General features: G+C 71.2%; 63 protein-coding genes and 1 pseudogene (1 of these 64 only partly in view). 58 read left to right on the top strand and 6 right to left on the bottom strand.

Going from position 1 to position 55,082, the window contains the following annotated elements; all coding sequences use genetic code 11:
• Window positions 1-134: 134 nt before the first annotated feature.
• Complete coding sequence (locus tag JEQ17_RS49540) at window positions 135-1,730, bottom strand: ADP-ribosylglycohydrolase family protein (RefSeq protein ID WP_234048906.1); 1,596 nt, start codon at window positions 1,728-1,730, stop codon at window positions 135-137.
• Window positions 1,731-2,036: 306 nt separating this feature from the next.
• On the opposite strand from JEQ17_RS49540, the pseudogene JEQ17_RS49535 reads away from it, so the two are divergent.
• From JEQ17_RS49535 to JEQ17_RS49360, 36 genes and pseudogenes are all read left to right on the top strand, one after another.
• Window positions 2,037-2,495: pseudogene (locus tag JEQ17_RS49535) on the top strand (HU family DNA-binding protein); the annotation flags it as partial.
• Window positions 2,496-2,582: 87 nt separating this feature from the next.
• Window positions 2,583-3,404 (top strand): hypothetical protein, encoded by an 822-nt coding sequence (locus JEQ17_RS49530; protein ID WP_200402292.1) that lies wholly within the window; start codon window positions 2,583-2,585, stop codon window positions 3,402-3,404.
• Between the two features lie 14 nt (window positions 3,405-3,418).
• Window positions 3,419-4,189 carry a hypothetical protein gene (locus JEQ17_RS49525; protein WP_200402291.1) on the top strand — a complete coding sequence of 257 codons (771 nt, stop codon included), beginning with the start codon at window positions 3,419-3,421 and terminating at the stop codon, window positions 4,187-4,189.
• Between the two features lie 188 nt (window positions 4,190-4,377).
• The gene (locus JEQ17_RS49520) at window positions 4,378-4,728 is read left to right on the top strand and encodes a hypothetical protein (protein ID WP_200402290.1); all 351 of its coding nucleotides are present in this window, start codon (window positions 4,378-4,380) and stop codon (window positions 4,726-4,728) included.
• A complete protein-coding gene (locus JEQ17_RS49515; RefSeq protein ID WP_200402289.1) occupies window positions 4,725-5,330 on the top strand; it encodes a hypothetical protein in 606 nt (201 codons plus the stop codon). The genes JEQ17_RS49520 and JEQ17_RS49515 overlap by 4 nt, the downstream gene beginning before the upstream one ends.
• A 62-nt stretch (window positions 5,331-5,392) precedes the next feature.
• Window positions 5,393-6,379 (top strand): hypothetical protein, encoded by a 987-nt coding sequence (locus tag JEQ17_RS49510; protein ID WP_200402288.1) that lies wholly within the window; start codon window positions 5,393-5,395, stop codon window positions 6,377-6,379.
• Window positions 6,376-6,834 (top strand): hypothetical protein, encoded by a 459-nt coding sequence (locus JEQ17_RS49505; protein ID WP_166630424.1) that lies wholly within the window; start codon window positions 6,376-6,378, stop codon window positions 6,832-6,834. The genes JEQ17_RS49510 and JEQ17_RS49505 overlap by 4 nt, the downstream gene beginning before the upstream one ends.
• 66 nt (window positions 6,835-6,900) lie before the next feature.
• On the top strand, window positions 6,901-8,262 hold the full coding sequence (locus JEQ17_RS49500; protein WP_234048905.1) for a hypothetical protein: 1,362 nt from the start codon (window positions 6,901-6,903) through the stop codon (window positions 8,260-8,262).
• 23 nt (window positions 8,263-8,285) lie between these two features.
• The gene (locus JEQ17_RS49495) at window positions 8,286-9,596 is read left to right on the top strand and encodes an Eco57I restriction-modification methylase domain-containing protein (protein ID WP_200402287.1); all 1,311 of its coding nucleotides are present in this window, start codon (window positions 8,286-8,288) and stop codon (window positions 9,594-9,596) included.
• 132 nt (window positions 9,597-9,728) lie between these two features.
• The gene (locus JEQ17_RS49490) at window positions 9,729-10,286 is read left to right on the top strand and encodes a hypothetical protein (protein ID WP_166630422.1); all 558 of its coding nucleotides are present in this window, start codon (window positions 9,729-9,731) and stop codon (window positions 10,284-10,286) included.
• A gap of 156 nt (window positions 10,287-10,442) precedes the next feature.
• Window positions 10,443-11,117 carry a GNAT family N-acetyltransferase gene (locus tag JEQ17_RS49485; RefSeq protein ID WP_200402286.1) on the top strand — a complete coding sequence of 225 codons (675 nt, stop codon included), beginning with the start codon at window positions 10,443-10,445 and terminating at the stop codon, window positions 11,115-11,117.
• Window positions 11,118-11,209: 92 nt separating this feature from the next.
• Complete coding sequence (locus JEQ17_RS49480; protein ID WP_030578726.1) at window positions 11,210-11,443, top strand: hypothetical protein; 234 nt, start codon at window positions 11,210-11,212, stop codon at window positions 11,441-11,443.
• A gap of 217 nt (window positions 11,444-11,660) precedes the next feature.
• The gene (locus JEQ17_RS49475) at window positions 11,661-12,128 is read left to right on the top strand and encodes a hypothetical protein (RefSeq protein WP_200402285.1); all 468 of its coding nucleotides are present in this window, start codon (window positions 11,661-11,663) and stop codon (window positions 12,126-12,128) included.
• 60 nt (window positions 12,129-12,188) lie between these two features.
• On the top strand, window positions 12,189-12,491 hold the full coding sequence (locus JEQ17_RS49470; protein WP_200402284.1) for a hypothetical protein: 303 nt from the start codon (window positions 12,189-12,191) through the stop codon (window positions 12,489-12,491).
• A gap of 134 nt (window positions 12,492-12,625) precedes the next feature.
• Window positions 12,626-12,991, top strand: coding sequence for a hypothetical protein (locus tag JEQ17_RS49465; protein WP_166630434.1), 366 nt, complete (start codon window positions 12,626-12,628; stop codon window positions 12,989-12,991).
• A 144-nt stretch (window positions 12,992-13,135) separates the two neighbouring features.
• A complete protein-coding gene (locus JEQ17_RS50415; protein WP_234048904.1) occupies window positions 13,136-14,155 on the top strand; it encodes an N-6 DNA methylase in 1,020 nt (339 codons plus the stop codon).
• Between the two features lie 49 nt (window positions 14,156-14,204).
• Window positions 14,205-14,558: a hypothetical protein gene (locus tag JEQ17_RS49455; protein WP_200402283.1), complete on the top strand. Its 354-nt coding sequence runs from the start codon at window positions 14,205-14,207 to the stop codon at window positions 14,556-14,558.
• 13 nt (window positions 14,559-14,571) lie between these two features.
• Window positions 14,572-15,567, top strand: coding sequence for a DUF4007 family protein (locus tag JEQ17_RS49450; protein WP_234048903.1), 996 nt, complete (start codon window positions 14,572-14,574; stop codon window positions 15,565-15,567).
• 161 nt (window positions 15,568-15,728) lie between these two features.
• A complete protein-coding gene (locus JEQ17_RS49445) occupies window positions 15,729-16,337 on the top strand; it encodes a hypothetical protein (protein WP_200402282.1) in 609 nt (202 codons plus the stop codon).
• Window positions 16,338-16,465: 128 nt separating this feature from the next.
• Window positions 16,466-17,152 carry a hypothetical protein gene (locus JEQ17_RS49440; RefSeq protein WP_200402281.1) on the top strand — a complete coding sequence of 229 codons (687 nt, stop codon included), beginning with the start codon at window positions 16,466-16,468 and terminating at the stop codon, window positions 17,150-17,152.
• A gap of 317 nt (window positions 17,153-17,469) precedes the next feature.
• Window positions 17,470-17,919, top strand: a complete 450-nt coding sequence (locus JEQ17_RS49435; protein WP_024126675.1) for a hypothetical protein — start codon at window positions 17,470-17,472, stop codon at window positions 17,917-17,919.
• Window positions 17,916-18,278 carry a hypothetical protein gene (locus tag JEQ17_RS49430; RefSeq protein ID WP_024126676.1) on the top strand — a complete coding sequence of 121 codons (363 nt, stop codon included), beginning with the start codon at window positions 17,916-17,918 and terminating at the stop codon, window positions 18,276-18,278. The genes JEQ17_RS49435 and JEQ17_RS49430 overlap by 4 nt, the downstream gene beginning before the upstream one ends.
• A complete protein-coding gene (locus JEQ17_RS49425; protein ID WP_024126677.1) occupies window positions 18,275-19,033 on the top strand; it encodes a DUF6884 domain-containing protein in 759 nt (252 codons plus the stop codon). Before JEQ17_RS49430 ends, JEQ17_RS49425 begins: the two co-directional genes overlap by 4 nt.
• Before the next feature lie 38 nt (window positions 19,034-19,071).
• Window positions 19,072-19,962, top strand: coding sequence for a Mom family adenine methylcarbamoylation protein (locus tag JEQ17_RS49420; RefSeq protein WP_200402280.1), 891 nt, complete (start codon window positions 19,072-19,074; stop codon window positions 19,960-19,962).
• A 109-nt stretch (window positions 19,963-20,071) separates the two neighbouring features.
• Window positions 20,072-20,644, top strand: a complete 573-nt coding sequence (locus JEQ17_RS49415) for a hypothetical protein (protein ID WP_024126691.1) — start codon at window positions 20,072-20,074, stop codon at window positions 20,642-20,644.
• Between the two features lie 75 nt (window positions 20,645-20,719).
• Window positions 20,720-21,082, top strand: a complete 363-nt coding sequence (locus JEQ17_RS49410; RefSeq protein WP_200402279.1) for a DUF7715 family protein — start codon at window positions 20,720-20,722, stop codon at window positions 21,080-21,082.
• Between the two features lie 51 nt (window positions 21,083-21,133).
• Complete coding sequence (locus tag JEQ17_RS49405; RefSeq protein WP_024126693.1) at window positions 21,134-21,691, top strand: hypothetical protein; 558 nt, start codon at window positions 21,134-21,136, stop codon at window positions 21,689-21,691.
• Window positions 21,688-22,593, top strand: coding sequence for an N-6 DNA methylase (locus JEQ17_RS49400; RefSeq protein WP_024126694.1), 906 nt, complete (start codon window positions 21,688-21,690; stop codon window positions 22,591-22,593). The genes JEQ17_RS49405 and JEQ17_RS49400 overlap by 4 nt, the downstream gene beginning before the upstream one ends.
• Window positions 22,594-22,668: 75 nt before the next feature.
• Complete coding sequence (locus tag JEQ17_RS49395; RefSeq protein ID WP_024126695.1) at window positions 22,669-23,328, top strand: beta/alpha barrel domain-containing protein; 660 nt, start codon at window positions 22,669-22,671, stop codon at window positions 23,326-23,328.
• Window positions 23,329-23,672: 344 nt separating this feature from the next.
• The gene (locus JEQ17_RS49390; protein ID WP_200402278.1) at window positions 23,673-24,626 is read left to right on the top strand and encodes an SAV_2336 N-terminal domain-related protein; all 954 of its coding nucleotides are present in this window, start codon (window positions 23,673-23,675) and stop codon (window positions 24,624-24,626) included.
• 330 nt (window positions 24,627-24,956) lie between these two features.
• Entirely contained in the window at window positions 24,957-26,717 is a 1,761-nt protein-coding gene (locus JEQ17_RS49385; protein WP_024126697.1) for a phospholipase D-like domain-containing protein, read from the top strand.
• A 102-nt stretch (window positions 26,718-26,819) separates the two neighbouring features.
• A complete protein-coding gene (locus JEQ17_RS49380; RefSeq protein WP_200402277.1) occupies window positions 26,820-27,281 on the top strand; it encodes a hypothetical protein in 462 nt (153 codons plus the stop codon).
• A gap of 76 nt (window positions 27,282-27,357) precedes the next feature.
• Window positions 27,358-27,606: a hypothetical protein gene (locus JEQ17_RS49375; protein ID WP_200402276.1), complete on the top strand. Its 249-nt coding sequence runs from the start codon at window positions 27,358-27,360 to the stop codon at window positions 27,604-27,606.
• Window positions 27,607-27,881: 275 nt separating this feature from the next.
• Window positions 27,882-28,508, top strand: coding sequence for a TetR/AcrR family transcriptional regulator (locus JEQ17_RS49370; RefSeq protein ID WP_024126699.1), 627 nt, complete (start codon window positions 27,882-27,884; stop codon window positions 28,506-28,508).
• Window positions 28,509-28,557: 49 nt separating this feature from the next.
• On the top strand, window positions 28,558-28,947 hold the full coding sequence (locus JEQ17_RS49365; protein WP_024126700.1) for a hypothetical protein: 390 nt from the start codon (window positions 28,558-28,560) through the stop codon (window positions 28,945-28,947).
• Window positions 28,948-29,057: 110 nt separating this feature from the next.
• A complete protein-coding gene (locus tag JEQ17_RS49360; protein WP_024126701.1) occupies window positions 29,058-29,507 on the top strand; it encodes a hypothetical protein in 450 nt (149 codons plus the stop codon).
• A gap of 22 nt (window positions 29,508-29,529) precedes the next feature.
• Here the strand turns inward: JEQ17_RS49360 and JEQ17_RS50625 are convergent, their stop codons facing one another.
• Window positions 29,530-29,652: a hypothetical protein gene (locus JEQ17_RS50625; protein ID WP_267924849.1), complete on the bottom strand. Its 123-nt coding sequence runs from the start codon at window positions 29,650-29,652 to the stop codon at window positions 29,530-29,532.
• 24 nt (window positions 29,653-29,676) lie between these two features.
• Here JEQ17_RS50625 and JEQ17_RS49355 point away from each other — a divergent pair, with 24 nt between their 5' ends.
• From JEQ17_RS49355 to JEQ17_RS49340, 5 genes are all read left to right on the top strand, one after another.
• Window positions 29,677-30,033, top strand: a complete 357-nt coding sequence (locus tag JEQ17_RS49355) for a hypothetical protein (RefSeq protein ID WP_024126702.1) — start codon at window positions 29,677-29,679, stop codon at window positions 30,031-30,033.
• Window positions 30,034-30,159: 126 nt separating this feature from the next.
• Window positions 30,160-31,140, top strand: a complete 981-nt coding sequence (locus tag JEQ17_RS49350; RefSeq protein ID WP_024126703.1) for a hypothetical protein — start codon at window positions 30,160-30,162, stop codon at window positions 31,138-31,140.
• Window positions 31,141-31,242: 102 nt separating this feature from the next.
• Complete coding sequence (locus JEQ17_RS50620; protein WP_024126704.1) at window positions 31,243-31,368, top strand: hypothetical protein; 126 nt, start codon at window positions 31,243-31,245, stop codon at window positions 31,366-31,368.
• Window positions 31,369-31,457: 89 nt separating this feature from the next.
• Window positions 31,458-32,363: a hypothetical protein gene (locus tag JEQ17_RS49345; RefSeq protein ID WP_200402275.1), complete on the top strand. Its 906-nt coding sequence runs from the start codon at window positions 31,458-31,460 to the stop codon at window positions 32,361-32,363.
• A complete protein-coding gene (locus JEQ17_RS49340; RefSeq protein ID WP_200402274.1) occupies window positions 32,356-32,730 on the top strand; it encodes a hypothetical protein in 375 nt (124 codons plus the stop codon). The genes JEQ17_RS49345 and JEQ17_RS49340 overlap by 8 nt, the downstream gene beginning before the upstream one ends.
• A gap of 107 nt (window positions 32,731-32,837) precedes the next feature.
• Here JEQ17_RS49340 and JEQ17_RS49335 read toward each other — a convergent pair whose 3' ends face one another.
• The 3 genes from JEQ17_RS49335 to JEQ17_RS49325 form a co-directional block, all read right to left on the bottom strand.
• Window positions 32,838-34,082 (bottom strand): helix-turn-helix domain-containing protein, encoded by a 1,245-nt coding sequence (locus JEQ17_RS49335; protein WP_200402273.1) that lies wholly within the window; start codon window positions 34,080-34,082, stop codon window positions 32,838-32,840.
• A gap of 284 nt (window positions 34,083-34,366) precedes the next feature.
• The gene (gene fabG, locus JEQ17_RS49330) at window positions 34,367-35,071 is read right to left on the bottom strand and encodes a beta-ketoacyl-ACP reductase (RefSeq protein ID WP_024126708.1); all 705 of its coding nucleotides are present in this window, start codon (window positions 35,069-35,071) and stop codon (window positions 34,367-34,369) included.
• A 43-nt stretch (window positions 35,072-35,114) separates the two neighbouring features.
• Entirely contained in the window at window positions 35,115-35,984 is an 870-nt protein-coding gene (locus tag JEQ17_RS49325) for a helix-turn-helix domain-containing protein (protein ID WP_234048902.1), read from the bottom strand.
• A gap of 98 nt (window positions 35,985-36,082) precedes the next feature.
• On the opposite strand from JEQ17_RS49325, the gene JEQ17_RS49320 reads away from it, so the two are divergent.
• The 17 genes from JEQ17_RS49320 to JEQ17_RS49235 all read left to right on the top strand — a co-directional run bounded on the left by JEQ17_RS49320 (window position 36,083) and on the right by JEQ17_RS49235 (window position 54,204).
• Window positions 36,083-36,955 (top strand): helix-turn-helix transcriptional regulator, encoded by an 873-nt coding sequence (locus JEQ17_RS49320; protein ID WP_024126710.1) that lies wholly within the window; start codon window positions 36,083-36,085, stop codon window positions 36,953-36,955.
• Window positions 36,956-37,023: 68 nt separating this feature from the next.
• Window positions 37,024-37,995, top strand: a complete 972-nt coding sequence (locus JEQ17_RS49315; RefSeq protein ID WP_200402272.1) for an MBL fold metallo-hydrolase — start codon at window positions 37,024-37,026, stop codon at window positions 37,993-37,995.
• 314 nt (window positions 37,996-38,309) lie between these two features.
• Window positions 38,310-38,840: a hypothetical protein gene (locus JEQ17_RS49310; RefSeq protein WP_200402271.1), complete on the top strand. Its 531-nt coding sequence runs from the start codon at window positions 38,310-38,312 to the stop codon at window positions 38,838-38,840.
• A gap of 523 nt (window positions 38,841-39,363) precedes the next feature.
• Window positions 39,364-39,942, top strand: a complete 579-nt coding sequence (locus JEQ17_RS49305) for a hypothetical protein (RefSeq protein ID WP_062189820.1) — start codon at window positions 39,364-39,366, stop codon at window positions 39,940-39,942.
• Complete coding sequence (locus tag JEQ17_RS49300; protein ID WP_234048901.1) at window positions 39,897-40,856, top strand: ATP-binding protein; 960 nt, start codon at window positions 39,897-39,899, stop codon at window positions 40,854-40,856. The genes JEQ17_RS49305 and JEQ17_RS49300 overlap by 46 nt, the downstream gene beginning before the upstream one ends.
• Window positions 40,857-40,875: 19 nt before the next feature.
• Complete coding sequence (locus JEQ17_RS49295; protein WP_200402270.1) at window positions 40,876-41,562, top strand: flagella basal body P-ring formation protein FlgA; 687 nt, start codon at window positions 40,876-40,878, stop codon at window positions 41,560-41,562.
• Window positions 41,562-42,383 (top strand): hypothetical protein, encoded by an 822-nt coding sequence (locus tag JEQ17_RS49290; RefSeq protein WP_062189817.1) that lies wholly within the window; start codon window positions 41,562-41,564, stop codon window positions 42,381-42,383. Before JEQ17_RS49295 ends, JEQ17_RS49290 begins: the two co-directional genes overlap by 1 nt.
• A complete protein-coding gene (locus JEQ17_RS49285) occupies window positions 42,380-43,945 on the top strand; it encodes a CpaF family protein (protein WP_024126718.1) in 1,566 nt (521 codons plus the stop codon). The genes JEQ17_RS49290 and JEQ17_RS49285 overlap by 4 nt, the downstream gene beginning before the upstream one ends.
• Window positions 43,942-44,871, top strand: a complete 930-nt coding sequence (locus JEQ17_RS49280; RefSeq protein WP_024126719.1) for a type II secretion system F family protein — start codon at window positions 43,942-43,944, stop codon at window positions 44,869-44,871. The genes JEQ17_RS49285 and JEQ17_RS49280 overlap by 4 nt, the downstream gene beginning before the upstream one ends.
• Window positions 44,868-45,767, top strand: a complete 900-nt coding sequence (locus tag JEQ17_RS49275; RefSeq protein ID WP_024126720.1) for a type II secretion system F family protein — start codon at window positions 44,868-44,870, stop codon at window positions 45,765-45,767. The genes JEQ17_RS49280 and JEQ17_RS49275 overlap by 4 nt, the downstream gene beginning before the upstream one ends.
• A gap of 27 nt (window positions 45,768-45,794) precedes the next feature.
• A complete protein-coding gene (locus tag JEQ17_RS49270; RefSeq protein ID WP_024126721.1) occupies window positions 45,795-45,992 on the top strand; it encodes a hypothetical protein in 198 nt (65 codons plus the stop codon).
• Window positions 45,989-46,411 carry a TadE/TadG family type IV pilus assembly protein gene (locus tag JEQ17_RS49265; protein ID WP_024126722.1) on the top strand — a complete coding sequence of 141 codons (423 nt, stop codon included), beginning with the start codon at window positions 45,989-45,991 and terminating at the stop codon, window positions 46,409-46,411. Before JEQ17_RS49270 ends, JEQ17_RS49265 begins: the two co-directional genes overlap by 4 nt.
• The gene (locus JEQ17_RS49260) at window positions 46,408-46,845 is read left to right on the top strand and encodes a TadE/TadG family type IV pilus assembly protein (protein ID WP_200402269.1); all 438 of its coding nucleotides are present in this window, start codon (window positions 46,408-46,410) and stop codon (window positions 46,843-46,845) included. The genes JEQ17_RS49265 and JEQ17_RS49260 overlap by 4 nt, the downstream gene beginning before the upstream one ends.
• A gap of 12 nt (window positions 46,846-46,857) precedes the next feature.
• Entirely contained in the window at window positions 46,858-47,295 is a 438-nt protein-coding gene (locus JEQ17_RS49255) for a hypothetical protein (protein WP_234048900.1), read from the top strand.
• Between the two features lie 5 nt (window positions 47,296-47,300).
• The gene (locus JEQ17_RS49250; RefSeq protein WP_234048899.1) at window positions 47,301-51,134 is read left to right on the top strand and encodes a LysM peptidoglycan-binding domain-containing protein; all 3,834 of its coding nucleotides are present in this window, start codon (window positions 47,301-47,303) and stop codon (window positions 51,132-51,134) included.
• 196 nt (window positions 51,135-51,330) lie between these two features.
• On the top strand, window positions 51,331-52,797 hold the full coding sequence (locus JEQ17_RS49245; protein ID WP_200402268.1) for a DUF2637 domain-containing protein: 1,467 nt from the start codon (window positions 51,331-51,333) through the stop codon (window positions 52,795-52,797).
• A gap of 117 nt (window positions 52,798-52,914) precedes the next feature.
• The gene (locus JEQ17_RS49235; protein ID WP_234048898.1) at window positions 52,915-54,204 is read left to right on the top strand and encodes a hypothetical protein; all 1,290 of its coding nucleotides are present in this window, start codon (window positions 52,915-52,917) and stop codon (window positions 54,202-54,204) included.
• A gap of 21 nt (window positions 54,205-54,225) precedes the next feature.
• On the opposite strand, the gene JEQ17_RS49230 is transcribed toward JEQ17_RS49235, so the two are convergent.
• Window positions 54,226-55,082, bottom strand: partial view of a DNA polymerase Y family protein gene (locus JEQ17_RS49230; RefSeq protein WP_200402266.1) — the 3' portion only. Its footprint extends 163 nt past the window's final position; 857 of the gene's 1,020 nt are visible here — the last part of the coding sequence; its start codon lies beyond the right edge, outside the window; it ends in the stop codon at window positions 54,226-54,228.

The raw sequence follows: 55,082 nt of genomic DNA, 5'->3' as shown, positions 1-55,082 counted from the left end.
CTGTCGGGTGTTCCCAGGTGCGTTGTCCGCCGTAGCGACGAGGGCGTCAAGTTCTTCATGCTCACGATGACGAAAGCGCGGCCTCCGGATGGAGGCCGCGCTTCTGGCTTCAGCGGTGTGGCGCGTCGCCCGGGTCAGCTGCGCTTGCGGAAGAAGCGGCGGCGAGGGCGGGACTGCGGCCGGTGCGGCTGCTGCCCGGCCAGTTCGTACACGGCGTCATGGAGCTGCGGGTGCGCCAGGAGGGTCCAGTGCTTGCCCAGGGTCACCCAGACCTCCGTCAGGGCGGTGCGGGGGTCCGTTCCCAGGAGCGTGCTGTACGTCGCTGCCACGGCAGGGGTGCGCGAGCGGCCCGCGACGCAGTGGAGGAAGACCCGCTTGCCTTCCTTGCGGAGCCGGAGCACCTGGCGGGCCGCCTGGTCGAGGGCGTAGTGGAGGTTGGAGTTCTCGCCTTCCCTGTCGACCAGCCAGACGCGGACGTGTTCGATGTCGGTCGAGGAGAAGATCGGCCCCTGCCCGACGCGGCACAGGGAGACGACCGCATCGACCGGCGGTGTGCCAGCGAACTCGGTCATGGGGAGGTTGCCGAGCAGGACTCCGGCGTCGGCGGGGTGCTGTGCGACGTAGCCCTTTCCGGCGGAGCCGGGGATCTTGACGCGCGGGGCCGAGGGCCAGCCGTCACCGTCGTCCGTGCCCTTGCGGGCGGTCAGGACGGCCAAGCGGACGAGATCGGGGCCGGACATCGTGGGCCAGCCGTTCACCGCCTGCTGCCAGGCGAGCGGGATGGCGGACACGCCCCAGCGCGCTCCCAGGAGGGTGCCCGCGATAGCGGCCACGGTGTCCGTGTCGTCTCCCGCGCGGACCGCCGCTTCGGTGGCGAGCTGGAAGTGCTGGGCCGGGAACGATCCACGTTCCGGGGCCAGCTCGGGAACGGGCGTGTTGGTGATGGCGGACCACGCGGCCTGGAGGGCCGTGACGACGTACCCATTGCGGGTCCAGTGGTGGGGCGGGTTCGCCTCGGCCTCGTCCAGCCTCGCGTGCCAGATCTCCTGTCGGTCCTCGGGGAGCAGCGCGATGCCATCACGGACTCCGTCGAAGTGGCCTTCCAGCACGGCGGTTCGGATGCCCGCGCACCACAGGATGCACGCTTCGACGCACTCGGGGTCGCTGTGGGTGAGGGAGCTGATCATGGTGGCGGCCTGGACCATTCCGTCAACGTCGTCCAGGTAAGCGAGAGCGACGATGCCGGTCCGCATCAGCGAGCCGTTGCCCGCGCTGAACCGGGTGCGGGCGGTGTAGGCGTCGGCTTCCGCCGTCATGGCCTGGGCGGGCGTGCCCGTCTTGTGGTTCTTCGCGGCGCGGAGCACGCCGCTGGTCTGGTTCCCGATGTCGCTGGCGCCTCCGTCGCGCCATCGGTGGAAGTTGCGGGCGATCTGGTCGAGTGCGGTCGGGCTGGTGAGGTCGGCGCCGGTGGACGCGACGGCGGCGATGCAGACGTGCATCTGGGTGTCGTCGGAGTACTCGCCGGGCTTGTAGGGGCCCAGGCCGCCGCCGATCATGGCGGGCTGCTCGTCGGGCCCCAGTCGGCGGGCGAACTCGTAGGGGACGCCGAGGGCGTCGCCGCAGGCGGCGCCGAGGAGGACGCCGGCTGCGCGGTCGATGGCGTGGGCATTGAGCGGGTGGGCCGCCGGGGTCAGGGTGGGGATCGTGGGGTCAACGAGCTTGGCATTCACGGGTGTTCTCCCGAGGTCATGTGCTGCGTGCGTGGTCTGAGGAGGGCGGGGCGGGGAGCGCGGCGTCAACTCGCCGTGCGCTCAAACCCGCTGTCGCTACGTCAGAGTGACACGACCGAACTACTTTCGTCAACATGACGATTAGCGTTGCGTGTTTCTTTTTCACTGTGTACTTTAGTTGTCGTCGGAGGCGCTCGACCGTCCTGGATGACGCGCCCCGCTTCCCTTCGTCGGCACCGCGCCCCCTGGACATCAGCGGCCGCGCGTCCGGCATCGAAGTGCACGCTCACCTACAGGAGTTCCGCCATGAACAAGGCCCAGCTCGTCGACGCGATCGCGGACAAGATGGGCGGTCGCCAGCAGGCCGCCGACGCTGTCGACCACGTGCTCGACGCCATCGTTCGCGCTGTCGTCGCCGGTGACCGCGTCTCCGTCACCGGATTCGGCTCGTTCGAGAAGGTCGACCGACCGGCCCGCTACGCCCGCAACCCCCAGACCGGCGAGCGGGTGCGGGTCAAGAAGACCTCCACCCCCCGCTTCCGGGCCGGACAGGGCTTCAAGGACCTCGTCAGCGGTGACAAGAAGCTGCCCAAGGGCGGCGAGGTCTCCGTCAGGAAGGCCCCCAAGGGAAGCCTCACCGGCGCCTCCGCCGTGGTGAAGAAGGCGGCGGCCAAGAAGGCCGCCACGAAGAAGTCGGGAGCGGGGGCCAAGAAGACAGGCCCGGCGAAGAAGGCCGTCAAGGCCACCCCCAAGAAGTCGCTCGCCTGATCCGCCGTTGCCGGGCCTCCATCCCGGCGTTCCCAGCTCGACGGCCGGGCGCTGGCGCGCCCGGCCGGACCGGAGAGACTTCTGATGAACTACCTCGTGATCGACGGCACCCGCGTCGTCTCTGCCCATCGGACTCTGGCCTCTGCCCATTCAGCGGAGGCGCAGGGGATCGGGCGCAGCACCGAGCCCGGTCCGCTGCTAGGCGGTGAACCGGCTTGGTGGACACGGCAGAACGGCGGTGTGGCGGAGCTCGGCATCCTTCGGACGGACGCGGCCGAGCTCGGCTTCCGCTTCGAACTGCGCGCCTGCCAGGCGCCAGCCGGCTCCTGCCACCACAGGCCATGCGGCACCTACGCCACGTGGGCGGTGAGCCGCTGGTACGGGCTCCTCAGCGAGCTCGCCGCGTTCGTACCCCTGTCGTGGATCTGGGTCGCCAAGCGCAGCGACGACCCCCGCGGCGACGCCCCGCAGTTCCTCGCCGAGGGGCGGGTCCTCGTCGACCGCCTGACCGCAGAGATGCGGGAACCCCTGCGGGTCTTCGAGCTGCCGCCGGCGGACACGCGAACCCTGGACGAGCGGGCCCAGGCAGCTCACGCCCTTGTCGTGCGGTTCCTGGCAGAACATTTCGGCCCCGCCTCCGAACCGGAGCCCGTCGCGGTCCGTCCGGTCCTCCACGGCCACGAAGTGCATCTGCGGCTGGACCCGTCCGTCCCGGCGAACCTGCCCATCTGCGGCACCGCCTTGCCGGGCCGCGGCACTGACGCTACCGGCGCCGAGCCGGACGTACACGCCTGTGACCAGTGCTTCGGGCGCGCCCCCATCGTCCCGCCGCCGATTCTCACCACCGCCGAGTACGAGGCGTGGACCACATACATCGGCCAGCCCGGCTCGCGACCGGCGAATTGAGGAGGAGTCACCTCGTGTCCCAGGCATCAGCCGTCGTCGCTGCCGGCTCGTCCAAGCAGACGGCGCTTCGCATGCTCCGGCGCAGGTCCTTCAGCGCCGGGTACCTGCCGCAGGTGATCGACCTTGCCGTACGTGAGGTGCTCGCCAACCAGTTCGACGAGCCCGACGAGCGCGAAGCGGCCCTGGTCCATCAGCGGCTGACCCGCTACTCCGCGAACGGGCGGCCCGGCTCCGCCGAGCTCGCCCGCGCCATGCTGGACGTCAAGCACGCCCTGGACTTGGTGCGGAACGGGCACTACCGGGCCTCCGCCGTTCCCGAGAGCGGACTCGACACGGTCGTCTCCGCGGAGCAACTGCTCGAGCTGGTCGCCGAAGTCGGCCGGGATCGTGTGCTCGCGGCGCAGGGGGGAGCCCTTGTCATCCTCGCGGAGGACGAGGGAGCCAGCACCGTCTACCGTCCGGTGTCCGCCTCACAGGCGAAGGCTCTGCGGCAGGCGGCACGCAGCGCGAAGGAGGAGGCGATCCGCCTTCATGAGGGTGCAGTTGAGGTGCTGAGCCCGCACGTGCGCATGGCTGACTGGAGCAAGGACGACGGGTACGGAGTCGCGGTCGACGTGGTGCGCGACGGAGTGTCGGTGCAGTGGTGGCCGGCCGCAGTGCCCGAGTCCCTGGCGCTGTGGGAGCAGGGAGGAATCCGGCACCTCTGTGCGGCGCTGCTGTCGGCCCGGTTCACCGTGGCCGAAGGGGATGAGCGGACACCCCACGCCGTGATGTTGCGTATTTAGATTCCCATGTGTACTGTACTCATGTCTGGTTGATCGGCCGCTCTCTCCTCCCCCACAGCCCCAACGCCGCCCCTCGTCGGCGCCGTGAGGGCGGCCGCCAGGCCACTGCACCGCTGCGTGGCGAACCCCGCAGCCCTCCATCTCACCGCCCCGGGCAGCCGAAGCCCGCCTCGAACTGGGAGACCGTCATGGGCCCGAGCACCCCCCAACCGCGCCGGACACCGCCCCTCGACTCGCTCAGGGAACTGGCTCCCGGCGCCGAGCTCGTCAAGATCCGCGCCAACCCGCGCAACTGGAGCCAGGCCGTGCTCCTCGCCGCGTACACGTGGCCGCAGTACGAGGGCGACCGCCTGGTCCCCCTCGACCACGGCAGCTACCCGGACGACTCGCACAACACCGCTCTGATCGTCGGCGAGTTCCTCAGCCGGTACCGGCAGCTCCCCGTCGTCCGCCAGCTCCAGGCCAGCGACGCCGCCTACACCTTCCTGGTCGAGCTCGCCCGCCCCTCCTGGGAGCTCTCCGGCGGTGATTCCCAGTGAGCGCCCCGGCGATCCCCGCGGCGTGCGCGCACCGTCCCACGCACGGCGGCCTGGTCGTCCCGTACGTCTCGTTCGAGCACAACGGTCTGCCGGTCTTCGGCGGGCTCGACCCGGGCAAACGCACCCGGGCCTTCGAGAACGGCCTGTGCCAGATCTGCGAACGGCCGCTGGAGCGGTGGTTCTACGTGCTGGTCCGCCCCCAGGACGTGGGCATCGGGTATGCGCCGGAACCGGGACTCCACCCGCCCTGCCTGATGTATTCGGAGAAGGCGTGCCCGATGCTCAACGGCACCAGAGCCACCTACCGTTCGGGCGGCGTCATCTCCCGGCATCCGGCGGGCCGTCCGTGCGACGACCCGGCCTGTTCCTGCCCCGCGACGGCACCCACCGCGGAATCCCTGGTGCGCGCCGGGCGCAGGGCCGACGACTGGGACGCCTGGATGCTCTCAGCGGACCAGTACGAGCTGCACCGTGACGGACACGGCGCGGCCGTGGGCATCCGGCTCCCTTCCGACCCGAAGCGCATCCGCCGCGTGCGGGTCTCCCCCGAGCGTAAGCGCGCCCTCGCCCTGGTCGCGGCGCTCCTTGATCTGGGCGCCTAGCCCTTCCCCCCTTCCACGCCTGGCGGGCCACCCGTGCCCGCCACGTTCTGCCACCGATGAGGATGACCGTGCTCGCTGAACGCTTCCGCCCTTCCGACATCGAGAGTCTGGTGCGCATCGCAGGGGCCCTGGCCCCCTCACTGGCCGCCGCCGAACTGCCCCCGCAGTACCGTGAACTCGCCCAGCGCGCTCACGCCGAGATCGTCGCCGAGGCCGCCGGCGGCCGGTCCCCGGCCGTCTCCGCCATCCTGGGGCCTCGCCCGGGCCAGCAGGTCTGGATGCTGCGCATCTGGACCCGCCACGAGGACACCACGGCGCCCTACGCCACGGAAGGCGCTGCCCTCGCGGAGCTCGCCTCGCACGTGCGCGGCAGCTGGGCCAACGTGGGCGGCCAGGGCGACGTGCCCGACGAGCCCCCGGCCGACGACGCCGAAGCGGTCGATCTCTACTACGGTCCCGACGGCGACGCGGTGCCCGATCAGGGCTTCGAGCTGTACTGCGAGGAGATCGGGCGGGCGCAGCGCTCCCGCATTGCTCCCCTGAACTTCGTCTTCCCCGACGCCGTGACGGCCGAGGGCCTCAACCGCGCCGCGGTCTTCTACCCCGCCGATGACCAGGGACCGTCGTGCATCGAGGTGGCCGGCGTGCTCGTCTTCGGCTACCTGGACGCCGAGGACGGCGTCGTGCGGGTCTCGGTCCACCTCGACAGCGCCGATCCCGAGCACGTCGTCCGGCCGGACGGGACCGTGCCGCTGCGCGTCGTCGTCGAGGACACCGTCATCCTCGACGACAGCAACCACTACGCCCCGCATCCCCCCGTACTGGAGCAGCTCCTGGACGCTGCCGACCCGGAGCAGCGGGCCGTGATCTCCTCAGTGGCGGTCTCGGCGGGGCTGATGTGGAGCTGCCCGAGCTGCCAGTGGCACAACCCCCGGGCGACGGAGCAGTGCGAGCGCCCCGGCTGCGGGCGCAAGGTCAAGGCAGCGATCAACCCGCGGGCCGCAGCGCTCGCCCCGGCACCGGTCCTCGCACTGGAGGGCCCGCGATGACCAGCAACGCCTACCCGCCGGCGCCCAAGCATCTCCGCGCCGCGTGCGCACATCCCTCGGGGCACCTCGCATCGCACGGCAGCCGTACGACGCTCCAGGTCTACCTGGACGACGGCCTGGTCTACCGCAACGACGGCGACGGCTACCGGCTGCCGCCGGAGAAAGCGCAGGCGCAGGGCGTCGGACCGTACGTCATCACCGGCGCCGGACGGCGGTCGATCCTGAACGACTCCCAGCTGGCCGCCCTCGACTCCGCCGACGAGGACGGCGCGCTGAGGAACGTCACCTGGCCCACCGCCGCCTCCCTCGCCCGCCTCGCCCTCGTCGAGTACCGCGACGCCGACGGCGTCCCCCAACCCACCGACGGCGACGACGGCCGCACCGGCCCGAAGCACCGGCCCTACCTCACTCCCGCAGGCCTCGACGCCGCACGCGCCGCGAAGCCGCAGCCCTGACCCTCCTGTCCTCCGGCGGGTGCGACCCTTCCCAGCCGCACCCGCCCCTCCCCCACAGGTACGCCCATGACTTCCCTCACGCTGTTCGAACCCGACCTCGATGCCGACCCCGCAACGCCGTCGTCCGGCGGACCGGCTCCGGCCGAGGTCGCCTCCGCGGAGGCTCTGGCATCCTTCCGCGCGACGAAGCACAAGTCGCTCAACTTCGGCCTCGGCGTCGACTCGACGGCGCTGACCCTGGCGATCATCAACGATCCGACCGCCTTCGGGATCGCCGAAGACTTCTCCGACTTCTCGATCGTGACGGCGATGACCGGGTTCGAGTTTCCCGACACGATCGCCGACGTCGAGAACCACGTCCTGCCGTTGCTGCGGGAGAAGGGCATTCGATACACGCAGGTCGCGCGGGCCGGGCGCCCCGACTCGGCAGGTGTCGAAGTCCTCTCCGACACCAAGAACCCCGGCAAGGTGTTCAGCCAAGGTCCATGGACGCTCATGGACGAACTGGAGGAGAACGGCACGGTTCCCCAGTACGCCGGCGGTCACGTATGCAGCCAGAAGCACAAGGCTTGGACGATCGACCGCCTCCAGCTCGAGCGAGCGAGCGGGCAGACCGTCGGCAAGCTCTTCGGCTACAACGCGGACGAGTACAAGCGCGCGGTCAAGGCGAACAAGTTCCAGGCCAAGCGCAACAAGAAGGCCGGCTACGAGACCTTCGCCCTGGACTATCCCTTGCTCAGGCTCGGCTGGGGCCGCGAGGACGTGCAGGGCTACGTCAAGGACCGCCTCGGCATCGACATGTCCAAGTCATATTGCCCGGTATGCCCGTTTGCTGGGGTGTGCTCGCCCCAGCCGGACCATCTGAAGCGGCTGCGGAAGTACCCCGACCTCGCCGCTCGCGTGCTGCGTCTTGAGTACCTGTCGATGGCCCTGAACGACAACAGCTCCCTCTACAAGGACGACACCCTGTTCAGGCGGGTCACCGACGACCAGAACACTGAGGCGCTCGGCCAGTTCAACGCCCGGCTGGACGAGGAGCCGTGGGCGGTCTACCGGTTGCAGCGCGCCTACACCGCCGGTCGCCGGCCCGAGTGCCACACCGCGCACGGCGACCGCTGCTCCAAGCCCGAGTGCCGCGACACCAGCTTCAAGGGCACGGTCTACCGGTCCGTGAAGACCGTCCGCACCGGCAGCCGTTCCGAAGTCGGCACCTTCCTGCACAACGCCTCCACGGCCCTGGACCGCCCCGTCGAGCACTCCACGAAAGCCCACGGCGCTGGCATCGACCGCGTGCGCACCCGCGTCCGGCCGGACGCCAAGACCTACGGCACGGTCGAGGACTTCTACGTGACCGCCCCGGCCGGCGTGCAGGACAAGGCCCGCTCCGGCTTCGCCGGTGTCTGGGCCGCGATGACCGCCGGCCAGTAGTCCCCGATCCCCTGCGAGGAAAGATGACCACACGCACCCTGCCCCCCGCCGCCTACGACAGACTCACCGCCGCGGTCGCGCGCGACACCGGCGATCGGCGCACGGCCGCCCTGTGGAGCCACGCCGCGGCCCTCGTTCGGCATGCCCACGTACATGGCCTGGCTCCGGCCGACGAACGCCCGCCGGGTCCGGACGGCCTGCTGAAGTCCCTGGAGAGTCTCGCCGGCTGCCACCCCGCCCTGGCCCCTCTCGCCGATCCGGCCGTGCTGCCGCTGTGGGAGCAGCCGCTCGGCTCCGCCGCCTGGAACGCCATCGAGGAGTTCTGGGACCGGCACCCCGCCCTCGAAGACGGGCGCCGCGTGGACGGCTACGCACTGGGCGACGCCTACCAGCTGCTGTCCGACGAAGCCCGCAAGGGGCGCGCCCTGTGCCAGACCCCGCCCTGGGTCGCCCGCCTCCTGCTGCGCCTGTCGCTGGAGCCGGCCATCGAGGAGTGGGGGCCGGCCGACGTCCGGATGATCGACCCCGCCTGCGGGACCGGGCACATCGCCGTCGCCGCGTTCCACATGGCCCGCGTCCCGCCGATCCGCGGCCGGCGCTCCGCTCCGGTCGGGCACGGACCGCGGGCCGTCGAGCGGGCTCTGGCAGCGGTGTCGGGCGTGGACCTTGACGCGTACGCCGCCGCGCTGACCGCCTACCGGCTCCTGGCGTGCTCGGCGTCCGTCCTCGGCGTGAGCCTGGACCAGGTCCCGGCGTCGTGGCCCGTCAACGTGGCCGCCGCCGACTCCCTGCTGGACCGCACCGAGCCTCTACTCGCCGCCGGCGCGTACCACGCGTGCGTGGCCAACCCGCCGTACATCACCCCGAAGGACCCTGCCGTCCGCGACCAGGTCCGCGCCGCGTACCCGCAGGTGGCGGCCGGCAAGTACTCGCTGGCCCTGCCCTTCACCGCGCTAATGCTCGAGCACCTGGCCGTCCCGGGCGGCTTCGTGGCGCAGCTGACCGCGAACTCGTTCATGAAGCGGGAGTTCGGCAAGCGGTACATCACCGATTTCCTCCCCCGCTTCGACGCACGCTGGATCATCGACACCTCCGGGGCCTACATCCCCGGCCACGGAACACCCACCTGCATCCTCGTCCACCGGGCCCGCCCACCGGTCGGCGACACGGTCACGGTGATCCGGGGCAACCGCGGAGAGCCCCACGTTCCGGAGGACCCCGCGAGAGGGCTGGTCTGGGAGGCGATCGAGGACGCGGTCGACAACCGGCTTGCCTGGGACCGGTTTCAAGCAGGTGCGGACCTCGCACGGCGCAGCGGGGACACCACCACCTGAGATGTTGCGTATTCGCGTTTCACTGTGTATTGTCACTCTCAGTTCGGGCCAACGCCCCGCCACACCAACCCACTTGACGAGCGCCGCTCCGGGCGTCGCGCCCGTCTCAGCACATCCGGGGGACTGATACAGATGAAGCGGAACAAGCCGCTCATAAAGCGCCGCAAGGCCGGGACGCAGTACCGGCGGCGGAGGCTGCATCCGTGGGGAAAGCACGCCTCCTCGTACTGGGCGCTGGCCGTACCCCAGGCGTTCACCGGGACCGGCCAGACCGTCCTCGACATGACCGGAGCGGTGCCCGCGGGCGCGGACGAGTCCAGGCCCGACAACCCGCGCTACGGCTCCGTGCTGCGCTGGCGGCTCGACCGCGGCGGCCAGACGCAGTTCGTCTACGGCATCCAGGTATGGGGGCGGTACCGGAGCGAGAGCCCGTCGGCTTACGGCAAGCGCATCTCGGGCGCGTTCCGCCGGTCCCTCCCCACTTCGACGGACGTCTACCACGTTTTCGTCGCGGAGCGGCCGGGTTGCGCACGAGGAACGCGGTGCCCGCTCACCCAGCACTGGTACACGGCCATCGAGGCCGACCTGTCGACGCACCAGCCGGATCGGTGCCCGATGGGCGTCCTGAACGACGGCCCGCCCTGGCGCCTGATCGGCCGGACAGTCCCTGACGGCCGCCACATCTACTGACGTCCCTCGCACAGCGCTCCGGGCCGCCCGGGCAGCTCTCAGCTCCGGTCGGCCCGGCCTCAGAGCCCGAACCGCCGTTGAGGCCCCTCCGGCAGCCCTCCCTTCCGCCAACCCCAGAGGCGACGCACCGCGCCTCATACCGCCCCAGGAGTCCCTATGCGTAGCACCCGCACACGCCTGCCCGGCATCACCCTCCGCGACGCGGCGCCCACCGACGCGGACGCCGTCATGCGGCTCCTCGCCGACGTGAACCCCGACGATCCCGACGCGTTCGAGGACGTACGGCCGAACCTGTCCCTGCCGCAGGAAGAGCCGCTCTCCCACTTCCGGGCCCTGATGATCGTGGCCGAAAACGATGAAGGCGAGACGCTCGGCGTCCTCATCGGAGGCGTTCCGCTGTGGCTCTTCGACCATCCCGGCATCGACGTGCCGCTGGCGCACCTTCTGGCGGAACGGACCGCGATCGTCACCGCGGTTGCGGTGGATCCCGGGCAGCGCGGGCGAGGCATCGGGGCCGAACTCATTCGGCATTCCGTACGCCGCTTCACGCGCGCCGGTTATGGACTGCTGACCCTCAACTGCTTCCCGGAGCTGGAGAGTTACTACGAAGGTCTCGGCTTCTCCATCATGGACGGCCTGAACGTGGCCCTCGGCCCCCGGAACGCGGTCGGGCACCGATGGGGCGATACCCGGGTGGCCGCCCGGCTTCTGGACCGATACACGACCTTCGTCGACGTCCCGGGCCTTACCTCCCCGGTCGTTTCGGGCATCCTTCCCAACACCCGGATGCAGCGTGGCGCGTACTTCGACGGGGAGCAATTCCGCGCCTGAGCCGATCACAGCCCGGGGGTCTGGCCTCCCGGGCGACAGAACTCACCCACGGATGCAGGTATCAGCCGACATCCAGAACCAAGGAGGAACTGATGCCGGTTGTCGACGGCAAGAGCCCGAGCCCGTGGGTCCGATGGGCGCTGCGATGGGGCGCGCCGAGCGCAGTCGTCGCCCTGGTCAGCGTGTGGGTACTGGAGCCCGCCAGTCTTGTCGGCGCGGTCATTGCGGCCGGGGTGGCACTGACGGCGCTCCTGGTCTTCGTCGGCACGATGCCCCGCCGGCAGCTGCCGGCCCAGCAGCGGGCGCGCAGGGGCGCCGGCAAGTAGAAGGCTCCAGCGAGGCGGCCGGTGCGCCGTTACCCGAGAGCTCGGATGGTGGGCCCGGATACGTGATCGCCCGGCTCGCCCCGAGGGCGAGCCGGAAAGCGTTCACAACCACCTGCGATGTTGCGTATTCGGCTTTCAGTATGTAGATTGATTGCATCGCTGGCGGACCTCCAAGTCCACGCCGCACGAAGCCCCTTTACTGCTCTGGAGTCCTCCCATGCTTGCTGTCGCCCACAAGGCAGAGGTAGACGCCGCCCTTCTCGCCTACCGGAGGGGATGGGCCGACGTCTGGCTGACCCTGGTGGACGTCACCACCGACTTGATGCACCTGGCCAGTCACATGCGCGCCGACATCGAACGCTGCCTCGACGGCGACGCGAAGGCGCGACTGGACGAACGGCCCCTGGCCGCCATGCCGAACCTCGACCCGTCCGTCGCGCCGATCCACAACACGGACGATTCGGCCGCCGCAGACCACCTCTTCGACGTGTACGTGCACGCCAGCGACGCCGCTGCCGCCCTCCGCGTGCACATGGCAGAGGACCCCTACCCCACCTTCTCGAAGGCGCTGCACGTGCTGCTCAACGAACTGCGCGCCTACGCCCAGAACCTCGGCTTCGACTTCGACGAGGTCATGCGCGCGGCATCGCAGGCCCACCGGGTCGACCAGCGCAAGGCCAAGTAGCCGAACCCTGCCCCGGTGCCGCCGCCCCCACGAACGATCCCACCTGGAAGGACCTTGACCATGACCACGCCCCTGATCCCCGCCCCAGCTCGATCGGGCCGCGGCTCGATACGCATGCACCTCGACCGCGGGGAACACCCCGCGACTCGGGTGCCGCTCCTCGGCGCCGATCTCGACAACCCGCCCGCCGTCTGCGGAGGCTGCGCCAACACCGTGTTGAAGCGGTTCGGTGACGGTCGAGAGCGTCTCAAGTGCGGGCTTCTGCCTCGCGGAAGCCGCGGACTGCGCGGCCCAGATCTGCGCGAGTCCATGCCCGCGTGCGTGAAGTACGCCGCGGCCTCCGCCGCACCGCGGAACACCTGATCTTTCCGACCACGCGCCCGGGGCCCTTCCGCCGGAACCCACGCGGTCCCGTACGCCAAGAGGCGGCGGGCCCCGGGCTCGTGGTCAGGATCCCTCTCCACCACCCGCACCCGCCTCACCACGGAGACGTGATCATGCTGCCCGGCCTCGCCCAGCACATCGACTTCCAGGCCGCCCACAACGACTACACCCGCGGGTTCCTCGTGGTGAGCAAGGCCGACCGCACCACCGCGTACGGGTACGTGTGGGAACACGCCCTCCCGGACGGCACCACCACGTGGGTCGCCCAGCCGGACACGGCCAACAACGCTTCGCGCATCCCCGGGTTCCAGTCCCGGGAGTGGGCCGGGGAGTTCCTGTACGAGCGCGAGTGGCCCAAGTTCGTCCGTCGCGGGGACGACAAGGGCGACGCCCTCCCGCAGCCGGGATGCGCCGAGCGCGCGCCGTGCGGGACGTGCTCCCTGTGCGAGCCCGAGCTGGCCCGCCGCGGAGTCCTCTGAACGAGCCGGCTGACGCCCCTACGCCATCCATCACCACAACGTGCAGGTCCGGGGCTGCGGACGACGCCTTCCCGCTCGCGGCCCCGGCACCGGCTTCCTGTTCCTGACCACAACACACCACCCACCCCATGCCCTGGAACCCTCATGCCCGCTGCTGATTCCACCGCCGCCCTCGTGACCGAGGCCGTTGACCAGGTGCTCACCCACAGGGCTCGGAACTGCACCGACCCGAGCTGCGCCCGGCACGCCGGTACGACCGACTGTCCTGCGATCACCGTCAGCCGTAGCGCTGGCTCCGTCCTCGGCGAAGCGGTCGCCGAAGCCTGGCACGCCGCCGGCGGCAGCCGCCTCGACATCCCCGCAGGGGTCGTCGCGGCCCTCGCCCTGTGGCCCCAGAAGTCCCCCGGTGCGGCGGCCGCCGACACGATCGCCGCGTACATCGCCGCGCAACCCCCGCGCGTCCTGGTCCGCGGCCTGGCCGATAGCGCCAACTACTACTACGGCCTCCGCCCCGACCTTTGGGCCACCGCCCGCCCGCTGTTCGACTGGACCAGGGAGGACCTGCACGACACCCACCTCGCGGGCGTGCGTGCTGTGGCCCTTGCCGCGCTGCGCCATGGAGTCCTCCGGCACACGGGAGACACCGACCCCGCCGAGCGGTCCCGGATCGACCTGATGTCCTGGGTCATCACAGCCCTACGCCACCATCACTCCCGGCGCAGCCTCGGCGAGTACCACACTCCGCCCGACATCAGCGATCTGATCGCCGCGATGCTGGCCGACGAAGGCGGCACAGGAAAGCGACCCCACCACCGCGGTGAGTGGGCGCTCGAGCCGGCCGCCGGAACCGGAGGGCTCTTCCGCTCCGCGGCGCAGGACCTGCGCCGCGACGGCGAGGACCCGGCAGAGCGCGGCTGGGTCATGCTCGAACTCGACCCCCTGGCCGCCGCTGGAGCCGCCGTCAACACCCTCGTCTGGGAACTGGGCCCCCGCGCAGTCGTCGGATGCGGAGACGTCCTCGCACAGCCCGACCTGGCCGAGGAAACCCTTGCCCGGCAGCGTGACATGGCGCGCCACCGCGACGACGTCATGAAACTGATCGGCTTCGCCATCGCCACTCGCACCACCGAACAACTGCTGGACGCCCTCACGACCAGCAGGTAGCTGCCCCGCCCCGGCCCACGCCTCGTGGGCCGGGCCCGAAGGAGGAACCGTGGCACAAGCCCACGACCACAGCGACAGCCAGGCCGTAGCCCGGGCGCTGCGCGCCGTCATGCCCGCACCCAGCCGTACCAGCGTGTATGTGCTGACCTGCGGATGTCCCGACGCCGAGGGACTGTTGTCCTGGTACATCGACACCGAAACCCGGTCCTACGAACTCGACCTCTCCCGCGCCGCGGCCGGTCCGAGCCAGGTTCGGCTGACCAGCCGGCCGCTTATCGGCGACGGCACCGTCTGGAGCGAGGACATCCTCGTTCCAGACACCCCGGCCGACTGGGCGCACTCCCTCGCACGTCTCGTCGCCCGGCTCACCCTTTCCGACCGCAGCCCCCTCTCACTCGACTGAGCAAAGGACCATTGTGTCGAACCGCACTCCCCTGACCGGCTGCCTGCCCGGCTTCGGCCGGCATCGTGGCTACCCACCGCGCTACGGGTGGCTCCGCAAGGTCTACGACGCCCTGCGCCAGGACCCGACCGCCCTACGCCGCCCCGACGCGACCGTCGTGCTGGGCGTCGGCAAGAGCATGGTCCCGTCCATGGCCTTTTGGTCCCAGGCCTTCGGCTTGGCCGCCCGCAACGGCCAGGACCTGGTGCCGACGAACCGCGCCCACTGGCTCCTGGACGAGGAAACCGGGGCCGACCCCTACCTCGAACTCGACGCCAGTCTCTGGCTGTTGCACTGGTGGTTGGTGAGCTCCGAGCCGTGTCACGTGCCCACCTGGCGGTATCTCTTCGGGTACTCCCCGTTCAGCCGGTCCAGCCGCGCGGAGCTGCAGGGGCGCTTGGCGGCCGCCGCCGGCGCGGCCGGCCACAGGACCCCGGCCGCGTCGGTACTCGCGTCGGACATCGCCTGCCTGGTGAGCATGTATGCGCCCGGCGCCCCCACCGCCGCGAACATCGAGGACGAGCTCTCCAACCCGTTCCGCACCCTCCACCTGCTCGACCCCGAGCCGCCCGCCGACCGCACAGCCGACCGCAGCCACCTCGTCGCCCTGCGCCGCATGGCCGGCCGCCACTGCCCCGCGCCCGTCCAGGCGTACGCGAGCCTGGACTTCGCGGCCCGGACCGCCAGCCCCGCGGCCGGCTCTATCAGCCTGGCGCGGCTTGCCTCCGACCCCCTGGGGCCCGGCCGGCTCCTTCTCACCGGTACCGCCGACCTCCGCCGTGCCCTGCACCAAGTCGCGGACAGGCATGCGGATCTGGCTGTCGTGCAGTCCGGCGACGGCGAGGAGTCTCTCGTCTACTCGCGCCCGCCCGTCCTCCTCGCCGAGGACGTCCTGGCCGGCGCCTATCCCGCCCTGCGGCCGGCCACCAGGGGTGCTGCGGAGAAGGGGAGTTCTTGGTCCCTGTCCTGACGGACTCCGGGTTCCCGCGGGCGCGGATCGCTCAGACGAACACAAGCAATGTTGCTTATTAGTATTTCCATGTGTACTGTGGTTCTCGTTGGTGGTGCTCGCCCCCCGGCTTGAGCGCCCCGCGCCCTCCCCTTCCGACGAGACAGGCCCAGGAGACACGCATGCGCATCAAGACCGGTGGACAGCACCAGGGTTGGACCGTGGTCCACCAGGCGCGGCGGGCGTGGCGCGGCTCCTTCGAGGGCGTGTGGCTCGGCGTGGAGGAGTCCACGGGGCACTGGATGGTCGGCCGCCAGCACGACGGGCAGTCGATGGACGACGGCTTCGACGCGGACGGCAACTGGGCCACGTCCCGGCACTTCCGGGAGGGCAACGAGTACCTCAACATGCGCCGGGCTCTGGCCGCGTACGACGAGGAGGCACAGAACGCGAGCGACGTCTGGAACGGGATGTGGGACCAGCGCGCCCACGAGGCCGTCGCCCGGCACCTCGCGCACCGCGTTCCCTTCCCCGCGCCGGTCCGGCTCTCGGCCGGATGGATCGGGCGCGGCCTGACCGATTACCACCCCCCGCGCGGGTCGACGTTCCCGCTCGACGGGCCGGAGGCCAAGTACGAGGTGATCCGCTACCTCCAGGGCCAGACCCGGTTCGACGAGATCGTGACGGAGCCGGGCTCGGTCTCCGAGGAGGAGGCGTACCAGCTGGCCATCAACGCGACGGGGCCGATCCGCTTCGTGTGCCGTGGCGTGACCTTCTACCTGAGCGAATGAGCCGGACGGCACGGGCGCGGGGCCACAGCGCGCACCGCGCCCGTGCCGCCGGAGCACAAGTCGTCCAGCCAACCACCGACGTACCCACCGAAGGCGAGGACGCCGCCCCTGGGGGCGGTTGAGACGAGATGGACCACAAGAACCTCATCGGCCACGACGGCGCCGTTCACGAGGGCCTGCTCAACAGCCACACCGGCTTCATGATTGACGTGGCCTGCGACGCGGGCCGGTACGCCGTCGTCCACCACTACGAGAAGCTCGACCCGGCGCGCGTCACCGACGCTCCCCTGACCTGTCCTGAGTGCGTCGCCGCGAACTCCACCGCCACCGCACAGCTGCACCGCGGACGCATCGCCCATCGGTACGCCGAAGACGTCCTCGCCCTCGCCGATACCCGCGCATGCCCGCCTGCCCTAGACGACGAAGGGCTCCGACTGGCCTTCGTGGCACTCGCGACAGAGAACCCGCCGCCCCGGGCCCTGTACGCGCTGATCAGGGAGCACGTGACCGACATGCTGACCGATCGCGCCCTGGCGGCGCCGGAAGGGGTCCCGCAGGTCCTCGTGCCCTACAAGCGGTACACCGGCGGCACAGTCCAGGCCCCCGTCGGCCCTGGGGACCGCCTCATGCACTACAGCGCCGCCGGCGGGTATTTCCAGTACGTCTGGGTCGATGGGCTCGATGAGTCTCCGGACGGAATCGTCGTCACGGTCCACGAGAAGGACCGGCGTCCGGTCACGTACTCGGCGCGCGAGGTCAGCCAGCGGTACTCGAAGCTCGACCGGGCGGCACCGCTGCCGTCGAGCGGTGGGTGATCGAAGCTGACGGCTACGGCCTGACCTCAACCAGTCCTGGGCAGGCCGGGCACGTTCCGTCGCGGCTGATCCCGCCCCCCACCCGCAGGTGGGCGCCGGGATAACGCTCGTCTCTCGCGGCCAGGTCCCTACCGCGATGGCGTCGGCCAGTTCAGGTCTTCTCACCCGCGGCCCGTGCCGGGATCCCCGCGGCCCCAGCACCGCGGCGGATGCGCCCCACCACCGTCCTGCCGCCCAACTGCCCCTCTTCTTTTCAGGATGCTGCGCCGCGCCGTCGCCGCGGCGCCGCCTCACCCGACTCCGGAGGCGCCCACACCATGACCACCGACAGTCCGCACGTCGCCTACCTGGCCCCTTCCGATCCTGCCCGCCCCCAGCCCGGCCGAGACAACGACGAGGAGGCCGACCGCTTCGAGAACGCGGTCCTGACCGCCTACCTCTTCCACCTGACGGCCAAGGGACACCGTGTCCTGCGGCACCGCGTCGTCACGGATCCCGTCCTGGCGTCCACCGACCTGTTCGACGCGACTGCCGGAGAGGTGGTGATGGCCTGTCACCGATCGCACTACCGCGCGCTCATCGCCGCGTACGGAGTGATCAGCGACTGCGCGCGATTCTTCTCCCCGGCCCGCCGCGCACTGCTGTTCACCGCCGAGCCGGGCTCGGTCGCCAAGGAGTTCCTGTCCCACCACAAGATCATCGCGATCTGGCCCGAGGGCGAGTCCTTCGTCCGTGCGGATCCGGCAGCCGAGACAGGCGGAGCGTGAACCGCCAGAGCTTCGGGCCGCCGTCGACGAGAGCCGAGGAACGCGCCTGGCGCGCGGCCGGTCTCCTCGTCGATGTGGCCGGGCGCGTACTGCCGGCCACGGCCCCGCCCTGCGGCTTCTGCGACGGCGAGGACATCGGCGACACCTGTCCGGCGTCCCTGACCTGCCCCACGTGCAAGGCCACGCCCCGACAAAGGTGCTGTCGGCCGAGCGGCCACACCGCCGAGCAGTGGCACCGCAGCCGCGTCCGCGCCGCCGACCTGGAAGACCAGCGCCGCGAGGAAGACGGCGACACCACCCTGCCCGCCCGCTGGGGCGACACCCCGCCGGCTCCGACCCCATCACGAGGAACACGATGACCATCGACCACCCCCGCAACTGCGCCACGGCCACGTCAGGCGCCGCGGACCGGCCGCGTACGGCCGGATCCTTCACACCCCGCATCACCCCCGCCCAGCGCCGCGCCCTCCTCGCCGGGGCCAGGGACCCGATCGGGCTGCTGCCCAAGTCCGTCAACTTGCGGACCCTGGCGTCCCTCGCCGACATCGGCTACGTCGGCCTGGACCAGAGCCGCGACGTCCTTCGTGGACAGGAGGCGACGCGGGACGCGCTGGACGTCTGGGGCGGTGCTCTGACCGAGGACGGCTGGCAGCGGGCCCGCGCCGAGGGCGCGGGCCGGTTCCGGATCGTCGTCGTCGGCTGCGGAAAGGCCAAGCAGGACCGCCGCGTGACCGCCGGCGCGATGTACGTCGGCACCTTCCACGGCTCCTGCCGGGAGACGGCCAAAGCCCTGCTCCAGGACGGCGGCCGCCAGTACATCCTCTCCGCCGCCCACGGGCTCCTCGACCTGTCCACACAGATCGACCCGTACGACATCACCGTGGGCGACCCCGGCAGCGTCAGCGCGGACTTCGTGCAGGCGCAGGTCCGGGAACGCGGCATCGAGTCGGCGGAGGTGACGGTGCTGGCCGGCAGCAAGTACGTGGCCCTCGCCCGGCACTCCTGGCCGGACCTTGAGGCGCCGCTCGCCGGAGCCGGCGGGATCGGGGAGATGAAGCAACGTCTCTCCCAGATCCGTCTCGCCGCGCGGGCCGAAGCCGGGCAGGAGCGGTGAGCGCGCCGCTCGGGCCCGCTCCGGCTCGGTGGGAGGCCATGGCTGCCGGCAGCGCCGAGGGCTGGGCTCAGCGGTGGAGCCGCGGTGTGCCGACGTGGGTCCATACGTCGCAGGGCGGCTTCGACCGGCGCCGCTACGAGGTGGTCGAGCTGGCGGAGGCGCCCGCCCGGGAGTACATCCAGGCGAACCACTACCTGTCGGGGTGGCCGCCGGCAGTCCACCGGTTCGGGCTGGTGGACCTCGAGCCCGCAGGGGGCGACGACGGCCAGGTGGTCGACGGCCAACTGCTGGTGGGTGTCGTCGTCCTGGGCGTCCCGATGAGCCGCCGTGCTTTGACCAGGGTTTTCCCGTCGCTGGAGCCGTATACGGAGGCACTGGAAATGTCGAGGGTGTGTCTGTCCCCCTCGGTGGCGAGCAACGGGGAGAGCTTCACGGTCGCGGGGGCACTGCGTCTGGCCGCGGGCCACGGCGTGCGGGGAGTGGTCACCTACGCGGACCCCGTCGCCCGGCTTCGGACCCTGCCGGACGGGCGCACGGCCGGCTCGCCCCGAGGGCACCTAGGGGTCATCTACCAGGCCCTTTCCGCAACTTACACGGGCCGCAGCACGGCGAGGACGATCGTCGTGCTGCCGGACGGCCAGGTGCTCCCGGCACGGTCGATCGCCAAGTTCGTCGCCGGAGACCGTGGTGCCGACGGGTTCGAGCGGCGCATCGCGGCGCTGGGCGCATCGCCGCGCCCTGCGGGGTCCGACCGGCGTGCCTGGCTGCGCACCGCGCTGGAGCAGATCGGGGCCAGGCGCCAGCGGCACCCGGGGACCCACAGGTACGCCCTGCCCGTTGGCCGTACTCGGGCCGAGCGGTCGAGGGCGGTCTTCGGCATGCCCTCACTCCCCTACCCGAAGTGGGCAGATGCCCGTCCCCGCATCTAGCATGTTGCGTATTCCCGTATCAATATGTAGTGTGGTGTTCGTGATCGAGCGGCGTACCGCTGCTCTCACGGCCACCACCATCTTGGAAACCTCACCCAGAGGAACGACCGTGGACACGTCCATCCCTGACCGCAAGGCTGCGCGCTTCACCGCAGCCGCGGAATCCGGCGTCAACATGACCCCCGCACGTGAGTGCACCCTCGCGGACCGCGCCGCATGGGCCGACGCGGCGCTGGAGGCCTACAACAGGCAGGCTCCCAAGGCCCTGTTGCCCGTTCCCGAGCTGGCCGAGCGCGTACGGCTCGGCGTCCTCGCGGCCGAGGCCATGGCCCAGATCGCCTTCAACCAGCCCGGCGACCAGGTCGTGGACGACCAGGAAAGCGCCGATCGCGTAATCGGTGATCTGGTCGCTCAGGTCTTCTGCCTGACGGACGGCCGGGTCACCGCCCATGAACTCCACCAGGCCGCCGAGGGACTGCGCAGCGAGGCGTACCCCGTGAAGCTCGATGTCCTGTGCGCCGTCGCCGCCGCCGGGGCTGAGCGCGAGGCCGCCATGCTCGCGGCGCTCCTGGACGCGGCCGAGTCCTTCGGGTGCGACGTCCCCGGCATGGTCGAAAGCGCTCGCGACTACTTCGAAGAGCTCAAGGCCGAGGACGAGGAGGCCGAGGCGGCACGCGCCTGAGCCCCGCCCGGGAGCGAGGAGTTCGGCCCCGGTGGCCGCGCTCGCTCCCGGCCGGGTCGCCACGGAACACACCTGATGAAACTGATCGTCCCCGCCTTCGACCAGCACTACCGCGTGTCCGCCACGGACTACAACTGGACCAACCCGGACGAGATCCTCACCATCGGCACCGACGACGCCTTCGTCGGCCTCGACAGCCGCCGTTACACCACGCACGGCCGGGTCGCCGCACTCGACGTCACCCGAGCCGAGTTCACCGCCAAGATCATCAGCCTCCTCACCCAGGACGGCTTCTACGTGCCCGGACGTGAGCGGCAGAGCACCGAGACCCGCAGGCGTATGGGCGAAGTCTTCGGCCTGGCACGCGGCTTCGAGACCGGCACCGTCATCGTCCTTCACCGCGGTCGGCCCCGCCGCCACGCCGCACCCCCGAACTGACCCGCGCGGCACGGAACATCCGCCAGCGCCCACCGCCACAGGAAGAGCCCCATGGACACCATCCCCCCGGACACCCATGCCCAGCAGCACTGGTACCTCGCCACCCTCGGTCACGAGGCGCTGTTGCGAGAGCTCGCACCGCTGGAGCTCCCCGCCTCCGCCACCCAGGATCCGCTCGCTCTCGCCGCACGGTGCCTGATCGCCGACCCGATCGGCTACCCCCAAGCCCACCAGGCCGCTGAACGGGTTCTGGCCCCGCTGCACGCCGCCCGGACGTTCACCACCACCGTCCCGGACGAGGACAACTCCCTGGAGCACACCGGCGTCGTGCCGGTCCTTGAGGAGCGCCAAGCCGGAGCCGTCACCGGGTGGTACGCCGAGCTCCTCCTCTTCGAGCACGGCACGCTGCTCAACAAGGCTGCCTACCGCCTGTCCCGGATGCCCGGAGACCCGACCTGGATCATCGACAGTGACTTCCAGCCCAGCGGCCACGCCGGGACGCTGCGGCCCTTCGGCTCCCGGCGGCCGGGCCGCAAGCGGACCCTCCTGCCGCCGTTCGTCGCCGAGCTCGACCGCCTCATCGCGCAGGGGCCGGGGAGCGCGACGTGACCCTGTTCGGCATCCCGCCCGCCGGAATGCGCCGCGCCATGGCGCCCGAAAGCGGGCGGGACCACGCCCACGCCATCGCCGAGGCCGCACACGCCTGGTGGACATCCAACCGCGGCGGCTCCAGCGACCGGGCCATCGCGGTCGGCACCCTAGCCGCCCTCGCCCTCTCCGCGCCCTCACGGCCGGATGGCCCCGACTACGGCCCGCTCCTGCTCCCCCTCGACGACGAACAGCTCGTCGACACCTTGCGAGCCGGCTGGAACTCGTTCTGGACCTACGACCCGGACCTGACGGAGGCCGCCCGCCCGCTCCACGACTGGCTCTCCCACCCCACCGACAACGACTTCCGCGGCCTGGCCGACTACGCCCGGATCCTCCTGCGCGCAGGGCTGCTGGAGTACTGCTCCGACACCGCCCGCGCCGAGTCCGACGATGTCCTCGGCCTGCTCATCACCCGGATGCGCAGCTACAGCGAACGGCAGAGCACCGGTGAGTTCTTCACCCCGGCCGTCGTCACGAACTTCATGGGCGACATGGTGCTCTCCGCCGACCGCAAGCCCGGTGACCTGTTCCTCGAACCCGCTGCAGGCACCGGGACTATGGCCCGGTCAGCTGCCGCCACGCTGCGGTTCTTCGGCACCGACCCCGCGCTCTACCACTGGTGGCTCAACGACCTCGACCCGCTCAACGCCGCGTGCTGCGCCGTGAACGCCCAGCTGTGGAGGCTCGGCCGGCAGGTGACCGTCTCCTGCGGCGACGCCCTCAACCGTCCCCGGCTCCTGGAGGAGGCCGTACGAGAGCGCGCCGAGCGGGCGAGATCCGAGCAGAAGGCCCGGCCGGTGCTGTACCCCACCATGACCCGCCCGCCGTTCTGGCCGTGGCAGGTCACTCCGCCCTCCTGACCGCGCGGCGGCCGTGCCGCATCCAGCGGCCGGCCGCCGCTCTTCCCTCACCCCTGCACGAAACGGAGCCTTCTCATGGCCATCAACACCACACCGCCGCCCGCCATCGCCGCCTTGGTCCCTGACTCCGAGGGACACGGGACGGTCCTGCGGATCGTCTACGCCCACCACCTGGACGGCGAGACCCTGGCCTTCCAGCTCTTCCACCGGTACGTCCACCGCTTGCAGGCCGGCACCCAGCTCCCGGACGAGATCACCCGCGCCGAGGTGATGGCCCTCCTCGGCGCGCAGGGCGCGGACTGTGCCGAGGGCTGGCACTCCTCTGCGAACGAGCCCACCGAGGCGGCCTCGGACGAGGCGTGGCAGTGGGTGCGCGCACAGGTGACCCGCCTTTTCCCCGGCCTGTCCTGGAAGGTCGAGCCTGACCGGCGCATGAACATTCCGGGGGTCGACGCCGACAAGGTCGCCGACATCGTGATCCGGGCCCGCCCCCTGGCATCGGACGTGACCCGACCCGCGACCATGTTCGATCCCGCGCTCACCTACTACGCGGACGGGACACATGTGGTGATGCGGGCCCGGGGGACAGAACGCTCCGGGCGCACCTTCGGCATGGCGGAGGGCGCCGCCTCGTACGCCTACCAGGCCGTGCGCTGGGACGACGGCGGAGCCGACCTCGTCGCCCCCCACGTGCTGCACCGCATCGAGAGCCAGACCCAGGACGGCCTGGCTTAGCCAGCCGCAGGGGCCGGCGCGCGGGAGTGCGCACCGCTCGTGGGCATCGTCGGCGATCAGTGTCGCCGGGAGGGGTGAAACCAACGGCGTCCCGGTGTCCGGGACTTGGGGCGGACTCGCCGGTGGATGGGGCGCACATCACCGTTGCGTAATTCGTTTTCAATGTGTACTGTACTTCCATGAAAGCGGGAAACCGCCCCCGTCCAAGCCAATTCCGAAGGAGCCGCTTCCCGCGGTTCGCCCTGGCCGCACTCCCCCCGGCGGCCGGGGCCGCGAGGCCCGGACCGACTTTCCCTCCGCCCGGTCCGGGCCTCGCCCCCTCACAGAGGCCCCAAGGAGACGACGTGACCATACGGACGAACACCGGACCGGCGTACCGCCTCCAGCTCGTCTTCGATGCCGGACCCACGATGTCGATGTGGCGGCCGCTGCTGCGGAGGCTGCGCCAGTCTCTCGACCATGACGGCCCTTTCGAGGGTGCGACGGTGTCCGTGCTCACGGCCGATGGCACGGTGCGAGGGCGACAGGTCGAGGACGACCGGCTGGTGACCCTCGTACTCAGCGACTGCTCCGGCCCCCAGTGGTACCCCGGCCCGGCCGGGGAACGCTGGTACGAGACTCTGCGCAGCTGGGCGCGCGTGCGACCGGTGGCGGTGGTACAGCCACTGCCCGAGCGCATGTGGCGGCGCACCGCGCTGCCCGGGACGCCCGGCCGCGTCCACGCCCCGGCCGCCAGATCCGCCAACTCCGGTCTGACCTTCACGGCGTACGACGGCACACCCCACGCGGGAGCGGACAGCATCCCTGTTCCCGTTCTGGAACCCTCCTCCGTCTGGCTGGAGAACTGGTTCACGCTCCTGGGCACCGGCGGCACCGAGGTCCCGGCGACGGTCGCCTTCATTCCGCAGGCGCTCCCGGCCGAAGAGACCACCTCCCCGGCGAGACTCACTGCCGAGGAACTGGTCCTCCGCTTCCGCGCCACCGCCTCCCCCGAAGCGTTCCGTCTCGCGGGCCACCTGGCCGCAGGCGTCCCCCACTTGCCGGTGATGCAGCAGGTGCACCGCTCGGTGGAGACGACCCCGTGCCCGAGCCACCTGGCCGAGGTGATTCTGAGCGGCCTGCTCCGTGCCGTCCCCGGTCCCCCCGGGACCTACTCCTTCCGAGAGGGCGTTGCATCCGTGCTGCTGCGCACGGTGCCGCGTTCCTCGCTCTCCCGCACGGTGGCTCTGCTGCGGCGAGCCGAACCGTCGGCGCGGCGTCCCCTCGTGGCCGCGGAGGCTTCGCGGCGCCTCCGCTAGACGCGGCTTCCGCGCCCACATATCGACGCCGCCGTTCGCCGCGCCCGGCCCATCCAGCACCGCCTGATGCCGGATGGGCGGTCCGAGATGAACGCCCTGCTCGAGAAAGCGGGCAGCGGCGCCGGCGCGAAGACGCCGGCCGTCGCCACCTGCGCGCCCAACGAGTGGAAGGGCCAGCCCGGGACGCACGTTCGCTGATCACACCGGCCAGGCCCGGGCCACCTCTCTCCATGTTGCTTATTCATATTCCAATGTGTACTGTCATTTCATCGCCTGGTGCTCAGCACCCGCGACCTCTCCCCAAACCCTCCGCGTCCAAGTAGGGATGACATGCACTCGAACATGCCCGAGTTGTCGGATTCCGAGCTTCTGGCCATCGCGGCCCGTGCCGCCAAGCGGTCCCCGGTCAAGCCCAACGATCTCCTCATCCTCAGCGAGCTCCAGCTGAAGCTGTACCGGGAACTGCATGCCGCTGCCGGTCAGTTGGTCCGGCCGCCGGTCCCGGCGGAAGTCTCCCCGGCATCCTCGGCGCGGGTACGGAGCGCCATCGACAGCGTCCTCGCCGAGGACGAGGAGATGGCCGTCTTCCGGCAGATCTACGACCACTTGGCGAACGCGGCACTGGGCGACCAGCGGGTCGCGGATCAGATGCTGGCGCTGTCCAGCGGCCAGCGCGGCCCGGTCGGCGGGTTCGTCAAGCGCATGCTGCGCTTCGCGGCGGCGGACGCGTACGCGAACACGGTGCAGATGCTCGTAGTTGACTTCCTGAAAAGCGCCGATGAGCAGACGTTGCGCGCGGTGCTGGCCCAGCTCGCGGGCATGGAGTGGGCGCTCGATCCGGACGACAGGCACCAGCGGATGATCATTGACCCGCCGGACGTCGTCGTTGACGACGTCGACGCCGAGGTCCGCCGGTTCCGCGCGCTGGGGCTGCACCCCGGTGGAACCACCCCGGGCCGGAGTCTTGCACGCGCGGACGAGGCGGCCTGGGAAACTCCCGACCAGCACCACATCCGTACGTGGCGGCGCCGGTACGTGGAGGCCCACAGGCAGAGCCTGGACTGGGCCCGGGCGAAAGCGGAGGTGTACCGGCGGGAACGTGAGCGGCTGGCGCCCTACGGGCATCCGGACGGCCTGGAGGCGGCCGTGGTGACGCAGCTGCGGCAGGAAGCCGACCGGGCCTCCTCCGCCCGCCTCTTCCAGATCGGCGACTCCCTCGGCCAGATGGCGCTACGCCGCGTGGTGCGGCGGGCGGAGAAGAAGACGACCCCGTTCGATCCCGCCCACCTCCCCGCCTCGCGCGGGATGCTGTTCCTGGACACCCCCCTCGCTCTGCCCAACGGGCGACGCATCGTCGGCTACGTGTGGGGCCCGTGGTCGCCCCGGACGGAGGAAGGCTGGTTCCTTCTGCGGCCCGACCGGCTTCTGGAGCCGGTGGAGGCCGCGTGCGATGACGCCCCCTGGACCTGGGTCACTGCCCTGACGTGCGACGAGTCACTGCTGAAGCTGCCGTTCTCGCCCTACGAGACCCTGCTGGCGCGCCCCGGTGAGATCCTGGATCCCGAGACCCGACTTCGCGACCCGGACAACCCTGAGCGGTACCGGAGCGGATCGGGCCGCCAGGGCGGCCAGGAGCTGATGCTCCGCCACGTGCGGGCCCTGTGGGAGCTGCTGACCCAGCACAAGCGGTCCACGGTTCGGGTCCTGGCCCACCAGGTCCACCAACTCAAGCCGAGCAAGCGCGATGCCGAACGGCGGCGGGGCATTTCCGACTCCGGCCAGGTCGAGAACTGGTGGGTGGACCCGGACGCGGGCGAGCGCTTCCGGGAGCAGCAGCCGAGTGAGCCACGCGAGGGCGGAACCGGCCGGACGCTGGCGGTCCGCTACTGGAGGGAAGAGCACGAGCGGCAGCAGTGCCCGAACTCCCACCGGCACGCCGCCCTGGAGACTGAAAAGCGCGGGAGCTGCCCGCACTACGAGATCACCATCCCTGAGCACCCCGTTGGGCCCGCCGACGCGCCGTGGTCCGACCGGCTGCGCCGCGCCCGCCTCCGCCCCTCGGCGACGCCCCGGCACGGCGCGAACGCCTAACAGTCCCCGTGCGGCACGGGTGGGCCCCGTCCCGCCAGTGCCACAGGTCCCACGGTCCGTGCACCGGGCCGACTTCCCGAACGTCTTCAGCCGAGGAGAGCCATGTCCGACGACCTCCGTCCCCGCACCGTCCAGCACCGCCGCTGTCAGCCACTGCACACCGTCTACGGGCTGGTGGCGCTGCTCGCCGGCTGCGGCTTCCTGATGGAGCAGCCCGTCATGTGGCTGTTCGTCGTCCCGCTGGCTGTCCTTGTCGTCAAGACGCGCCGGCTCGCCCGGAGCGGGGCCTGCGCCGCCCTCCGCAGGCGGGACGCGCGCAAGACCGCCCCGGCTCGCGCCCGCTGGGTGTGGAGCGCTGCCGCGGCCGGTCTGGACGCCGCCCTGGTGGCGGGAGCTTTCGCTGTCTGCACCGTTCTGCTGCACGGCCACGGTTTCGAACTCGTCCCACGCGGGAGGGCGGTGGACTACCTGGCCCTCGGCGCAGGGACGGCGTTCGCCGGCGCGCATGCCCTCACTCACCGCATGTCCGCCCGAGCCCTGCAGCCGCCGCAGTCCGAGGCGTAGCAGGTCCCCCGCGGTCGCGCCGTGCCGGGCGATCACCCGGCACGTCCCTCCCCCGCAAGTCCTCGGAGAGACCGTCATGCTGCGCCTCGACCCCGCCACTACGAGCGGCTCGGCCGTGGCGTTCCTGTTCCGCACCTGGTGCTTCCTGCGCGATGCCGGTCCCGGGCGCCGGCCGGAGGCGGCGGAACTGGCCGACGCCGTGGAGGACATGGCCGTCGGCCTCGGCCTGGATCCGGCGGGCCCCCTGCGCAAGTCGAGCTGGCTGGCACGGGCGAGGTGCTCACCGTCTTCGGGCTGCGGTACGACCGCGCCGACGTGCTGCTGATGGTCGGCGTCATCCGGGCGAGCATGCCGATGCCGCTGTTGAACTGGACCGCGACGAGCTCGACTTCTCCCGTTGGCCGACACCGTCCGCGCTGAGTCCGGGGACACAGCCGCCAGGGCCGCGCGGGTGCAGGTCAGGCGGGAACGTTGGGATGCCCACCCCCAGAGTGTTGCTTATTCATGCTTCAATGTGTAATGTGATTGAACGTCGGGTCCGGCGGCACCGCCCCCAGACCTGGACCACCCCCCTTCCTTCCTCCAGCTCAGGAGACGACTGTGCCCACCCGTGTCGTGACCCGCACCCCCGACCGCCGCGTGCCCAGCCAGCGCGGCCTCCAGACCCGGCAGAAGCTGATGGACGCGACGATCCAGCTTCTCGCCACCCGGCCCTACCGCGACATCAAGGTGATGGACATCGCCCAGGCGGTGGGCACGTCGCCCGCGACGTTCTACCAGTACTTCCCCGACATCGAGGGCGTCGTCCTCGAAGCATCCGGGCTCCTGGCCAAGGAGACGAAAGCGGCGCTCAAGGACTTCAAGGACGGCTCCTGGTCCTCGGACGGACTGCCCGGCGCCGCCCGGATGGTCGACGCCGTACTCGACGGGTGGAGCGGCCGCCTTCCGGTCGTGCGCGTGCTGACCGCCGTCGCGGCCGAGGGCGAGCCCCGCTTCGTCAAGGCGTACGCCGCAGCCACCCGGCCCATCGCCCGTGCACTGACGGCAGCCACCCAGTCGACCACACCCGACGGCGCAGGCAAGGAACTCGTGCACGCCCTCGTGTCCGGCCTGACCGCCGCCGCCGGACACGAGAGCGCCGGAAGCGTCCAGGGACTGACCAAGTACCAGAGGCGCCAGGGACTCGCCCGCCTCGTCCACGCCGCCGTGGCCAGCACCACCGCCTAACCCGCGCTCCGAACACCGGCCCCTTCGCAACCAACACGGGGAAACCACCTTGATCCAGCCAGCCTCCCTCGCCCTCGGCTTCGGCCTCGGCGTCCTCAGCGTCCTGATACGCGCCCTTGCTCTGCGCATCCGTCCGCGCCGCCCCCCGCTCCCCCTCTCGGTCGCCTCGCCGAGCCCCGACCTCATCGCCGCCCTGTCTGTGGCCGTCGCCGAGCGGTACCCGAACCTCGGAGGGTTCGACTACGCCACCATCAGCGTCTTCGAGCGCAACGCACCGCAGAGCACGGTGCACCTCTACCCCGCGCGCGGCCCGCACCGGGGCGCCATGCGCCTGGACTCCACAGACCCGAGCAGCGCCAGCGGCAGGACGGCCCGGCTGCTGGCCGAGATGAGCCTGCCCCACGTCGGCGTCCTGGTCATCCCGCTCAGCCCGCGCTGACCCGGCCCGCGTCCGCCCCGGCTCACTCCCCGGGGCGGCCCCCAACCGGCCGCCTCGACGGACCCGAGAGCGCCGGCCAACTACCACTGGCACGAACCGAGGAGAACGCCATGGGCGCCATCGAGAATCACGAAGCCCTGATGTACGGGTACCGCCTGGGAGGCCCGGCCGACAACTGGGAGGGCCTGACGAACGAGCTGGTCCGGTACACCGACGACGTCGACGGCTCATCCTTTCTGATGCCGCGCGTGCCGTGGGAGACAGAGGACATGCGCGAGGAGAACCACCCCGACTACTTCGCTGCCGCCGCGGAGGAGCGACTGGCCGCTAACGGCCTGGGGTCGCTGCTCCTTCGGACGTACTCGATCGGGTGGGAAGAAGACGGACACATCCTGGCGGCCGTCGTCCGCCAGCCCGAAAGCGGGCCCCTCACGCTCGACCCCGCGTCGATGAGCGCCGCATCCCAGCACGACGAGGCCTTGAAGCGGGCGTTGTCCGTGCTGGAACTACGGACCCGCGCCAGCAAGCCCGAGTGGATCATGGCGAGCTACTACGCGTAGCCCCGAGGTGGGAGGGCCCCCGTCACTCCTCTTCTTCGTCGTCGGCACAGACCGCCGCCCGCTCCAGGTGAGAGCGGAAGTCCCCGATGCCTCCGACGCCCGCCCTGACCATCGCCGAGACCTGACGACCCGCGAGCACAGCCACAATCTCTTCCCCAAGGAATCCCCCATGACTTCCATCGGTACCGCCCGGCATTTCCAGCCCCACGGCACGCCCGGCCACATCTGCCGCGACCACAACCGGGCGGTCCTGGCCCCGGCCGTCGCCGTCGAGGCCCTCCGCCAGGGCCTCGGTCCCGACCTGACCGACGCCCAGCTCGACCACTGCGCGGAGATCGCCGAGCGCAACCCGCTGTCCGACACCTCCCGCGCCGCCGTCCGTACCGCACTGGAGCCCGCGCTGTCCGAGCGCAACTCCCCGGCGACCGTGCATCATCGGCTGTTCACCCTCCCGCCCGGGCACCCGCTGCGCGTCCGCGTAGGCGACACCGAGTACTTCCTGGTCCCCATCCCCATCACCCTGTGACCTTCCGCTCTCCGCAGAGAGCGGGCGGCCGGAAACCAACACCCTTCACCAGCGCGTCCGGCCCCGGCCGGACGCGTTTTGGCATGATCCCCTCGACCGAGATCCGGTACCTGACAAGGGGGAACCATGCCCGTGCGCCTGCGCCACGTCCTTCCGATCGTGCTCCTGGCCGGCACGGTCCTGATCTCCGGCTGCGCCGACTCCGACAGCGAGCCCAAGGCCGACGGGCAGACGACGAGCAGCACCCCCGCGGCACGGCCCTCGCCCTCCACAGTGCTGCCGGACGGCATCGTGAAGCCCGGAACGCCGCTGCCGGTCGGCGACGGGGCGTGGACGGTGACGCTGCAGGGCTTCGAGCGGCAGCCGGCCGGGGCCGTGCCCGGTGTGCCGGCCGGCTCGAGCGCGTACAGGGCGCGGGTGACCGTGGCCAACCAGCGGGCGCAGGTCGCGACCGCGCCGCAGACCGCCGTCACCGCCCGCTACGGAGCTCTCGGGCGCACCGCTGCCGAGGCCACCGACAGCAGCGCGTCCTCTTCCACGGACGAGCCGCAGCAGGTGCGCCCCAACGGCTCCGTCGACAGGGATGTGAAGCTGGTGCTTCCCGACCAGGCCCAGGGCCTGCCGGTCACGGTGACCGTGGAGGCGACCGAGGAGGGGCTGGCCGAGCCTGAACTGCTGTTCTTCGAAGGTGCCTTGCCGGGCGGTACCGCCGCCTCCCCGGACACCCAGGCGCCGCAGGGTGCGCCGGCCGGGCAGTCGGTCACGCCGCTGGGGCAGTGGAACGGCCAGGTGCGCGTGGGCAAGGTGACGGTGAGCGGCGAAGGTGCCTCGCGCACCGGGAGCCTGGAGCTGAGCGTGGTCAACCGCTCCGGCGACCCAATGTCCGGCCTGGGCACCACCCTGCGGATCCTGACCGGCCAGGAGCTGCACCTGGCCGCCACCGTCCGTCCGGTGTACGGGTACCGCGACGCCGCGATCGCCCCGTACCGCACCGCCACACAGACCGTCTCCTTCCGCGTCCCGGAGACAGCCGCCGGCGGCCCGGTGACGGTCGAGGCCATCGACGCGGGCGGCTCCAAGGTCACCTTCGAGGGCACGCTCGGCTGAAGGAGCCCACAAAAAGTTCGGGCGGAGTGTCACACCGGCGGCCTCGGCCGCACCTGTAGGAGGTGAACGGTGCCTTCTCCGACCCGAACAGGACTTCCTCACATGGCCCCTCGCCTCCTGGCCGCCGGCCTCGTGCTCGCCGCCTCCGCCTGCAGCCCGCTCACCGTCCCCGGCTCCACCGCAAACGCGGCACCCGCTCACGCCCCGGCCGCGGCGGGCCAGCGATGAGGCCGGCCGCCGCACAGCCTCAGCCCTTCGATGCAGACCGGGATCGGTGGACCCACGCCGTCCAGGAAGCCGCCCGGCTCCATCACTCCGTGCGCGCCGAGCTGGCCATCCGGGCCTCGACCCCCGCCGCTGCTCGGGGCGCCATGGAGGCACTGCTGCTGATACGGGAGCGGACCCGGGATGGGTGGCTGCGCTGGGACATCTTCGGGCCGCACCCTGCGGGTGTGCTGCGCGAGGCGGGCTTCTTCGACCCGGAGCAGCACCGGCTGGGGCGTTGGGTGTGCCGGAGCGTATGGGGACGCCGCCCGCCCCAGTACATCTGGACGCTGGGATGCCTCGTGCTTCCCCGGCCCCTCCCGGTCGGCCGGACCGCGCTGTTCACCGTGACTGCCTTCGCCGTTCTGGGTCCGGCGACATCCCTGCTGCCGGCGGCCACCGGTCTCCTGGCGGCTGGCGCGGCCGGCATGGCCGCGGCCGCCGGTGTGCCCGCGGCCGTCCAGCGCTTCACCCGGCGCCGCGTGCGCGTCGTCGAGACGAGCAAGGCGTACGCGGCGGTCTTCTACCGGCTGCTGGCCGACGAGCAGCGCCTGCGCATGCTCGCCGAGCGCAGCGGGCGCTACGAGCTGGCGCGCGCGGCGGCGGTGCTGCCGCGGCTGGTGTGGGACGCGGCCGGTCTCGTGCCGCTGGCGGCGGACAACGTGGAAGCCCGCGACCTTCTCCTCGGATACGCGCAGTCGCTCGCGCTCCTGGTCGACCAGGCCGTAGAGGTCGGACGGCGGGAGGAGGCGGTGGAGTCGGCGATCCGCGACGACCGCGTAGCTGTAGTGCCAGTCAGACCCGCGCTGCCCGAAGGGCTGCTGCCCCGGCAACTGCTGGACGACGCACGGCTGGAACTGGAGGAGCTGGGAGAGGGACTGCTCCATGCCCGGGAGGTCCTGGGCGGGGCTCACGACGACCGAACTCAGTCTGCAAGGAGCGGAGAGAGCGGTGAGTGAGCACGAGCGGACCGGCCGGCGCGACCCGTGGCGGGAGGCGAACCCGGAGGCCTACGCCGAACTGAGGCGTACCTGGGGGGTGATCGGTCACAGCAGCGTCCTGATGGTGCTCAGCCTGAGCCTGATCGGCACATCGCTGACGCTGGGCTACCTGCATTGGCCCGGCTGGCTGGAGACCTTTGCACGTCTGGGCGCCAGCGGCGCGGCGGTCGGCTGCGGCGCGATCGGTCTGTGGCGGCTGGTCCGTGCCCTGTTCCGGTCGGTGCGGGCAGTCTTCCGCACGCGCCGGCGCGGCGCCGAGGGCGCGGCGCAGGGGGAGACCGTCGAGGAGTCCGTGCCCGAGGCCGCCCCGGCAGCGGGGTCCTGAACGGGCAGGGGGCGCCGTGTTCCGGTTCGAGAGCTTCGCGGTCGGGTTCCTCGTCGGAGCCGTGGCCTGGTGCGTGCCGTACGTGTGTGGCCTGGGTCGGCGCGGGGTCACCAGGGGGCTCGTTCCCTGGCGTCGCAGACGGCCTCCCACTCGGCGAAGGTGAGGCACTGCTCGGCGGTGCGCGTGCGGCGGGCCCGGTCCGCCTCGGCGAGCGAGGCGAGAATTCGGTCGCGGATGACGAAGCCGGGCGGATCGGGCTCCGGTTCGACGGGCGGCGACAGCCTGGTGAGGCGGGCGCGGACTGCGTCCATGGCCTCCCGAAAGGCCGCGTTGGGCGGGACCCCGCAAGGCGTGTCCTCGCCGCGGCAGGGGTCGGCATCGGGCTCGTCGTGGCCGGTGGTCTCGCTCCAGCGGGCCATGATCATGCTGGCCGGGGAGGTTGGCCGCCGGGGCACGCGCCAGACCGACAGGTCGGCGGCGAGGTCGGCGGCGGAGAGGCCGGTAGCGATCCAGGGCCGCAGGGCGAAGGCGAGGCGGCGCAGGCCCTCGCCCTGGGTCCATGGCACCCGGGGGCGTATCCAGGCGGCGACGGAGACGGCGTGTGCGGCCTGGCTGGGGCTGGCTCGGTAGGGCTCGGGCACTTCGTGTCGGCGGCGGGGCCGCGGCCTCGCGCCGTGGGGCGCGCTGGTGTTGTTCTTCCTCCCTCTCATCTCAGCTGTAGGACGTGGGTGGTTGGTCTTACAGGAAGGGGTGTCACGGCGGCGGGAGGGGCGGGTGCGGCGGCGGGCTTCGGTGATGGCCAACTGGCGTCCGTGTTCGGTGAATCCGACGTGGCGGGCGTGATAGCCGTGGCCGCGCACGCGGTGGCCGACCGCGTCGTCCCAGGCGCGCGGGACGACGGCGGCGTAGATGGTGGCGGTGCCGGCCCATTCGCCGCTTCCGGCGGGTCGGGTGTTGGTCCGGCTTCCGTGGACGGCCCAGACGAGGAGGCCGAGTTCGCGCAGGATGGCGATGTGCCGCTCCAGGGTGCGCCGGCTGATGCCGAGGCGCTTGTACGTTGTGTCGCGGCAGTAGGCGACGTGCCCGTCGGCGTTCAGGCGGGCGGCGAGGTCGCGGGCGACGCGCAGTGTGGTGTTGCCGGCTTTGGGGTGCAGGCGCTGGGTGATGGCCCAGGTGGCGGCGCGCAGAAAGTCGCCGCGCCGGGTGCGGCGGGACGCGGTGGTGCCGATTTCCTGGTCGGCGTGGTCGCGGACCAGGATGTATCGGTTGTTTGTGGATATTCGGTGTTGTCCGCGCGGAAGGCGCGGTGGAGCGGCGGCGGCGTGGACCGGCGCGCGGGCATGCTGCATCATGGGCAGGGCACGCCCTCCTTTCGGGCATGCGTGAGCCCCTCTTCGGTGGGGCCGGTTCTTCCGGAACCAAGTGATCCGCCCTGGCAGGGGCGGTGTTGCCCGGTCTGCGGACCGGGTTCTTCACCAGGCGGGCTGGACACTCGCCGGGTGGTGGCAGAGATGCGGCGGGCGGGCCGAGGTGCTGGACACACCAAGGTCTTGCTGCCGCGGGGCAGCCCACGGGGGACTGCCCACTGTCAGATCATGTGCTCATCGGACTCCATCGTGGCGGGCGGTCACGGTGGTCAGTGGCCCATGCCGGCGCCGCCGTCGACGGGCACCACGGCGCCGGTGATGTAGGCGGCCTGCTCGGAGGCGAGGAAGGCGACGGTGGCGGCGATCTCCTCGGGGCGGGCGAGGCGGCCGAGGGGGATCTGGGTCTTGAGATTCTCGAGCTGCTCGTCGCTCAGCGCCTCGCTCATGGAGGTCTCGGTGAGGCCGGGGGCGACCACGTTGAACGTGATGCCGCGGGAGCCGAGTTCGCGGGCCATGGAGCGGGCGAAGCCGACGAGGCCGGCCTTGGAGGCGGCGTAGTTGGCCTGGCCGCTCTCGCCGCGCAGGGCGACGGCGGAGGAGATGTACACCACGCGTCCCTTCTTCGCGCGGAGCATGCCGCGCGAGGCGCGCTTGGTGACGCGGAAGGCGCCGGTGAGGTTGGTGTCGAGGACGGAGGTGAAGTCGTCCTCGCTCATGCGCATCAGGAGCTGGTCCTTGGTGATGCCGGCGTTCGCGACGAGGACCTCGACGGGGCCGTGCTGCTCCTCGACCTCCTTGAACGCGGCGTCGACCTGGGCGGTGTCGGTGATGTCGCAGCGGACGGCGAGCAGGCCCTCGGGGGGTTCGCCCGAGCGGTAGGTGATGGCGACGCGGTCGCCGGCCTCGGCGAGGTGACGGGCGATGGCGAGGCCTATGCCGCGGTTGCCGCCGGTGATCAGGACTGAACGGGACACGGGGTGGCGCCTTTCTGTGGTGCTCGTGGGGGTTTGTAGTCAATCAGCTGGCCCGGCGCGTGCCGGAACGGGTGAGGTGTCCGCTCATCGCCGCGGCGGTGTCCATCACGGCAGTTACGTACCGGGCGCGGGTGGCGGCGCGTCGCATGGGCGCGTCCTTGGCCAGAAGTGCGACCGAGCCGGCGACGGCCGAGCCGTACCAGATGGGCGCGGCGATCATGGTGCGCCCCTGGAGCGGGGACGGCCCGATGGCGTGACCTTCCTCACGGACGTGGGCGATGTCGATCTTGTGGTCGCTGACGGAGCCGAGGCAGGCGAGGATCGCCAGTCCGGCCGCGTCGGCCTCCAGAGGTGCTGATTCAAGAGATCGCAAAGCGATCTGAGGTGATGTAAGGATCTCATCAACGTGTGACCCGTATGCCCGTTCCGCGCAGATTCTCATCGGAGTGCCGATCAGATGCGGTCGGTAAACAAATGCGGCCTGACCAGTTCTCGACTGTAGTGTGACGATCTCTGCCCTCACCGCGGGAGAGGGCGGGCCGGCCTGGAGGGGCTGGGCGGGTGTCGATGAGGGGGGACCGTGCAGCGCGTCAGTCAGCGCGTAGCGAGCACGCGGCCCGAGCTGTTCGACGGCGCCCTCCCGCATCAAGGCCTGCAGATACCGGTGAGCGGTCGGCGCGGGAAGCCCCGCGGACTCGGCAACCGAAGCCAGAGGGTGTTCACCCGGTCCGAGACGGATCAGCGCGCCGAGCACCGCCATGGTGCGTGCCACGGCACCGCCCGTGCGGTCGGACGGGGTGGCAACGGGATGCAGCAACGCGAACTCCCCCTCGCGGTTGTCGAGGACCTTCGCGTCTCCCACAACGCGGGTTCGATCCAGTGCGCGATTCTTCCCGGCCAAGATCCCGCTCACCAGGCTCTGAATTTTCCGGTCCTCGAATTTCAGGAGCGAGCGCTTCCGGTATATCGCGGGGATGACACGGGGACGGCAACACGGGGAAGGGTGCAAAGTTGAATCAGAAGGAGGCGTTGCAGCAGCTGCTGCAATGGAAGCGCGGAGAGATAGACCCGGTCGAGCTCGGCTGGCCCAAGCGCACTGGCCGGGGCCGGCGCTCACGAGGACTGTCTCAGGCGCAGGTTGCCCAGGCGCTGTTCGTCACGGAGAAGACCTACGCCGAGTTCGAGCGAGGGAACACGTCCCAGCCGAGCACCGAGTTCCTCGACAACGTGGCCAAGGTGCTCAACATGGAAGAGCGCGAGCGGACCGCGCTCTACGTCTACGCGATCGGCTACGAGCCGCCGTTCCCTATGGACCCGATGGCTGGGACGAACGTGGATCCGGCGTGGCAGGTGGCTGTCAACGGCGTGTCGGGGCAGCCCTGTTACATCAACGACGTGGCCTGGAACGTGCTGGCCGCCAACGACGACTTCAAGCTCATGTTCCCCCAGCCTGAGGGAAGATCCCCCGAGCTGCCTGAACGCAACCTGATCCGGTGGATGCTGCTGCGCGAGGACGCGCGCGAGCACCACCTGGTCGACTGGGACACGCGCTGGGCGCCGCAGGTCGCAGCCCAGCTGCGCACGGCGGTCGCCGCGCACCCCGACAACGCGGATCTCCGGCAGCTCGACAAGGAGGTCAACGACGACCCGGTGGCGGGGCCGATCTACCGAGACCACAGCCTCGCGTACATCCACCCGGACGGTGACGCGCGGCCGATGCGGCACGCCGGCTACGTGACCCCGCGCGGCACCGAGGACCACCGCACCAGGTGCTGCGACCGGCATGCGCCGTCCCAGCTGGGCACCGTCACCATGTGCGCCGCCCAGCCGTTCGGCAGCCCGGGCGCCCGGTTCTTCCTCCTGCCATTCGTGCCCCACATCTGACGCTGCCCCGCGGCCGCTTCGGCGGAGAGATTTCCTCCGGGCGGCCGCGGCACGCACAATGCATGCCCATGGCATCCACTGACCTGAAGCAGATCGCGCCCGGCGTCTTCGCCTGGCAGCCCGGCCACGAGGCAACATGGGGCCTGGCTAACTGCGGTCTCGTCGTCTCCAAGGGCCAGGCCCTCGTCATCGACACGCCCTACACACCCGCCCTGACCGACGCCTTCCTCACCGCGGTCCGCTCAGCCGCGGGCCCGGACGTCCCTCTGGACCGGGTCGCCGTCACCCACGCCAACGGCGATCACACCTGGGGCCTTCAGCAGCTTCCCGGCGCCGACGTCTACGCCACCCACGCCGCCCTCGAGCACCAGTGCCTGGAGCCGAGACCGGAACAGCTGCAGGCCCTCATCCATGACACCGACCCCGGCCAGCCCCTCGGCTGGTACTTCCGGGAGCATTTCGGCAAGTTCGACTTCGCGGGTATTGAGGTTCTCCCGCCGACCACGACGTTCACCGGACGCCATGACCTCGAAGTCGGCGAGATAGCCGCGGAGCTGCTCGAAGTCGGCCCGGCCCACACCGTCGGCGACCTCATCGTCCATCTGCCCGAGCAGCGCGTTGTCTTCGCGGGCGACATCGTCTTCGCGGGAGACCACCCCTCGCACTGGGCCGGCCCACTGGAGCGCGTCGCCGCCGCCTGCGCACGGATCCTGGACCTCGACCCCGAGTGGATCGTCCCCGGCCACGGACCGCTCATGACCCCCGACGACCTGCGGGGCTACATCGCCTACCTCGACGACCTCGCGGACCAGGCGTATGTGATGCACGGCCAGGGCCGGACGGCCGTCGATGCCGCACGCATCCTGATCAAGGAAGACCGCTACGCCGGCCTCGGCCTGCCCGAGCGGCTCGCCATCACCCTCAGCACGGAGTACCGCCACCTCGACCAGGACACCACCGCCCCGGACCTGCTGAAGCTGATGGACCACGCGGCACGCATTGCCTGGGACCGCTCGTCGACCGGCCCTCTCGCACCCTGAACTCTTCACCTGGCAGCCGTGCACGGCGCGAATTCCGGCTGGTGAAACAGCGCGGCCCACTCCGTTCCGATCATTGAAATAGGAACCGCCCGCGTAGCTCGGGGGCTTGCCCCCGAGCTCGCCCAAGCAGTCAACTACCGACGTCGGCGCGCCGTGTAAGCACGGGGGAGCGCCGCTCAGGCACCGAGGGCCCTCCCACGCCCGTTGACGTGCGCGGTCGAGCAGCACGCCGTTGCTGCACTCGATTCCGGATGCCGCCGCCGGCCCCCCGGCGGTGGCATCCGCTCGAAGCCGCCTCGCTCCAGGGAGAGTTCATGAGCCGCGCAGCCATTGTCTTGCCGGTCCCCGCCGCCGTCCCCGAGTTCCTCGGCCACCGCATCGAGGACCTCCGCCACACCCTCCGCGCCGGCCGCCGTGAAGAGGCCCTGGCGGCCGCCCGGACCATCAGCGACGAGCTCGCCGAGAGCCACGGCCCCCTGCACAACTACACGCTCCACGCCCTCGAGCTCGTCGCCTTCTGCGCTCAGATCGCCGGATACCCAGCCATGGCCACCGACGTCTCGGTGTACACCGCAGCGGCCTGGCAGCGCCTTCTGTATGCCACACACCACCAAATCCGGCGGCAGGCCCGCAACGGTGCGGCCTCCTGGCTCACCGTCACCGACGCGCACGACGCCGTCCGTACCGGAACGGCCCTGCTGACGCTGCTGCAGTCGGTTTACGGCAAAAACCACCCCTCCACCCCGTTCGTAAAACGTCGACTTAACGCCATTACCAGCGGCGACCAGGAGGCTGCCCGGAATGCTCTGCGGGCCACGGGGCCGGCCTTGCTGATCAAGCCGTGAAGTCCTTGGCCACAGCGTTTCCAAAACGCCCGCGCCAGAGGCATATACCGGAAGTGCTGCTACCGGAAAAAACGGGGCCTGGCTGCACCTGATCTTTCTGGCCAGAATCAAGCTCGGACTGATCACGTTGTGGGAGACGCGGCGTCCGTGACCGCGAGGGGGAAATCGCGTTGCGACATCTAGGAACTGGACTCGTGCCATCCGGGTCCGCATCACTGCTACGACCGGCCGACCTCCGGTCGGGAACCGGGTGGATGACCGAGTCGACCATCCAGGCTTCGGTGCGAAGCGGCCCTGTTCACACGCTGGCACCTCGTCATCCGTGGCTCACCCACGGCACGACGCCCCTGCCGCGGCCGGGAGCCAGGCACTGGCCCTGCGCCGTGGCCGTAGGCTCGCCGGGTCCTGGCCTGGCGTGCATCTCCAGAGCCGGCGAAGCGCGGTAGAGGACTCACCTCGCCGCGTTTTGTCCGCCCTGAGCGCGCGTCAGCGCCCGTACCCGACTCCTGAAGGGGATCTGCCGATGGCTTCGACCACCCACCACCGCACCCATGTCCTGCGACTCGCAGGTGCCGTCCTCACGTGCACCGTCGCAGCCGGCGCTCTGGCCGGCTGCGGCTCCGACACACCCAAGAAGAAGACGGCCTCCTCGCCCTCGGCCACTGCCTCCTCGACGCCGTCCAACGATCCGGACCAGGCAGCGAAGGACAAGGTCCTCGCCGCGTACACGAACATGCGCGAGATCCAGATCAAGATGGCCGCGGACGGAGATCTGCACACCGAGGAACTGGCCAAGTACGCCAGGGGCGATGCCGCCACCGACCTCAAGAAGTCGGTCCTGCGCAACGAGTCGATGGGCATCAAGTTCACCGGCCGTCCGGAGATGAAGCCTCAGGTCACCGCCGTGAACACCAAGGGCAAGACCGCAACGGTCACCGACTGCTTCGACGCGACCAGCTGGAAGCCCGTCTACAAGGACTCCGGCAAGGAGCTCAAGCTCGCCGAGCAGCGCCTGAAGTACCCCGTCACGTCCCAAGCCACGCTGGAGGGCGACACATGGTTCGTCACGAAGATCACAGCCGATCGCACAAAGGGCTGCTGATCCGTTCTGCCCGCACAGTGGGCGTCCTTGCGGTACTGACCGCCCTGACGCCGGCCGGCCTCGCGTACGCGGGCAACGGCGCCGGCCACTGCTCCGACGTGGACGTGTGCGTCGACGTCGGAACGCCCGGCAAGCCCGGTGGAGGCGGAGGCGGCGGCACCGGCGGAGGAAGCGGCGGGGGCGAAGGAGGCGGGAGCGGCAACGGGATGTGCAAGCTCGTCGACGACACCGAGATCCCCTGCGCGCCCGGGTACAACCCGGCCGACCGCTGCTTCTACGAGCTCATGGATCCCCAGCCGCCGTCCGGCCCGGGCCACACCGACATGAACGGGGCAGACACCACGGGTCCCGGCGCCTTCTACATGAGGGACTGCATCGTCAACGACGTCGGCGGCATCGTCTGGCTGACGGAACCGCCCGCCGGTCTCCTCCCCGACCCCGAAGTGCTGGCGCGTCAGGCCCGGGACAAGATGACTCTGCTGGGTGCGAACATCGGCAGCTCGCCCGGTCCGGACGCCCCTGGTCTCGTCGGCATGCCCGTCTGGCTGTGGAACAACAAGAGCGACACCACCTGGGGTCCCAACAGCGCGACGGCCGCCGTCCCGGGACTGTCGGTGACAGCCACGGCGCGCGTCACCAAGATCACCTACTCCATGGGAGACGGCGGCTCGGTCACGTGCACGACCGCGGGCACGAAGTACTCCAAGGCCTACGGGGACAAGTCCTCGCCGGACTGCGGCTACCGCTACACCAAGGTCTCCGCCGGCCAGCCGGGCGGGAAGTTCACCGTCACCGCGACCAGCTCCTGGGAAGTCACCTGGCAGGCGTCGAACGGTGCCAGCGGGACGCTGCCCGACGAGATCCGTACGTCCAACACCACAGCGCGCGTCGGCGAGCTGCAGGTTGTCAACTAGCGCAAGGAAGACCATCACAATGCCGCGAACCAAGCAGCCGACGGCACCCTCCGAGCCGGGCTCCGCGCCTGTGCTGCTGCCGATCACCAACGACGCCCCACGCCGGCGCCGACGCCCGGTGGTCGTCGGCGCCGGCCTGGCGCTCGCCGCCGTGGGCGCCCTGGTATCGGTGTGGCTGGTCGACGAAGCCGGTGACAAGGTCTCGGTCGTTGCCACCCGGCACCCCATTGCGGCGGGCGAGAGCATCAAGGCGTCGGACCTGGTGGCCACCGAGATATCCCACGGCACCGAGCTGCGCTCCCTGCCCGCTTCCCACGCCTCCGACATCATCGGCAAGCAGGCCGCATCCGACCTGCCGGCCGGCGTGCTGGTCACCGAGGACTCGGTGAGCGACGGATCCAGCGTGACCAAGGGCAAGTCGGTGGTGGGCATCCTCGCCAAGCCCGGCCAGTTGCCCATCCAGAAGCTGCGCACCGGTGATGCGGTCACCATCGTCCACACCCCGCAGGACGGCAGCGCCTCAGCCTCCTCCAGCAAGGCCGGCTCCACCCCGGACAGTCTTCCTGCCGTCGTGTCCCGCGTCGGCGCGCCCGACGCCAACGGCGCCGTGGTCGTCGACGTTGCCGCGCCCGAGGTGAACAGCACGTCACTCGCCGCCTGGGCAGCGAGCGGTGACGTGGCCATCGTCCTGAAGGCGACGAGCTGATGGCGGTCATCGCACTGGTATCGGGAAAGTCCAGCGGCGTCACCTGCTCGGCGCTCGCGCTCGCCCTGTCGTCGCCGAAGCCCTCCCTGCTGGTCGAGGCCGACCCCGCCGGCGGCACGATCCGGGCCGGCTACCTGGGCGGAGAAGGCAGCGCAGCCACCGGACTCCACCGCCTGGCGGCCGCGGACCGACAGGGCACCCTCGCACGGGAGTTCTCCCATCACTTCGTCAGCCTGGACCGCGACAACACCGGCCAGCGCATGCTCCTGCCCGGACTGACCGACCCCACGCAGGCCGCATCCCTCAACCGCACCTGGGACCCCATCTCCCGGCTGCTCGGCGTGATGGACCAGACCGGCCACGACGTGATCATCGACGCGGGCCGCATCCTCACCGAGTCCGAGACCCGGCTGTCCACCACCCGCTACCCGACGCCGCTGCTGCACCGCGCCGACGCCGTCCTCATGGTGGTCCGCACCACCCAGGCCTCGATCGCGGCTGCCGCGCCCGCCATCCGGGTCCTGAGGGAGGAACTGGCCCACCACGGCACGGGCTCCGACGCGCTCGGGCTGCTGCTGATCGAAGAGGGGTCCTTCAACTCCAGCCAGGTGCAGCAGCACCTGAAGGCACCGGTCGTCGGCATGCTCGCGTGGGACCCCGACACCGCCGACGTCTTCACGCACGGGGCCTACAAGAAGATGCCGCGCACCCTTCTGCGGTCCGCGCGCACGGCCCACCAAACGATCAATGAGCTGGTGACCAGGCGGCGCGTGCAGCTGCGGCCGGCAGGAATGCAGGTGGTCACCGGGAGGGCATCATGACCGACACCAGGCCGGAGACCCCGGCCCCCGACTACACCGCCCTCTTCGCCCAGGCGCTCCAGGAGAGCCCCACGCAGGACGCGCCGGTTCTTCGACCCTTCCCTGCGCAGGTTTCTCCGGCCGGCATCCCCCAGGGCCTCGTCCGGGTCCCCGACACCGCGGCGCCGACCGCGCTTCCGGTCGGTCACGAGGTTCTCGCCGAGCTGCGTTCACAGGCCAGCATGAAGATCGGCGAGGCCGCCGGTGCCGACGCCTCCATGACCGAGCAGGACCGCCGGCAGCGCGGACAGTCGATCATCAGGCAGGTCGTCTCGGAATGGGCAACGAAGTACGCGGCCAGCGGCTCGGACCTGACGCCCCAGCAGGAGCGTGCCGTACGCGAGGCGGTCTTCGACGAGCTGTTCCGCGCCGGCCGTCTCCAGCCTCTCCTGGACGACCCGAACGTCGAGAACATCATCATCTACGGCGACAAGGTGCGCGTCGACTACGCCGACCGTCCGACCCGCACCTGGGACCCGATCGCGAAGACCGACCGCGACCTGATCAACCTCATCAACCACCTGGCGCGCATGCAGGGGCAGGGCGAAAGGGCGCTGACGCCGGCCACGCCGAACCTGAACCTCCGGCTGGCCGACGGATCGCGCCTGGCGGCCTCGGCATACGTCACGCCGCGGCCGAGCATCGTCATCCGGCGCCACCGCACCCGCGGCCAGGGCCTGAACGACCTGGTGCGCTGGGGCACGATCGACGCCTCGCTCGCGCACTTCCTGACCGCCGCGGTCAAGGGCCGCAAGAACATCATCGTGGTCGGCTCCCAGGGCGTGGGCAAAACGTCCCTGCTGCGCGCCATGGCCCGGGAGATCCCGAGCACCGAGCGCGTGGGCACGCTGGAGTCGGAGTACGAGCTCCATCTCCACGAGGACCCCGAGGGCCCGGAGGTCGTCGCCTACGAAGGACGCGAGTCCAACGGTGAGCGCGGCCCGGACGGCAAGCTCCAGGGCGAGCTGACCCTGTCCGACCTCTTCCCGCAGCTCCTGCGTATGTCGCTGCGGCGCGTGATCGTCGGCGAGGTCCGCTCCAAAGAGGTCGTGCCGATGCTGCACGCGATGAACGAGGGCGAGGGCGGGTCGATGGCCACCCTGCACGCCCGCAGCCCCCAGCTGTCGATCGAGCGCTTGGCCACCCTGTGCCTGGAGGCCGGGATCGGCATGACCGAGGCCCTGGCCTACCGGCTCATCGCCCAGGCCGTCGACTTCGTCGTCTACGTACGGCTGGTCGACGAGACCGAGCTCGTCGGCCACGACGGCAGGCCGGGGCGCAAGCACCGGTTCGTCAGCCACGTCATGGAGATCACCGGCATCGGCGAGGGCGGTCGCCCCTCCCACCAGATGGTCTTCGCTCCCCGCGAGCAGGACGGGCGCCGCGAGCCCAGGGCCGTGCCCCACGGGAACATCTCCCAGAGCTGCCTGGAAGACCTCGTCCGGGCCGGGCTGGACCGCACCGTCCTGCAGCGGCCGTGGGGCAGCTGGGGCGCGCCGCTGGAAACGGTGGTGCCGCTGTGACGCTCACCCTCGAATCCCTGCTCGCCGCGCTCGGCGGTCTCGCCGCCGTCGGCGGACTCGCCCTGGCGGTCGCCGGCGGCGTCGGCTGGGCACCCTCGACGACGGTGCGCCGCCGCAGCCGTCTGGAGCGCAAGATCCGGGCAGTCTTCGTCAAGGACGCCCGAACTCCCACCTCCTGGTGGGCCCGGGGCCAGACACGCCTGGTCGGCTCTGCGGTGGCGGGCCTTGGCGTGTGGCTGTTCACCGGCTGGCTGATGGGCGGCCTGGTCACCATCGCCGTCGTCATCGGCCTGCCCTGGCTGCTGAACACCTCCGGTTCCGGCAAGGCACAGATCGACAAGCTGGAGGCGATCGAGGAGTGGATGCGGCGCATGTCGGACATCCACACCGTCGGCGTCAGCCTGGAGGCCACCATCCAGCGCAGCCTGGAGACCGTCCCGGGCGCCATCCGCGAGGAGGTCCGCCTCCTCGTCTCGCGCCAGCAGGCCGGATGGGTGCCCCAGGACGCCTACCGCGCGTTCGCCGACGAGCTGAACGACGCGATGGTCGACGAGGTCGCCGCCCTGCTGATCCTGCACGTCGAGGACCGGGGCAGCGGGCTGAGCAAGGCGCTGCGTGAACTTGCCGAGGCCCTCCAGCATGAAGTGCTCTCACGGCGCGAGGTCGAGGCCGACCGGCAAAAGCCCCGCACCAACGACCGCTGGGTGACCATCTTCTGCCTGGCGATCTTCGGAATCACCGCGTTCTCCGGCGCCTACGTCGAGCCCTACGACACCGTTGCCGGGCACCTCGTCCTGGCCTTCGTCGCCGTCGCCTTCGTCCTGGTCAAGATCTGGATGCGACGCATGGCGATCCTCGAACCAGCGCCCCGGTTCCTGTCGCCGGCCGACCGCTCCGGCGGCCAGATCGCCAAGGAGGCGCCGTGATCTTCTCCCCCTATGCCATCGTCGGCGGCGCCGTCACCGGACTCGGCCTGGTCATCGCCGCCCGCGGCATCCTGCCCGGCCGGCCAGACCTCGGCGACGTGCTGTCCCGCATGGATGCCACCCGGCTCGAGAACCTCGACCGCAACCGCGACAGCCAGCCCAACTCCCTCATGGAGAAGGCCGGCGCCCTCCTGCTCCGGACGGCTGGGGAAGGCACCCTGCGCCTGCCCCGCCAGCAGTTGGAACTCGTGGGCCGGTCTCCCGCCGCGCACCTGGGACGCAAGATCGCCCTCGCGCTGTACGGGCTGCTGCTGCCCGTGCTGGCGGTGGGGCTGGCCAACCTGGCCGGCTACCCCTTCCCCGTGGCGATCCCGGCGATAGCGGGCCTCGGCCTCGCGATCGTCTTCTGGCTCCTGCCGGACCTGCAGCTCAAGCAGCAGGCCGTGGAAGCCAAGGACGACTTCCGGTACGCCGTCAAGGCCTACCTGCGCCTCGTCCAGCTCGAACGCGCCGCGGACGCCGCCCCCACCCAGGCCCTGAAACGGGCCGCGGAAGTCGGCGAGGGCTGGGTCTTCGCGAAGATCCGGGACACCATCACCCGCTCCGAGCTCGAAGGCATCAGCCCGTGGGAGGGCCTCAAGCGTCTCTCCCTCGAACTCGACGTCCCCGAACTCGGCGCGCCGGCCGACATCATCGCGATCGCCGGTGAGGAGGGCGCAGCCGTCGGCGACACCCTCGGCGCGCAGGCCAAGTCGCTCTCCGGCGCCCTGGTAACCAAAGCGAAGGCACAGGCCAACATGGCCTCCGAAAAAATGGTGATGCCCGTCGCGATGCTCGTCCTGATCATGACCGTATACATCGGCTATCCCGCGATCGCGCGGATCATGGCCAGCTAACTCCCTAAAGAGACAAGGAAATCCACGATGGGCAACGACCCCAACTTCACCTTTCTGAAGACCTTCTTCAGCGCCCGGATCGAGCGGCTGCGCAACGTCCGCGACGACCGAGGCTCCGTCTCCATCGAGACGATGATGATCGTCGCGGGCCTCGTCGTCGTCGCCGCGATCGCCGCCGCTGTCATCCTCACCAAGGTCAACGAGAAGGCCAACGAGATCAAGTGATCCGCCTTCGCCGGACTCTGCGCCGTTGGTCCCGCGCGCTCGCCGAGCGCGACGTGCGGGACCGCGGAGCCGTGTCCCTGGAAATGCTCATCGTCTTCCCTGTCGTGCTGCTGATCATCCTGCTGGTCGTCCACGTCGGCCTGTGGTGGCACGCACGCAATGTGGCGATGTCCGCCGCACAGCTGGGAGTTGAGTCCGCCCGAGTACGAGGAGCGTCCGCAGGGACCGGCACCGCCGAGGCCCGGGAATTCCTCTCCAGGGCCGGCAGCAGCATCTCCGGCACGTCCGTCAGCGGGAGCAAGGGAGCCACGGTGACCATCCGCGTAACCGGCTACGTCGACACCATGATCCCCGGCCTGAAACTCAAGATCGACCAGCACGCCGACGCGGCCGCCGAGCGCATCACGGAGGCACGGTGACCATCGCCGAACGACTCCGCGACGACCGCGGCGCGCTGTCGCTGGAAGCGGTCATCCTCTTCCCCGTCCTCATTCTGGTGTTGCTGCTGGTCATCGCGTTCGGCCGGATCGGATCCGCCGACAACGCCGTCGACACCGCGGCCCGCAACGCAGCGCGCGCAGCCTCGCTGGAACGCACCGGCGGTGCCGCCAGCTCCGCCGGCTCGGCAATGGCGCGCAGCGTGCTCAGCCAGCAGGGACTGCAGTGCACGTCCACCTCGATATCCGTCTCCACCGGCGGGTTCGCCGCGCCGATCGGTGAGCCCGCCACGACCACCGCCACCGTGACCTGCGTGGTGAACCTCTCGGATATCGGATTGCCCGGACTGCCCGGATCCAAGACTCTGACCAGCAGCTTTACCTCGTCAATCGACTCCTACCGCCAGCGCGGCTGACAGGACCACCGCATGCCACCCGCCCGCTTCGCCCTCACCCACCGGATCCGTCGTGCCCTGCGCAACGACCGGGGTGCGATGAGCGTGTTCGCCCTCGTGACCATCGTGGCGCTCTTCGCCGTGGCCGCGCTCGTCTACGACGGCGCCGGCAGGCTGCGAGCGCTCACCCACGCCGAAGGCGTCGCGCACGAGGCAGCCCGAGCCGGCGGCCAGGCCGTCGATGCGGGCAAGGCGATCGCCGGCGAGGGCATCACCGTCGACCGCAACGCGGCCGTCGCCGCGGCACGGACCTACCTCAGCCACGCGGGGGTCAGCGGCACGGTGAGGGTGAGCGAGGACGGCGGGTCCCTCGAGGTGACCGTGACCGAGTCGTACCGCGCCGTATTCCTCAGGGGAGCCAGCGGGTCCGTCACCGGCCACGGCAGCGCCGACCTCGTCTACAAGGGGTGACGATCATGAGAAACCGCAGTGCCGCCGCCACCCTGGTCCGTGCGCTCTTCGCCCTGGTGACCCTAGTCGTGCTCCTGGCGGGCGTGCCCGCCGTCCTGCTCGGCATCGGGGTCCTGCCCGACCACGTCCCCGGCTTCGACGAGATCACCACCGCGCTCACCAGCCCCGACTCCGGCCAGCTGTTCCTGGGCGCCATCACCCTCATCGGCTGGTACGGCTGGCTGAGCTTCGTGGTCTCGGTCGTCCTGGAGACGGGCGCCGCGCTGCGCAACGTCCGGGCCCCCCGGATCCGCCTGCTGGGCGGATCCCAGCAGCTCGCCGGCGCCCTCGTCGGCGGCATCCTCGTCCTGCTGCCGACCAGCACCGCGATGGCCAGCCCCGCCAGCGCAGCCCCCGCCACCGTGGCCACGGCCAGTGTGACCGCCGACGCCCACTCCGCGACGGCCACTGCAGCCAAAGCGGCGTCCTCTACTTCTGCGGCCTGGGACGGCCCCGTCCACCACGTCCAGGACGGCGACACCCTCTGGGACATCGCGGAAAAGCGCCTGGGCGCCGGCATCGAGTGGCACCGGATCATCGACGCCAACGAAGGCGTACGCCAGGCGGACGGCTCCCTCGTCACCGCCGACACCACCGTCCTGCAACCCGGCTGGACCCTGCGCCTGCCCGCCGACGCCTCCCCCGACCCGGCAGCCGACCAGGACGGAGCCCGGGCACAGACCGCCGGCTCCAAAGCCGCAGCCCAGACCCACACCGTCCGCGCGGGCGAGACACTGTCCGGCATCGCCGAGGACGAGCTCGGCGACGCCGACGCCTACCCCCGGATCGTCGAGGCGAACAAGGGCGTCAAGCAGGACGACGGGCGCGCTCTCGACGACCCCGACGAGATCTATCCCGGCTGGAAGCTGCAGATCCCCACCGCAGCCGGCAGCGACCGGAGCGACTCGAAGCCGGACGAGGCGCAGCCGCCACAGGAACAACCCGCCGACCAGGACAAGGCCGAGGAGCGGCCCGGCGCCGAGCAGACGCAGCCACCCGCCCAGGACGATTCGGGCCCGGGCGCTGACAAGGGGGAGAAGAGCGACCAGGCCCCCGGCGGCCAGGGCGCGGACAAGGACCAGCAGGACGGCGGGCAGCCGACCGCCCGCCCCGACACCCCGAGCGAGCCGCCGGCCGCGCAGAGCCCGGCGCCCGACCGCGAGCGGGAGCAGCACGGCACGCCCACCCAGGCGCCCGAGGCGCACGACACGGCGGAGGCCGCCGACAGCGCCGACACGAGCGTGCGGACGATCGCCGCGGCGGGGAGCATCCTGGCCGCGGCCGTCCTCGCGGTCGTCGCGACCCGACGGGCGCACCAGCAGCGCCGACGGCGCCCCAAGCGGCGCATCCCGATGCCCTCCGGTGCGACCGCCGACTTCGAGAAGCAGCTGCGCGTGGCGTCCGACATCACCGGCACCGCGCTCGCCGACCGCGCCCTGCGTACCCTGGCCGCGAACTGCCGCCAGAACGGCCGGCCTCTTCCCGAGGTCGAGGCGATGCGCATCACCGCGCGCGGCATCGAGCTCCACCTGGCCGCCGTCACCCCGCCCGTCGCGCCGTTCACCGAGCATGAGGACAACCCGACGGTGTGGGTGTGCCCCGCCCGCGGCGCGGCCCTCCTCAACGAAGACGAGGCCGCCGACATCACGGTGCCCTACCCCGCCCTGGTCAGTCTCGGCGAGACCGAGGACGGCGACGCGGTCCTGGTCAACCTGGAGGCCATCGGCCTGCTGCGTCTGGCCGGCAGCCCGGCCGACGTTCGCGCGGTCATGCTCGCCCTCGCCGTCGAACTCGCCTCCTCCCAGCTGGCGCCCGACAGCCAGGTCCTCCTCGCCGGCGCCGGAAGCGACCTGCACCACCTCTACCCCGACCAGATCGAGCACCACGCTGATCTCGGCCCCGCCACCAGCGACCTCCAGGCGCACGACGCCTTCCAGCGCCAGGCCCTGACCGACGGCGGCCACGACCACCTGCGGGCCGCCCGGCTGGTCGAGGACGGCGGCGACACCTGGATCCCCCGCATCCTCATCGCCACCGCCCCGCCCACCGGCGCGGCGGCCGCCGAGCTCGAGGACCTCCTCGCCTCCCGGCCCCGCACCTCGGTCGCGGTCGTAACCGCCGCAGGCGGCGAACTCGACCTGCCCGGCGCCTGGACCCTGCCCGCCCAGCCCGGCACCCTCGTCGAACTGCCCGACCTGGACCTCGCGGTCAAGCTCCAGCACCTGGACGCCGACTCCTACGACCGGCTCGTCCAACTGATCGCCACCTCCAGCCGCACCGACGACGTCCCCCCGCCGGCGTGGACCGGTCACACCGGCCCGGCCGATACCAACGGTCCCCGCCCCGCCTTCACCGTCGGCGAGGACTCCGCGCTCGCTCCGGAGACCTCTGCCGTTCCCGCGGTGACCGCGGTCGCCGCCCAGGGCAGCGGCCTGGCGACCGCTGTGCCGAGCTTCACCGGCTTCTCCGCCGCCGGGACGCCCGACGACGCCCTGACCGGCAGCGGCGACGACTGGCAGGAGGACGGCAGCGCCCTCTCCCCCGCGGTCGCGGGCTCCCCCGCCCTCGACGAGCCGGCCGACGACACCGACAGCAACTCCGCTGGCGAGCCCACCGGCTGGGAGACGCCCGAGCCCGCTGAGGAAGACGGCCCCGAGGAGGCGTCCGCGCTGGGTGCCGAGGTGTGGGACACCGCCGAGCCGAAGCAGGACTTCGAAAAGGTCCTCGACGAAGTGCTCGGCGAGCGCGATGACGACTCGCCGCTTCAGCCCGACGAAGAAGAGGTCGGGGCCGGTCTGTCCGCCGACACGCTCGGCGACGGCCCGGACGAGGAGGAGACGCAGGAAGGGGACTCGGCCATGACCGGCGACCAGGACGAGGACGAGTCCGGCCTGACCGCGGCCGCGCTCGGCGAGACCACGGCATCCGCGACAGCGGCCGAAGCGCGGATCATCCCCCGTCCCAGCGCCGCGACCTCCACCGTGCTGGCCGCGCTGGCCACCCCGCCGGCCGAGCCCGAAGACCCCCAGGTCCAGGTCCTCGGCCCGGTGACACTGGCCGGCGCGCAGGGCCGGGTGGGCAGCAACCGGCGCAACCACCTTCTGGAGATCGCTGCCTGGCTCGTGCTGCACCCGGGCCTGGGCCGCCAGGACCTCGACAACGCGATCTGGCCCGGGCTGCGCAAGACCTCCAGCACCCGCAACACCGCGATGTCGCGGCTGCGTTCCTGGCTCGGCCCCAACCCTCACGTCCCCGCCGACGACCCCCGCAGCGCCTATCTTCCCGCGGTCACCGACGGCATCTACCGGCTCGGCCCCGCCGTCACCTCCGACTGGGACCGCTTCAAAGAGCTGTACCAGCAGGGCATGCACCACGACGGGCAGGACGCCGACGTCGCCCTCGCCCACGCCCTGGCTCTCGTGCGCGGCCGGCCCTTCGCGGACATCGACCCCTCCAAGTACGCCTGGGCGGAGGCCGACATCCAGGAGATGATCAGCGCGATCGTCGACGTCGCCCACGAGCTCGCCGAACGCCGCCGCCAGGTCCGCGACTACCGGGCGGCAGCCCAAGCTGTCACCAAGGGCATGCTCGTGGACTCCCAGAGCGAGTTGCTCTACCGGGACCTCTTCACGATCTGCCACGAGATGGGCGACCGCGAGGGCCTGGAGCGCGCCGCCGCCCAACTGGCCCGGATCAACGCCGAGGAGGGCGTCGACTCCTCGCCCGAGACCCGTGGCCTGCTGCGCACGCTCCTCAAGGGCGAGAGGAACAAGCCCACTTTGGGGTCTGCGGCCTCATGACCACGACCCGCTCGAAATTCACCGACCTCCGGTGTCACACCGCACCGCTCGATCACACCTGTAGAGAGCGAGGGGCCTCTTCGGCCGACCATCCGACGAAGGAGACCGCGCACATGAGCCGCCGTCGGCAGCACGCCGCCGTCCCGCCCGCCGGGCCCGCCATCCCCGCGGCACGTACCAGGGAAGGGGGCCGCCGATGACCACCTTCCAGTGGGCGCTGTCCGCGGGTCTTGCCGTGGCCGGGATCGGGACCGCGACAACCGTCGCCCTGCTGCTGGGCAGCCGCCGCAGGGCCGCGGAGCAGAACGCCACCACCGAGGAGCGCGCCGCCCTCGCCCTCCAACGCCGCAACGCCTGGCAGCGTCGCCTCGCCGTGATAGCGCTCGGTATCGGCTGTCTGATGATGTTCGTGCTCGCGGGCATCGCCGCCTGGCTCTCCTTCGGGGCGCAGCGCGAGTACGCCCACGCGCACAACGGCGGCGACTGGGACGCGGCGACCGGCTTCGCGCTGCTCCTGGACGCCGGCGCCCTCAGCCTCTCCCTCATCCGCTTCTTCGAGGCCCTGACGCTGCGGTCCTCAGCGATCACGCGGATCCTTCTGCTCGCCTTCGTGTCGGCCTCGGCGGCGATGAACCTGCTCCACGCCCCCGGGTCGGGAGCCGGCAGCGCGTTCCTCGCGGTGGTCCCGCCGCTGGTGTACGCGATCCTGCTCGAGATGCTGCTGTACAAGATCGAGCAGGTCATCATGGGCCGGCAGAAGCGCCGCAAGGCCGACAGCGAGCGGGCCTACAGCCTGCTGCTGTGGCTGCCCTGGCCGATCGGCGCGCCGGTCAAGATGTGGAAGGCGTGGCGGACCGAGCTCCTGGCGACCGTCGACAACGTCCGCGTGATCGGCTCCCAGCGCCCCCGTCCGTCCGCCGCCGCGGCCGAGGTGACCGTGGAGCGTGCCGACTCGGCCGCCGTCGTGGACACCCCAGCGGTCGGCGCGGCGCCGGCCAATGCGCTGCCCGCCCCGACCCCGCAGACCGCCGCCGGGAGAGCCGAAGAGCCTTCGGGGACCGCGGTGACCCCACCCGCTGTCTCGGCATCCCCGCCGGCCATCACGCCGCAGGAAGAGGAGGCGGCCACGGAGGAGGCCCTGGTGCCGGCTGCGGTGGTCGCGCCACCCCCTGCGGCCGTTCCCGAGCCGGAAGCAGAGCAGGACCCCGAACCTGAGGAGGAGCCTGCCGAGCCCACCGAGACAGGCTCTTCCGCCGATGCATCCGACGAGGAGGAGCCGCTGCCCGGCGGCGAGGACGCCCCCGGCGATGAGGAGAGGGAAGAGCAGGAGCCCGAGGGCGAGGAGCCCGACCCTGAGCACGACACCCCGCCGCACGACGAGGAAGACGAAGAGACTCGGGAGCGGCTGAGCATCGACATCGACCTTTCGGTGCTGCCGAAGAACCTCACCCAGCGGCAGCGGGCCGAGCGGATCTACGTCGCCCACCAGGCCGCCGGCGTGGCCCTGTCGCAGGCCGACCTGGGCAAGTGGGCCGGGTACAAGAACCCGAACTCCGGCGGCAACGAATACCGCCGGCTGGAGAAGGAGCACGGCCCCATCGTCGTCCGCGAGGGTGCCACCCACGTCGACCTGAACTGGTCCCACCAACCGGTAGCCGCCTGAACGTCCAGCTCCCCCAACTCCCCGGCCGGCATGGCCCCGAGCCGGGGAGAATGCCGTGTCGGACCATGCGGGTAGCCTCAGGGCGACACCACACCGGGTACAGAAGGGGGGCGGCCGGTGAGCAGCCGCTGGCACCGGGCGATCGCCGAGCTGAGCGCCCAGGGCGACGCGGCCCGGGCCGCCGCCCAGCGCGTGCAGGACGTTCCCAGCGGGCAGCGCACGACCGCCGCCGCGATCTCCAACGTGGCCGAGACCGACTATCTGCGCAGCGCGAGCACACTGCTGCGCGCGCACCTCACCGACCGGCGTCCGCCCCGGCGGCTGCCGGTCGCCCGCGTCTGGCCGTGCCTGCGCGATGTGTGGAAGGACCAGGTGTTGGACCGGCGCGGCGGGGTGTGGCGGGCCATCCCCCGGAACGCCGCCCTCGTACAGATGCGCAGCGCCCCGTCCGACCCTCTCCTGGCCGCCGTCATCGACCAGGCCGAGGCACTGAAGGCCAGCCTCCGCGGCGAGCGGCAGGTGAACCGGCTGTACGAGTCGTACATCCCTGACCGGACGGGCAGCCCGGACGCGAGTCTGCTCGTCGGTGGGCGCACGGCGCCCACACTGCCCGGGTTTCCCGACCCGGGGCATCCCCTCAACCGTGCCTTTCCCCGCGGCGGGGCCACGGGTACGCGGATCCAGCCCGGCCGGGAGGCCGAGTTCAACCAGCTGAGCAGCGACCGGTCAGCCGTGCACGCCAGGGCCCTCGCCTTCGGCGACGCGGTTCTCGCTCTCCTCGTCGCGCACCGGGCGGACGGCGTAGCGCCGGAGTCGGGACGACTGCGCGGTGCCAGCCGCTGGGTGGGACGCGAGCAGCAGCTGGTGCCGGACCGGGCGAAGTGGCCGGCCAAGCTCAACGGCTACCAGGGCGCGACACTGGCCGGACTCGGCTGGCTGGTGCTCGCGTGCACCGGACTCCCGCTCACCTTCGGGCAGCGCGCCGACCTGCTGTCCCACTACACGCTGCTGTTCCTGGCGGCCGGCCTCATCGCCTGCACCGGGACAGCCCTGATCTACCGGCACGGACCGAAGCTGATCACCCCGCCGGGACCCCTGGCACTGTTCCCCGGGATCGTCGCGGCGGTGATCGCCTTCACAGTGTGGCAGGGCCAAGGTCCCGTCGCCGATTACTACTTCGCCGGCCCGTACGACCGCTACGACCGGCAGTACGCGAACGGATGCCTCGCCGCCAGCCCCTACCGGCACGATGCCGTCCAGGCCATGGTCGACGACGGCGTGCTGACCGTCACGCCGGTGACCGGCGGGACGACGCTGCGCCTGGGGCCGGCCGAGGACGGCAGCACGCACCCGCTGAGCCCGCTCGACCGGGTGACCCGGGCGGTGCTCGACGAGTACGGGTGCTGACCCGGCCCGTGCGATCCGCCATCAGGACGTGGTGAGCCTTTTGAAGGCGGAGGCGGCGCCGGCGGCGCCGGGACCGTAGCGGGCGCGTGCCCGGTCGAGGGCGGCTTCCAGCCGTTGGAGCTTTTCGTCGCGGTCGTCGAGGGTGAGCTGGTGGGTGGCGTGGGCGGCCGGGCGGAGCCGTTCGGCGCGCAGGGCGATCCCTCGGACGCGGGCACGCTGGAGACCAAGATCGGCCACGAGCTGGCGGGCGGTTCCTGCCAGGGCGGGGGTATGCGCGGTGGCCTCGGCGAGCGTGCGCGTGCGCACAGTGTGGGTGTGGTCGGCGTACGTCACGGTGAGCGTGAGGGCCTGGGCGATCTCGGAGGCCTTGCGCAGGCGCTCGCCGAGGTCCTCGGCCAGGGCCAGGGCGGTGCGCTGGTGCTGGTCGGTGTCGAGTTCATCCAGGTCGAAGCGGTGGCTCGCGCTCAGGGAGCGGGGAGCGGCGGCGGGGACGACGGGGCGTTCGTCAATGCCGCGGGCGAAGTCCTGGATCTGGCGGGCGGCGGATCCGAGGATCCGTTGCAGGGTTGCGGGCGTGGTGTCGGCGACGTCGCCGGCGGTGGTGATGCCGTAGCGGGCGAGCGTCTTGGCCGTCTTGGGCCCGACTCCGGGAAGCGCGGGGGCCGGCTGGGGGCGGAGGAACGCGGCGATCTCGTAGGGGGTGTCGCCGACGATGGTTGCGGCGCCGGGCGGAGTGAGGGCAGCCGCCATGGCGGCGATCGACCGCGTGGGCCCGGCCCCTGCCGAGCTCTGCACGCCGTGGAGTGCGAGAAGGCGCAGGCGGATCACCGCGACCAGGCCTTCGACGTCGCGGTCCCAGAATCGCAAGGAGCCGGTGA

Source organism: Streptomyces liliifuscus (assembly GCF_016598615.1).
GTDB classification, from domain to species: Bacteria; Actinomycetota; Actinomycetes; order Streptomycetales; family Streptomycetaceae; genus Streptomyces; species Streptomyces liliifuscus.
Note: the sequence above shows the minus strand (reverse complement) of the source record. Positions and strands in the feature narration are given on the sequence as shown.

Excerpts from the sequence above, each read along its gene's own strand:
- JEQ17_RS49470 (WP_200402284.1), top strand. The coding sequence starts at position 12,189 with ATGACCACGCCCCTGATCCCCGCCCCAGCTCGATCGGGCCGCGGCTCG.
- JEQ17_RS49305 (WP_062189820.1), top strand. The coding sequence starts at position 39,364 with ATGGCTTCGACCACCCACCACCGCACCCATGTCCTGCGACTCGCAGGT.
- JEQ17_RS49270 (WP_024126721.1), top strand. The coding sequence starts at position 45,795 with ATGGGCAACGACCCCAACTTCACCTTTCTGAAGACCTTCTTCAGCGCC.
- JEQ17_RS49380 (WP_200402277.1), top strand. The coding sequence starts at position 26,820 with ATGTCCGACGACCTCCGTCCCCGCACCGTCCAGCACCGCCGCTGTCAG.
- JEQ17_RS49495 (WP_200402287.1), top strand. The coding sequence starts at position 8,286 with ATGACCACACGCACCCTGCCCCCCGCCGCCTACGACAGACTCACCGCC.
- JEQ17_RS49375 (WP_200402276.1), top strand. The coding sequence starts at position 27,358 with ATGCTGCGCCTCGACCCCGCCACTACGAGCGGCTCGGCCGTGGCGTTC.
- JEQ17_RS49355 (WP_024126702.1), top strand. The coding sequence starts at position 29,677 with ATGACTTCCATCGGTACCGCCCGGCATTTCCAGCCCCACGGCACGCCC.
- JEQ17_RS49295 (WP_200402270.1), top strand. The coding sequence starts at position 40,876 with ATGCCGCGAACCAAGCAGCCGACGGCACCCTCCGAGCCGGGCTCCGCG.
- JEQ17_RS49420 (WP_200402280.1), top strand. The coding sequence starts at position 19,072 with ATGGCTGCCGGCAGCGCCGAGGGCTGGGCTCAGCGGTGGAGCCGCGGT.
- JEQ17_RS49500 (WP_234048905.1), top strand. The coding sequence starts at position 6,901 with ATGACTTCCCTCACGCTGTTCGAACCCGACCTCGATGCCGACCCCGCA.
- JEQ17_RS49315 (WP_200402272.1), top strand. The coding sequence starts at position 37,024 with ATGGCATCCACTGACCTGAAGCAGATCGCGCCCGGCGTCTTCGCCTGG.
- JEQ17_RS49445 (WP_200402282.1), top strand. The coding sequence starts at position 15,729 with ATGCGCATCAAGACCGGTGGACAGCACCAGGGTTGGACCGTGGTCCAC.
- JEQ17_RS49425 (WP_024126677.1), top strand. The coding sequence starts at position 18,275 with ATGACCATCGACCACCCCCGCAACTGCGCCACGGCCACGTCAGGCGCC.
- JEQ17_RS49300 (WP_234048901.1), top strand. The coding sequence starts at position 39,897 with ATGGTTCGTCACGAAGATCACAGCCGATCGCACAAAGGGCTGCTGATC.
- JEQ17_RS49440 (WP_200402281.1), top strand. The coding sequence starts at position 16,466 with ATGGACCACAAGAACCTCATCGGCCACGACGGCGCCGTTCACGAGGGC.
- JEQ17_RS49490 (WP_166630422.1), top strand. The coding sequence starts at position 9,729 with ATGAAGCGGAACAAGCCGCTCATAAAGCGCCGCAAGGCCGGGACGCAG.
- JEQ17_RS49505 (WP_166630424.1), top strand. The coding sequence starts at position 6,376 with ATGACCAGCAACGCCTACCCGCCGGCGCCCAAGCATCTCCGCGCCGCG.
- JEQ17_RS49405 (WP_024126693.1), top strand. The coding sequence starts at position 21,134 with ATGGACACCATCCCCCCGGACACCCATGCCCAGCAGCACTGGTACCTC.
- JEQ17_RS49290 (WP_062189817.1), top strand. The coding sequence starts at position 41,562 with ATGGCGGTCATCGCACTGGTATCGGGAAAGTCCAGCGGCGTCACCTGC.
- JEQ17_RS49250 (WP_234048899.1), top strand. The coding sequence starts at position 47,301 with ATGAGAAACCGCAGTGCCGCCGCCACCCTGGTCCGTGCGCTCTTCGCC.
- JEQ17_RS49530 (WP_200402292.1), top strand. The coding sequence starts at position 2,583 with ATGAACTACCTCGTGATCGACGGCACCCGCGTCGTCTCTGCCCATCGG.
- JEQ17_RS50620 (WP_024126704.1), top strand. The coding sequence starts at position 31,243 with ATGGCCCCTCGCCTCCTGGCCGCCGGCCTCGTGCTCGCCGCCTCCGCC.
- JEQ17_RS49385 (WP_024126697.1), top strand. The coding sequence starts at position 24,957 with ATGCACTCGAACATGCCCGAGTTGTCGGATTCCGAGCTTCTGGCCATC.
- JEQ17_RS49475 (WP_200402285.1), top strand. The coding sequence starts at position 11,661 with ATGCTTGCTGTCGCCCACAAGGCAGAGGTAGACGCCGCCCTTCTCGCC.
- JEQ17_RS49395 (WP_024126695.1), top strand. The coding sequence starts at position 22,669 with ATGGCCATCAACACCACACCGCCGCCCGCCATCGCCGCCTTGGTCCCT.
- JEQ17_RS49410 (WP_200402279.1), top strand. The coding sequence starts at position 20,720 with ATGAAACTGATCGTCCCCGCCTTCGACCAGCACTACCGCGTGTCCGCC.
- JEQ17_RS49435 (WP_024126675.1), top strand. The coding sequence starts at position 17,470 with ATGACCACCGACAGTCCGCACGTCGCCTACCTGGCCCCTTCCGATCCT.
- JEQ17_RS49310 (WP_200402271.1), top strand. The coding sequence starts at position 38,310 with ATGAGCCGCGCAGCCATTGTCTTGCCGGTCCCCGCCGCCGTCCCCGAG.
- JEQ17_RS49510 (WP_200402288.1), top strand. The coding sequence starts at position 5,393 with ATGACCGTGCTCGCTGAACGCTTCCGCCCTTCCGACATCGAGAGTCTG.
- JEQ17_RS49520 (WP_200402290.1), top strand. The coding sequence starts at position 4,378 with ATGGGCCCGAGCACCCCCCAACCGCGCCGGACACCGCCCCTCGACTCG.
- JEQ17_RS49480 (WP_030578726.1), top strand. The coding sequence starts at position 11,210 with ATGCCGGTTGTCGACGGCAAGAGCCCGAGCCCGTGGGTCCGATGGGCG.
- JEQ17_RS49360 (WP_024126701.1), top strand. The coding sequence starts at position 29,058 with ATGGGCGCCATCGAGAATCACGAAGCCCTGATGTACGGGTACCGCCTG.
- JEQ17_RS49485 (WP_200402286.1), top strand. The coding sequence starts at position 10,443 with ATGCGTAGCACCCGCACACGCCTGCCCGGCATCACCCTCCGCGACGCG.
- JEQ17_RS50415 (WP_234048904.1), top strand. The coding sequence starts at position 13,136 with ATGCCCGCTGCTGATTCCACCGCCGCCCTCGTGACCGAGGCCGTTGAC.
- JEQ17_RS49350 (WP_024126703.1), top strand. The coding sequence starts at position 30,160 with ATGCCCGTGCGCCTGCGCCACGTCCTTCCGATCGTGCTCCTGGCCGGC.
- JEQ17_RS49285 (WP_024126718.1), top strand. The coding sequence starts at position 42,380 with ATGACCGACACCAGGCCGGAGACCCCGGCCCCCGACTACACCGCCCTC.
- JEQ17_RS49245 (WP_200402268.1), top strand. The coding sequence starts at position 51,331 with ATGACCACCTTCCAGTGGGCGCTGTCCGCGGGTCTTGCCGTGGCCGGG.
- JEQ17_RS49465 (WP_166630434.1), top strand. The coding sequence starts at position 12,626 with ATGCTGCCCGGCCTCGCCCAGCACATCGACTTCCAGGCCGCCCACAAC.
- JEQ17_RS49255 (WP_234048900.1), top strand. The coding sequence starts at position 46,858 with ATGCCACCCGCCCGCTTCGCCCTCACCCACCGGATCCGTCGTGCCCTG.
- JEQ17_RS49335 (WP_200402273.1), bottom strand. The coding sequence starts at position 34,082 with ATGATGCAGCATGCCCGCGCGCCGGTCCACGCCGCCGCCGCTCCACCG.